Genomic DNA, 56,873 nt, shown 5'->3' with positions numbered 1-56,873 from the left:
TTATGGGCTTACTGAGTGCGCTGGTAGTAAAAGCAGAACAGGGCGCCGAACTTGAAGGCAAGAAATTTGGGTTCCTGGCATATGGAAGTGGCTCTAAGAGTAAGGCATTTCAGGGTACGTTGCAAAGCGGCTGGAAGGCCGCCGCCGAAAAAGCACGCCTGTTTGAAACCCTTGGTGCAAGCACTGTCATTGATTTTGAAACTTACAACAAACTCCACAAAAAGGAGCAGCACTACAGCGTGGTTGCCCCAATGAATGAGTGGATTTTAGACAAAATAGAAACCGAACTGCCTAACCTTACCGGTGCCCGCTACTACCGCTGGGTAGAGTAATCCTGGTTATATGGTAATTTGGTTATTCGATATATCCCCAGGCCATTTAGCCTGGGGATTTTTTTTTACCTAAGTCGAACCTCTTGTCTTCTGCAAGTATAAAAAACAATTTCTCGCAAAGCCGCTAAGTCGCAAAGTTTCGAAACTGTAAATATTGCGCAGCAATACCTTGGCGACCTTGCGGCTTTGCGAGAAATTGGCACTGTAAACATAGATGCACAGTCGGCACAAAACACAACAAAATATAGCTGTAGGTTAATTCCCGAAAATTCGTGAACTTCGTGTCAAACAAAAAAGAAATGAAAGTATCCCTTATACAAACCACCCTCGCGTGGGAAGATGCCGCCGCTAACCGCGCGCATTTCACTTCGCTTATAGATACTATAGAAAGCACCGACCTTATTGTATTACCTGAAATGTTTGCGTCTGGTTTTACCATGAACCCGGCAACCGTAGCGGAAGCCCCTAATGATGCCACTGTACAATGGATGCAGCAAACCGCCAAAGCAAAAGATTGCGCCATTACCGGGAGCCTTGCCATAAAAGATGGTGAAGATTACTACAACCGCCTGTTTTTTGTTTTCCCTGACGGAAGTATACAAACGTATAACAAGCGCCACCTTTTCTCCTATGCCGATGAGCACAAGCACTACACTAAGGGTACCGAAAAGCTGATTGTAGACTACAAAGGTTGGAAGATTTGCCCGCTGATATGTTATGATTTGCGTTTCCCGGTTTTTGCCCGAAACGTAGAGAACTACGATGTGCTGCTGTATGTAGCCAACTGGCCTCAGGTACGCACCTTTGCGTGGGATGCCCTACTAAAAGCCCGTGCCATAGAAAACCTGAGCTACACCATAGGCGTTAACCGCGTGGGGCAAGACGGTAACGGCCATGCTTACAGCGGACACACTCAGGTACTGGACGCACTGGGCGCCTACCAGCTGGAACCGACAGAAGCCGACGGGGTTTTTACCGTTGAACTAAATAAAGAAACCCTGGAAGCCACACGCGGCCGTTTTGCATTCCTGAATGACAAAGATGAATTTGAGATAAAGCTGTAAAGAGAAGGGACTGTCTCAACAGTACTAATTACAGTGGAGTGTTCCATTTGCTTCGCCTGTTCGAGCATAGCCCTTGGGTCGACGATAGGAGAAATCTCTACTACAAATTTTGAGATTTCTCTACTCCGCTAAAGCTTCGCTCGAAATGGAACCCCAGTTCACGCCAGTGAGGAAAAAGCAATAAAAAAACTGCCGGAACATCCGGCAGTTTTGTATAATTCGTAATTCTAAATTAGCCCCCTACGGGGAAATCCTGTTCCACATCCCACATGGCACGCACATCTACTGCGCCGGGATAGTAAATAACCTCCTCGGGTTGTTGTTTTTTCAGGTAATCGCCCGTATCCCACTCCCCGTTTTTGTTATCGTCGTAAATAAGGCGCAGGGTATATTTATTAGGTTCAATAAGATCAAAATGCAGTTCAGGCTTCTCTGAAGCAACCGATGCATACACTGTCCCTTTTTCGTCTGTAAGTTCTACCACTACCGGCCAGCGTTTTACATCCTTCAGCCGCACCGTCATGTTACCATAGTCGTTAAACGACCTCGTGGTAAGCTTGTATGAAAGTGTGTCGTTCTGTTTGCCGTAAAAATCGGTTAAGGCACCGGGCAGCAGTTGCACTATGTATTTGTCGTTTTCCTTTTTTTCAAAGTCGAAAGTAATCTGCTGCTGAAAGTCATCATACACATGCGTAAACGGCACCGCAACAGAGTCTTTATTGATTACTGTAATTTTAGCCAAATCAATATTATCAAGCGGCGTGCCGGTCTTTAACTGGAATTTTTCCCTAAAGTGCAGTCCGCCCTTTTGTACGGCTTCTACCCCCAGCGAGTCGGCAGCCTTCATCTCCTTAAGCTTTACCAGGTAACTTTTCTCACCCGAAGGCTCGGTTACCTGTACTCTTAGCGAGTCTTTCAGTCCCCGGGGAAGCCACAGTTGCAGCGAGTCCTTATCCTTTACGGCGGTAAGCCTTGTTTTTATATCCTCTTTGGTAACGGCGTTTTTCACCGAGGCCTTCAGCTCCTTTGCACCACTCTTACCTTCGTACGGCAAAAACAACCTGTTAGACGATGCTTGAAAAGGCTTCTGCGTTTTTACAGGTATCTTTTCCTTAAACAGTTCCAGCAAAAATATTGTATCGTTCGGTACGGTAAGCGGTGCCCCAAGGAATGCTATCTTATCCGATTTCGGGTTGTAGAGGTAGTTGTTACCCACATCCTTTACGGCAAAAAGATGGTACTTACCCGCCTTTATGTTTTGTATAGAATACAGCTTAATACTATCCAGCGTATTGGTTACATAACGCGGTTTTTCCTTGTAAATGGTACTATCGTTAAAGGTTTCATTGGCCTCATACAGCATTATGGTTACAAAGTTATCGGTCTTCAGGTCGTGAGCGTCCTTAATTTTACCGTTTACAGAAAGCGAATCGATATAATCTCCGGTAGAGAACACAAACCTGAACTGCGAATACGGGTTGCCCTCATTATTATCGGTAATACTCTGCCCAAAGTTAAAGCTGTAGGTGGTATTTTCCGGCAGGGTGTCCCTTACTTTTATGCTTATGTATTTGCTGGCGCTACCCATAGGCGTAATGTCGGGCTGGTACTTTAGCGGCGGCGAAATAATCAACTGCTTATTAATATCTTTAACCTTTACATACTCGTCAAAATCGATACGGATTTCCTTGCCTTTAAAGTTGATTGTATTGTTCTTAGGCGAACTGCTTACCATAACCGGGGGAATGGTATCTTTAGGGCCGCCGGTAATACCGCCCCTTTTGGCGCAGCTGCTCATAAGGGCCAGCAGGAATATATAGATAAGAAGGTTACTCTTAGGCATAATTTTTTACTGATTGTAACGGCAAAATAACGATTATATTTACTGATGCGGAAATGTTTTGCCGAAATTTAGCTTTGCGCGTAGGCAATGGTAACAATACTAAGCCGTGCATTGGGAACTTGCAGCAGCAGCTTACCGCAGGCCTCCAGGGTTGCGCCCGTGGTAATTACATCGTCTATCAGCAGGAAATGCGGAGCCTCCCCGGCATTTTCAGGGCGTACGGCAAAGGCGCTGGCTATACCTGCCCTTTTTTCACGGTCTTTTTTGGTTTGAGTTTTGGTATAGGCTTCACGTACCAGTATGTTATCGGTATAGGGGATGCCTAACCCCTTAGACAATGCCAATCCAAATTCAGTTACCTGGTTGTAACCCCTTTCGCGGAGCCTGCGCGGGTGCAGCGGCACAGGGATAATATCGGTCACACTTTCCAGTTCCGGCACCTGCTGTAGTAGTGAGGCGTACCATTGCCCCATAACACGGCCAACGGATTGCTGCTTGCGGTACTTAAGGTTATGAATGAGCTGCTGCACCATCCCCTCTTTATGGAAATACACCAGCGCCGAGGCATGCTCCAGCGGCAGGCGCCCGTAGAACTTTTGTGCAGTTTCGTTGCCCGGGTTCAGGTAATGGTGCGTAAGGGGCATATCGTGCCGGCAATGGGTACACAGGGTATCTTCATACTCCAGCAGCAGGGCATCGCAGCCGTTGCAGAGTGTAGGGTATAGTAGGTTGATTAGGGATTGGAGCATTGGTTGGTTATTTTTTATTTTTTAATTGATAGGTTTCCAATAAATATATTGCTAAAGTTGAAGCGGCTCCTACTGCAAGTTTGGCATGACGAGGCTGTAGCCCTATAAATTTACTATCTTTTCCATGACCGCTGCCATATTCATTCCGAACTTCCGCAATCCCGTGAACAACTGATGAAAGGCTTCCTAAAATTTGCTTGATTGAAGCAGCAGCCTTTACTTCATTTGGAATATTATCAGGCGTTAATTTTAATAACTTAGTTGTTTCTTTCATAAGCTTTATTAAATCCCAATTCTTATCATATTCAAGCCCTAATTCTTGAAGTATCGATTTACAACAAGTCTCGATTAACTCCTTTGCTAAACCGATAGAAATATGAGGAGCGACTTCTATAGACGTTTCCATTTGATTAATCTGCTGAGTTACGTAATCTGCATTAAAAATTTCTCGTATTTCATGTGCTCTCTTCGTATATATTTGATTTCCGACAATTGCAAGCCTACCCATGAAAATTGGTCTTCCTGAGATATTAGTTTTTTCCACGATTTCATAGTTATCTAAACGCAAGTTATTATTATATATTTGGATTAACTTACTTACTTCAGCCATATCAGGGCGAACAATTGGATGCACTGTTTCACATAAAAAATTTAGAAAATATGAATCTTCGCATCTCAACAAATTAAATCTATCATCATAAAAAATCCAATTATCTGGCCAATCGTAGGGATTGTTTATTCTATGTTGCCAAATATCTTCCGCTGCATTTACAAACCTTGTATCTAATGAAGGAATTAATTCGAGATTAAACATTCGCGAAAGGAAATCGATTTCACTGATTCTTCCCGCCCAGTAAATATTTTCGACCTGTATATAATCAAAAATATTTCTTCGTGTGATTTCTGTAATTTTATTATTCATTGGTTAAAATGTCAGTTTATATAAACCTACAAAAAATATCCTAACAAAAAAGAGATGGCCGCGCTCCGTTCCTCCGCTTGCCATGACAGACCGGATTGAGAGTGCTTTCTTCACGCGCTGTCATTGCGAACGCAGCGTAGCGGAGTGTGGCAATCTCAAACAACTACAAAGATTGCCGCGGTCGTACCTCCCTCGCAAAGACGGATCGCATAATCACGACCGAGGGAAGCTATGGCCTTAAACTTCGTTGCGTTAAGCAAAATAGCGGTTGAAGCGTTAAGAACGATTTGCTGTTTGAGCGAAGCGAGTTCAAATCGTTTAGCTGAAACCGGTATTTTGTAGCATAAGAAGTTACAGCCTTGACTTTTTGGTTCTTTTGTGTCAAGACAAAAGAACATTCCCAAACAGTACAGACACACCCCTAACCCTTCTCAAAAAGTGGAACAGCTTCACTCACAAGCTAAAAAAGATGGCCGCGCTCCGTTCCTCCGCTCGCCATGACAAACCGGATTGGGATGCTTTCTTCACGCGCTGTCATTGCGAACGCAGCGCAGCGGAGTGTGGCAATCTCAAACAACTACAAAGACTGCCGCGGTCGTGCCTCCCTCGCCATGACAAACCGGATTGAGAGTGCTTTCTTCACGCCCCGTCACTGCGAGGCACGAAGCAGTCTCATAAACACACCCCTAACCCCTCTTGTACAAGGGAACAGCTTCACTCAAGCCTACAAACACTCTTGCTCAGCCGCTATACGCCCAGAAACTAAGTAACCCTAATTTATTTATGAAAAACTTTGGCGCGGGATTTGTATTTTTGCGTGGCAATATTGTATCCATGAAATATTTAAAGATAATAACGTTCAGCCTGCTGGCATTACTGGTGTTCTCCTGCAAAGACGATGACCAACTGCGTATAGCGGAAACCCAGCGCACAGAGAAAACGAACGACTCTATACTAAAAGTGCTGAGCCGCAACTGGCACTTTGATGTTCCGCCACCCGCCCCAAAGGTAGCCCAGCGCATAAGCGGCTGGAACGAATGGGAACAGTTTAACAACGAACTGCAACAAAAACCTACCGGTACCCTGGAAGCCTTTAAGCGCAAGGCGAAGGTAATGGTAACCAAAGCCAGCGTGCTTAGGGACAACATTCCGCCGTTTTTTAATAAGCCGCAGGTACGCGCCCGCCTGGATGTGGTGGTGACTAACATACAGATGATGTATACGTACATGAACCTGGAAACCATACCCGATAAAAAAATTATATCGCTTATAGGTAATGTAACCCGTGAGCTTACTGCCACACAAAACCAGTTTGACGAAATTATCCGCTTTAGCGAAATACCTAAGGAAGAAGGCGAAGAGCAAATGCTGCGCGCCCTGGATACCACAAGGCTGGCCAACCCCGATGATATACCTATGGAGGAAGGCAGGCCCCTGCCTCAGGCACAACCGTTAACCCCTAAAGTAAACCCATATGCACCGGCAGGCCATGGTGCGGGTTATAACAGAAAACGTCTTGGAAAACGAAATAATCCGTAAATACCACGAATCGGGCAAAATAAAACAAATAGCCCAGGCCCTGCAGCAACCCGGCAATAAGGTGCTGATAAAGGGACTTATAGGCTCATCGTTGTCCTTTGTTACCGATCCGCTTTTCCGCGAAAGCGAACTGCCCTTTCTGCTTATTTTAAAAGACAAGGAAGAGGCTGCCTATTACCTTAACGACCTTGAAGCACTGGTGGGCCAGGACGATGTACTGTTTTACCCGGGCTCGTACCGCCGCCCCTACCAGATAGAAGATACCGATAACGCTGCCGTGCTGCTGCGTGCCGAGGTGCTGAACCGCATCAACTCGCGCAAGAAGCCCGCCATTATTGTTTCGTACCCCGAAGCGTTGTTTGAAAAGGTAGTTACGCGCCAGCAACTCGACAAAAATACCTTGAAGATAGCCGTGGGCGACCAGGTGAGCATCGACTTTATAAATGAGGTACTGTTTGAGTATGAGTTCCGCCGTGTGGATTTCGTAGCCGAACCGGGCGAATTTAGCGTACGTGGTGGCATACTGGATGTGTTTTCGTTTAGTAACGACAACCCGTACCGTATAGAATTCTTTGGTAACGAGGTGGAAAGCATCCGTACGTTTGATGTGGCTACCCAGCTTTCGGTAGAGAAAAAGAAAAAAATTACGGTAATCCCAAATGTGGAAAACAAGCTGGTGAACGAAACGCGCGAAAGCTTTTTGGAATACATCAGCCCAAATACCGTACTACTGCTCGAAAACACCGAAGCGTTGTTTTACAGGCTGGATAACCTGTTTGAACGTGCTACCGATGCTTTTAGCAAGCTGAGCACCGAGATAAAACATGCCACTCCCGCCGAGTTGTTTGTAAACCAGGAGTCTTTTATAAAAAAGGCGCTTGATTTTACCATAGCCGAAATAGGCAGCAAAGCCGTGTTTAAGGCAAAACAGACGTTTGAATTCCAAACACGTCCGCAGCCGTCGTTTAACAAGCAGTTCGACCTGTTGCTGAACGACCTGAACATTAACCAAAACAATGGTTATACTAACTATATACTGTGCAGTAATGAGGCCCAGGCAAAGCGTTTTGCCGACATATTTGAAAGCCTGGACAGCGCCAACCAAAAGGACGCTAACAAGCAGTACAAAACCATTGTTTTCCCAATATTCGAGGGATTTGTAGACGAAGAAAACCGGATAGCCTGCTACACCGACCACCAGATTTTTGAGCGCTACCACAAGTTCAGCATCAAAAACGGGTACAGCAAAAAGCAGGCAATTACCATAAAAGACCTTACCTCGCTGAGCGTGGGAGACTACGTAACCCACATAGACCACGGTATCGGTAAGTTTGGCGGGCTACAAAAAATTGAGGTCGACAACAAGCTTCAGGAAGCCATAAAACTGGTGTATGCTGATAATGACATAGTGTACGTGAGCATCCACTCATTACACAAAATTTCGAAATACAACGGCAAGGACGGCGTAACGCCAAAAGTGCATAAAATAGGCAGCAGCGCCTGGAAAACCCTGAAACAGAAAACCAAGGCGCGTGTAAAACACATTGCCTTTAACCTGATTCAGTTGTATGCCAAGCGCAGGCTGGAAAAAGGTTTCCAGTTTGGGCCCGACAGTTATTTGCAGGCCGAGCTGGAATCGTCATTCATTTACGAAGACACGCCCGACCAGGTAACCGCTACCGCCGACGTAAAGCAGGACATGGAAAGCGAACGCCCTATGGACCGCCTGGTGTGTGGCGACGTGGGTTTTGGTAAAACTGAAGTTGCCGTACGCGCCGCATTTAAGGCGGTAGATAACGGTAAGCAGGTAGCCATACTTGTCCCTACAACAATACTTGCATTTCAGCACTATAAAACCTTTAGCGAGCGTTTAAAGGATATGCCTGTTACGGTAAGCTACCTGAACCGTTTCCGTACCGCAAAGCAGAAATCGGAAACCCTGAAAGGGCTTGCCGAAGGTAAGGTGGACATACTCATAGGCACGCACCAGTTGGTTAACAAAAATGTGCAGTTTAAAGACCTGGGGTTACTTATTATAGATGAGGAACAGAAATTTGGCGTAAACGTAAAGGACAAGCTAAAAACCATAGCCGAAAACATAGACACCCTTACGCTTACCGCTACCCCTATACCGCGTACGCTGCAATTCTCGCTGATGGCTGCGCGCGATCTTTCGGTAATAAGCACACCGCCGCCTAACCGTTATCCGGTAGAGACTAACGTGGTGGGCTTTAACGAGGAAGTTATCCGCGATGCCGTGGCCTATGAGATAGAACGCGGCGGGCAGGTGTACTTCATCAATAACCGTATAGAGAACATTAAGGAAGTAGCCGGCATGATTCAGCGCCTGGTGCCGCATGCCAAAGTGGGCATAGGCCACGGGCAAATGGACGGCAAAAAGCTGGAAGAACTGATGCTTGCCTTTATGGCGGGTGAGTTTGACGTGCTTGTAGCCACCAGTATCATAGAAAGCGGCCTTGACGTACCGAATGCAAACACGATTTTCATCAACAATGCTAACCACTTCGGGCTTAGCGACCTGCACCAGATGCGTGGGCGTGTGGGCCGAAGCAACAAAAAGGCGTTCTGTTATTTCATCACCCCACCGTACAGCGCCATGACCGAGGAAGCACGCAAGCGTATACAGGCGTTGGAGCAGTTTAGCGACCTGGGCAGCGGGTTTAACATTGCCATGAAAGACCTTGAAATCCGTGGGGCGGGCGATATACTGGGCGCGGAGCAAAGCGGTTTCATTAACGAGATAGGTTTTGAAACCTACCAGAAGATAATGAACGAAGCCATTGAGGAACTTAAAGAGAACGAGTTCAAGGACCTGTACGACGAGGTAGAGGGCGACACCGAAAAAGAATACGTTAAAGACCTGACTATAGACAGCGACTTTAGCATGATGTTCCCGGATGAGTACGTGAACAACATTAGCGAAAGGCTGAACCTGTATAACGAACTGGGCACCCTGAAAACCGAGGAGGAGCTAAAAGCCTTTGAGCAACGCCTTATCGACCGTTTCGGGCCATTGCCAAAACCTGCGCAGGCGCTTATTACAAGCATCCGCATTAAGTGGCTGGCTACTAAAATGGGCATTGAAAAACTGGTGCTAAAACAGGATAAAATGGTGGGCTACTTTGTAGGCGACCAGAACAGCCAGTTTTACCAGAGTGGTAATTTCCACCGCGTGATAAAATTTGTACAGCAGTTTCCTACCCTGGGCAAAATGAAAGAAAAACAAACCAAGAACGGCCTGCGCCTGCTGCTTACCTTTGAGAATGTACGCAGCCTTAAAAGGGCGCATGATTTGTTGGGGATGGTTTTTGAGTAAAGCCGCTGAGCTACTTAGCTACTTAGCCGCTGAGTTTTTTCTGCGATTGTCATTGCTCCGTCAGTTTGGGCAAGCCCTCGTGTGCGAGGGAGGCACGACCGTGGCAATCTTTTTTGATTTGAATATTTTTTGTAGGTTTACCTTATCTATTTCCATTGACACTTTTGAAAACGATATTAATTTTAAAAAAACAATATGATGCTTAAAGATTTTTTTGAAATTGAACATAAACAGAAAAACACCCTTCTAATTTTTATCGGATTAACACTCATCAGCTTCCTCCAGTTATTTATTTTTAAAAAGAAAATCTTTGAAGGAAATTTTCTGATTTTGATTGGGCTATCGCTATCTATAGCTCTATGCTGGACTATATTAAACATTATCCCCCTTTTTATAATACTTAGCGTAACCCTGAAAAAAAGTAAATTAGTTTATGAAAATGTAATACCCGGCTTCGGGACTGCAATAATTGGTCTACAAGTTGTTTTAACATACATTGCGTATAAAAAAGAAAATAACTTCGAAGAACTTATTGATTTTGTTTGGATTTCAACTTTATCATTATATCTAATGATATTTATTTCTATTAAAATATCTGAAAGACTTGAAACCAGTCATAAAAATTGAGTCATTAACCTAAACTTGATGCCCACCCATCAAATCCACACCTACATAAACTCCCTGCCGGAACCCAAGCATACCGATATGGAAACGCTCCATAATACCATACTGCAACTCATGCCGGGGTGTACACTGTGGTTTTTGAGTAGTGTTATCACTTAAACATAATTATTTGTATCTTTACAACACTGTAACAGTCTAAAAAACAACACAAATGGAAGCTGCACAAAAATTCTCAACGTTTGAAGACCTCAAAAAAAATGAGGAAACTGCTACACGCCCACGATTTACTTACGAAGTAAAACAGTTTTTGGAATTGATGCGCCAGGGAGAAATATCTGAAGGAAATTTTGGAACTAAAGAAGATTAAAGATAAAAATCTTGATAATTTCTAACCTTTGCACACCCACCACCATACAGCACCACAACCCCCCGGGACAAATACAACTACTTAATAAGATGACGCGCTGCGTTCGCAAACACAGACCGTGAAAAAAGCATCCCAGGGATTATATGGATTTAACACTCACCCAATTTGGCTATAAGGTAATTCGATTATTTGTTAATTCGTGTCCTCAGAACTTTTCGTAGCTGCTTTTGACTTTTACCTTTAAGACTTTCGACTTAAAGGAGTACCTTTGCAGCGCATTATGGAAAAGACTCCCCACCCTATTTACAACCTGCAATTTGGCCTTATGTGCCTTAGCTCGCTATTGTTTTCGGCAAGCTTTAACATGCTGATACCCGAACTCCCGGCCTACCTTACCAGCCTTGGCGGTGCCGAATACAAGGGGCTTATTATAGCACTGTTCACGCTTACGGCAGGTATATCGCGCCCATTTAGCGGCCGCCTTACCGATACCGTGGGGCGCATACCCGTTATGGCGGTGGGCAGTATAGTGTGTTTTGTGTGCGGGTTGCTGTACCCCGTACTTACATCGGTAGCAGGGTTTTTATTCCTGAGGCTGATGCACGGGTTTTCTACGGGCTTTAAGCCCACGGCCACTGCGGCCTACGTAGCCGACATAGCCCCTAAGGAACGCTGGGGCGAAGCGCTGGGCATACACGGACTGTGCTTTAGCACCGGTATGGCGGCAGGCCCGGCACTGGGCGGACTCATAACGCTGCACTTTAGTATCAACGTGTTGTTTTATGTATCGTCGGGATTGGCGCTGCTTAGCGTGCTCATCATTATGAACATGAAGGAAACTCTTAAAGAAAACCAGAAGTTTACTCCATCTTTACTAAAAATAAATCGCCGGGATATTATACTCAAAGCTGCCGTACCGGCTGCCTTTGTAAACCTGCTCATTTGTATTTCGTACGGTGCGATGCTTACGCTTGTACCCGACGAATCGGAAGCACTGGGTATAAAAAACAAAGGGATGTTTTTTATGGTGCTTACCCTAACCTCACTGGCCATGCGTTTCCTTGCAGGAAAGGCAAGCGACAAATACGGACGCGTTACGGTACTGCGTTGGGGACTGGTAGTATTATTTATAGCATTGGTACTTACGGGAATTGCCACTACAAAATTATTTCTGTTGTTTGCGGCGGGAGTATACGGCATAGCCCAGGGCATACTATCGCCTGCTATTAACGCCTGGATGGTAGACCTCAGCAGTCCCGAACATCGCGGTAAAGCTGTAGCTACGGGCTATATGGCTATGGAAACCGGCATAGGTTTTGGTGCCGCCATAGCGGGCTGGTACTACGCTAATGACCTGGTACGAATACCTATGGTGTTTTACTTTGCGGCGTTTGCAGTGGTTATTGCCATAGTATATACCATGATGTGGCAGCGGAGGAATAAGGCGGTGGTTTAACCCACCATTAACTCAATTACAAACCACAGTATTGTGGCTGCAATTATGGGCAGTATAAATAGAGAAATGCAGTAACCTATATAGGTTTTAGGTTTTTTCATTATTAAGCGTACGATTACAACCAGGTTTGCCATGCAAACAATGCCAAACCACAAGAAGTAATAATAAATACCTGCCACAGGTTCAATCACCAATAAAAGCCCCAGGAGGAATATTATGGCTTCAAAGAACAACAAAAGCTGTGTATTGCGGATAAGTTTAGTTTTCATCGCCTAACATTGAATCTTACTTAACTCGCCTAACACCCACATAACAAGAATAAACAGTGCCGTTATAGGTAGCGATAAACCCGCAACATAAGCGATATATTTTGGCGGTTTGTTTATAAACAGGCGGACAATCCAGAATATGTTTACCGTTATTGAAATAAGCACCAATCCTACCGCTATATATACTGTAAAACTGTTCCACAGTGCCAATCCGTAAAACGCAATGAACAGCAGGAACTCTGTAATCATTATGTGCTGTGCCGTTTTTATATCAGGGTGTATATCTTCATTCATGTTTTATCCTATTTAACAATAATACCCCGAAGTAATAATTACCGCCATAAAACTACAACCACCTAAAACAACAGGTAACAATATAAGAAATAAGGCATAAAGCAGATACAATCGTGGGCGTTTTAAAAAAAGCGACACAAGCACTACTACGTTTACAATTGTAGACAGCAGCCATAACAGTGCCAAAATAATTGCTATTGCTTCACTATCTTGGGTAGGAAAAACAAAGCACCATACCACACCCAAAACAAACAACCCCAATTGCCACTGCATAACACGTTTTGCATAAAAATCAGGACGGAGAAGTAATTGCGAAAAAAGATGTTTCATTATCAGGTCGGTTTACACCAAATGTACACAATTATAGCCAATAAAAAATCCCGCCGTGGCGGGAAGCAGGAACTATTAAAAAAAATCAGAAAATCGTTACCAGCGTGGCCTGTCTATATTTTTTACAGACGGAATTTCAGCAAGTTTCTGGCGTACGTGTGTGAGGTCACGTACCAGATCCGGCACTTCATTCCAGTGGTTCACACGCTGGTGGTGGTCTTTATTTACGTTATGGAAAGCCGTAAACATAAGCGGCTTACCCGGGCAGTTGTCAAGGTTTTTACAGTGGTCGTCTATAAGGAAATCAGTATCAATTACGCTTTTATCGCCGCAAAAAATAATGTTTTTCCATGAAATGAACGGGAAGTGTTCTTCCAGCCACAGCTTTTTTTCGTACAGCGACAGCGGAAACTCCATAGCTGCCGATACTACATACACATCATAATCTATCATCAGGTCTTTTACCGCTTCTACCGCGCCTTCCATAACCGGCAGCGTGCGGAAGAACCCCGGCGTAACCAAAAATTTGGCTATGGCTCCGTTTGGCAGGGCATCACATTCCATCAGGCCCAGCATGCTTTCGCGTTCCGGCCTTGTTCCATACTCTTTTTCGTACCAGTTAAGGTACTGCGTCTCCACATCGGCCAGTACGCCGTCCATGTCGATAGCAATTGTTTTACGTTTTGTTTCTGAGGTGCTCATGGGGTTATTGCATTTATTTGCAGCGAAGATAGCAACATTTTGCAATATACTGCAAATATTTGCAAAGTTTTGCAAGGTTAAATTTTTGTATCTTTGCGGTAAACAAATACACATCATGGTTAAAGAAGAGCGTTTGCAGCTGATACTGGAACATTTAACCCGCGACAACCGTGTGCAGCTGGGTGAAATGAGCCGTTTGCTGAATGTATCTGAAGATACCGTACGACGCGACATTAAGGAACTCGATATACAAGGCCTGCTAAAAGCCGTGCGTGGCGGCGCCATAGCCACCAGTACTATACCGCAGCACTACCGCGACCGGGAGAAATTTGACATTTCCCTGAAAAAACGCATCGCCGAAAAAGCCATACCTTTTATAAAGAACGGACAAACAATATTTATGGACGGAGGTACATCGGTACTCGCAGTGGCGCAAATGATGCCGAAAGATCTGAAGGTTACTGTGGTAACAAACAGTTTCCCTGTGGCTGACGTACTGGAAGACCACCCGAATGCAGAAGTGATTTTTGCCGGGGGAAGGCTTTACAAGACCGCTTTTACTACCATAGGCCAGCAGGCTATAGATACGGTGCGGAATGTGCGTGCTAATATCTACTTTTTTGGGGTGAGCAGCATACACACCATAGGCCTTACCGCACGAAGCTACGAGGATAGCCTTGTAAAACGTAATATGGTAGAAAACGCTGCGCAGATCATTGCGCTAAGCACCTTGCAAAAAATAGACACTGCCGAAGCGTTCTTTGTATGCCCAATAACCAAAGTAGATACCCTGGTTACCGAAGCCGAACCGGATGATGAAAAGCTGCAACCCTACCGCGACCTGGGGCTGAATGTGGTGTGATTTCCCATCACTGCTGATATTTTATTAGATTGCTTCGTAGTACTCCCTCACAAAGATTTATAGTGTGGACTAACGTTATTTTGTGAACTTTCCAGCTTTCCAAAGGAAAGCCTTGGTGTTCGTGTTAAGTATAATTTGGGGCTTTTGTGGATTTTGTGAAAAACTTTGTGGCCCTTGTGGTAGAAAATTTCTCGCAAAGGCGCCAAGCCGCAAAGGTGTGTACACACGATAGGAGACATATAACGTAAATCCTAACACGAGATTTTTCTACTCCACGCGTTTGGCTCAAAATGGAAACAAAAAAAACAGGCCATTCCCGTACGGGAACGACCTGTTTACCAACCTAAAAAATAAGAAAAACCTTTAATTTTTATAAGCCCTGCTTACTGTTTTACAACACGTAGTGTAGCTGTAGCACCTTTATCAGACGTTACTTTTACAAGATACGTACCCGCAGTAAGGGCAGAAAGGTTCAGCGTGGTACTGGCACCATTTGCAGACTGCACCAATACCTGCTGACCCAATATGTTATGAACCGATACATTAGCTATTGAAGTACCTGCGCTTACCGTAACAGCGTTACCCGCAGGGTTAGGATATGCTTTAAGGCCGGCAAGGCCAAAGCTATCAGTACCTGCTACCTGTGTTACAGTTACAGCCAGGTAAGTACTTGCACAGTTGTTTACTTCCTGAGAAACATAATACGTCATGCCGTCTACAAGAGCAGTTGTGCTCTCTATGGCCACATACACGTCTTCATCAAAAACATACCATTGTACATCGGCTCCTACAGCAATACCTATCATAAGGTCGGCTACGGTTTCACCGGCTGTAAAAGTTTGCGTAGCGGCACCTGTAGGGGCATCCGGTATTGCGCTCACCATTACATCAACAGCAGTTGTAGCACTTTCGCAGTTATTAAGCGTTTGGGTAGCATAGTAAGTACCTGTGCTAAGCGCAGCAGTAGGTGCCAGTGCTGTACCTCCCTGTGTAGCATACCATTTTACGGCAGTACCTATAGCACTTAGTTCCGATACGGTAGCCGAACCACAAAATGATTGTGCAGCCGCACCCGGTGCAGCGGTAGTATTTATAGTAACGCTTACTGCTAACCTTTGGCTAGAGCAGTCACCTTGTGTTTGGCCTACATAGTAAGTACCGCCATTAGTAAGTACAGTGGTAGATTCCAGTGCAAAAGGCTCGGTTTCGGCACCATACCATATAACGGTAGCACCGGCCTGTCCTGTAGCGGTAAGATCGGCCACGGTAGCAGCATTACAAAATGCCTGTGTGGTAGCCGCTGTAGGCACCGGAACACTAGTAACGGTTACCGCTACCTGTGTACGCGCGCTTTCGCAGGCGCTAAGTGTTTGAGATACGTAGTAGTTACCACTGCTTAGTGCAGTTGTAGAAGCAAGTGCAGTACCTCCTGTTGAGTTAGTATACCAGCTAAAGCTGGCACCGCTACCGCCTGTAGCTGCAAGGCTGGCTACTGTAGCACCCGAGCAGAACGACTGTGCCACTGCTGTAGGAGCATCTGGCGGCATACAGCTAAACGACTGGTTTATTTTGTAACCCCTGTTACCACTACCGTGGTTGCTTAGCGTATAGCTGGCACTGCTGCCCTTAGCCCATGCAAAGTCAATATCAGTATTACTGTATACAAAAGTGTAATCACCTGTACCACCTGTAAATGCCCTTGTGGCCACTATAGTACGGGTGCTTCCGCTTACTGTATTGCTGGTTACTGTCCAGTCGTTAGTATCGGTTATAGGGGTGGCGCCTTCACCATTCATATGGCAGTCTACAAGAGTGGTTCCGTTGTAGTACACCATATCCATACCGGTAGCCATACCCTGGGTATTGGTAAATGAACCAAACTGTAGCGCTATCCAGCGGTCCTGAGGCCCGGTAAGGGTAAGCGTAGCAGTTGATGTGTCGTTGTTCAGGTCCACCTTAGCGGTCATTCCCGTAGTAAGCGTAACCGACCCCGTGGTTTTGCTCTGGGCAAAAGCACCGGTTGTTGACAGCGCAACAATTGCGGCGAGTAGCGTTTTTTTCATAAGCGTTTTTTACTTTTTAAATAGTTTAATGATTTCTTCGTTTTTGCTGAAAGCTGCATGATCGTACACGCTATGCCCCTCGTTGTCCTTAGCCGTAGGGTCAGCCTTGTACTGCAATAGCAGCTTTATCAGTTCTATGTTTTCAAACTGCACAGCATATACCAGTGGGGTTACCCCTGCCGGATCGGCAATATTGGGGTTAGCTTTATGCTCCAGCAGCAGTTTGGCAAGCTTTACATTTCCTTTTACTACAGCTGCAGCCAGTGCAGTACCGTTTGATGTATTTACATTAACATCCTTTACGCTGCCTATAAGATATTCTGCCACGGGCACATTACCGCGGTAACAGGCCAAAAGCAGCGGAGTATACCCCATAGGGCTTACCGCATTTATGGTATCCTTGTTTTTTTGAACCAGTATTTTCATTTGGTCTACGGTGCCGCTACGGGCAGTATCAAAAACATCTTTGCCCTGTGCCAGGCACATAGCCGGCACTATTACAGTAACCAGGAGAATTAAAAGCTTTTCCATATGCTGTTATTTATTAAGTTGAAATGTGTAACTAACTTTTATTTTATCAGCAATTTTTTTACTTACCAACGAAGGAATTTCAATATCAAAATCGGCCGGAACCACCTCAAAAGCACCGGTAATAACTAGTGTGTTTCCTTGGCGGGTAATCTTAGCCGAATCAGTTATGTGCTTGGTTTTTCCATGCAGGGTAAGGTCGCCGGTTATGGTATAGTTTTTACCGTCGGCAGTAACCTTGCTAACATCAAATCCTTCAATCTTACCTTTAAAAGTGGCCTTAGGGTACTTGTCGCTCTCCACATAGTTTTCGTTAAAGTGCTCCTCCATAAGTGCCACCTTAAAGCGAAACCCTTTCATAAGTGCCAGTACGGCAATGTCGCCGGTTTCGCCCACCACAACAGCCGATGCGGTTTTGTTTTCGGCAGCAACCTCCTCAAACGAAGGCATGCTGGCTTCAAACTTTATATTACCTGTTTTTGTAGTATACTTTTGGGCATACAGTGCTGTAACCATCATAAAGGCAAACAGCAGTAGTGTGTTCTTTTTCATAAGCATTTCTCCCATATTTTAGTTTTCAAGTAATCCGTCGGTGTTCCATTGCAGGATAACATCAATCTTCGATTGCGCCATACGCCCGGTTTGAGGCATAAGGCCATCTTCCCCATTTTGCAGCTGTATACGGCTTAGCAAATCAGTAGTTTGTACTGCCGTTTTTACCTCATCATAGTTTGTAAGCGGCAAATACGACGCTGCTCCACCATCGGCGTGGCAACTGATGCAGTTGTTGTCAATAATGGTTTTTACGTGCGCGTCGTAGGTAACATTACCTACTATTACCGTATCATCCTGTATGTCTTCGTACGTATGCGATTCGCAACTCGCAAAAGCAGCCGCAGCAACAAGTATAAAAAGTGTGTATTTTTTCATGTCGTTAGTTCCTTAAAATTAAAATACCCTGTACAGGTTAAACCCAAAAAAGAAATCGCCTTTACCCCAGTCGCCGGCAGCATTAGTAAGGTAGCCGCTTTCGGTCATGGCCTGCGAGTTAGTAAACACCAACTGGAAAACGTGGCCTCCTGTTTCTATATCAAGCCCCACAGACAGCGGATTCTTGTAATAATCAGGCTTATCAAAGTTGTAACCATACTCCAGGTTTAACGACATACGGCGGGTAAGCTTCATGCGTCCGCCCGCTGCAACAGATACCTGGTTTTCATTTTCCAGTACTGCATCGTGCAGGTTACGGTGAATGAATGACGGCACTACTTCCAGCGAAAGCACATCGCATACCTTGCGCGATACTATAAGCTGCTGTACATAGGTAAGCCTGTCGGTAAATTGTAATTTAGGGTAATCGTCTTTTTCAAGGAACGAGTTAATATCTACTGTACTGTAACCCACTACGTCTACCGGAAAATCCTTGCTTTGGCGTGCCAGCCTGTACTTGGCCGATCCTTCGTATACCTTAAGCATGGTATGGCGCGAAAAACCCAGCGAAAGCCAGTTTGTAACACCATAAATACCACCCAGCTTGGTAGTGGCATTATCCAGCCCGAAGAAGGTATCAAAACCATTCTTTACGGTACCAAAACGGTGCGACACCACCATGTACCACTCATTAGCGGCAGGCATTTTAGTAGATTGCAGTGTAACTACCTGAAGCCCTTTAAAAGCGGCGGTAGCGTAAGTGTCCTGCACCTGGGTAGAGTCGAGCTGGTTAAGCAGGTCATCCTGTGCATGGGCAAAAAGTGTGCATGCAAAGCATGCGGCAAATAATAGTTTTCTCATTTTATAAGGCGTCGTTTAAAATACACTGGTCCAGTTTAACCTCCCCAAAAAGCTCGTCGTAGCCTATGCATCGGCCCTTAACGGTTATTTCCCTGCCTTCGGGTTGTTTTGTTTTTTCTCCAAAACTGCAAAACACTCTTCCATTCAGCGTTACTATAGAGTCTTCAACCGCGGTAACTATACCGGTAATGGCTATGGTTTTGTTCAGGTACTTGGCATCGGCTTTTTGCTGGCCCGACTGGTATTCCGTAGAAATGGCCTCAGCCGAAACCGTATAAGCAGGAGCCTCCGTACTTACATTGCGCCCGCCTTTGTACATCCAGGCATACACCACAGCAGCGCCCACCAGGATAATAACAACTACAGCCCCCACGATAATGCGCACGCTCTTTTTCATATTTGCAGATTTAGGTAATTAATGCAACTAAAGTAATTATTGACCCGAAACCCCACGCGCGTATAGGGATATAGGTGTGTTACGGGTTAGAATTTGCAGGGTTTGGGTTAGAATTTGATTTTTGAGGAAAGTAGGGTAAAAAATAGGGGAGCTCACTACATAATAAACTACAAATCAAATTAATAATTCCGTAAATTTGATGCAATAACCAATTCACTTTAAAAACCACCAATATTCTGAAAATATCCAGGATTAACTCCCAGTAGTGCATTGCCATAACTGCATTTGTACCATGAAAACAATAATTTTACTTATACTAATTTCTACTAAACTTTTTAGCCAGGACTTAAATTACCTGAAGTCCCAGGATACCTTGTATATCGTGTTGAAAAGAGTTAATTCAGGTGTTGTATGCCATAAATATCCGAAAATGGATATAGAGATGTCTGGCAACGTGTACCTTAATGAATACAAGTTTGTTGAACATGAGAAATTTAAGCGATTTGTGTCTGCTGAAATCTATGACAGTATTCCCGGAGGCAAGCTAAACCCTAATAATATTACTGTAACCAGGAAAAAATTTTTAAGGAAGAACAAGAAAAGAATTATGACAGAGGATTTCATTAGCCGGTTTAGTCCCAAAGAACTTTTTTTTGGGTATTTAGGTGTTACTACCACAAAAACTCATAAAGTTATATATATAATAGACGAGGAGAGCCTTAAGAGGAAAGATAAGCATATCGTTTTGCGAAAGGCTACCGTACTGGGATGGACATATACTCAGATATAAGCCTAAATACAGAATTAATACAAGCAGCCTTCGGGCTGCTTTGGTTTTTTTATAACAACCACTAAAAATAAGCCCTTAGCTGCACACTCCCTGTATGTATGGTTTTGCTGGTTTCACTTTTACGGCCCTGGTAACTTATGTTCATATCCAGGAAACGGGTAAGGCTTTTTTGTAATAACAGGCGCCACGTAAGGTTTTGCCCGGCAGTAAGCCCCTGTAGCATTTGGTAACCCGCAGCGGTGGTTTGTTCACCCGTAAAATCATTTTTGTACAGTGAAAACTCGCCGTTCGTGGTAAAACTACCCTGTGGTGACGCGTAGCTAAACGAAGTACCTATACGTTTCTGGTCCAGCTGCTCCATACCGGTTATGGTGTTCTTGCGGTTTTGGTATTCAAAAAAGATATCCAGGCTGGCATTTTTAGAGAAGATGTACGACAGCTTGGGTGCCAACTGGTAACTATCTATGTCGTAGTTTTTACTTTCGTAATTTTCGGCAGCCGAGGTGTTATTACTCTCCTGTACAGACAAGGATGCCAGCCATGTTTTTTGTATCAGGTGTGCGTACTGTAGCTGGTGGGTTTGCAGCTTGCCGTCCTGCGAGCCAACCGACAGCAGGCTGCGGCTGCGGCTGTTCAGGTAGGTGTAGGTAACCGAATGATCCTGCTTGCCCCGGTTATAAAAAACACTGTTGCGCAGCGAACTGCTCAGCCCCAGCAGGTTTTCATCGGACGAGGAAAACGGGTTAAGGTCGAAGCCATTACCCGAACGCTCTATCTTCCGGTCAATGATATACGATGCCTGGTCGTAAAAATACGACAGCAGCTTTTTAAAGCCGGTTTCGTTTTGCCATTGCACCGGGTTAAAGGTAACCGACTGCGAAAACTTGTTTTGGTGGGTGCCTATATACACCTGGCTGGGCAGGTACACCCGCACGTATATGGCCAGGTCTGAATACGGAGCCACTTCAAACTCCTGTAGCTGCTGTATGCCGTCGCCGTTATAATCATTCCACATGTATACCCCCTGCCCTGGTGCCACCTCTACATAGGTAAATTCCTGCTGGGCTATGGTACCCGAAGCCGTTTCGTAAGCCGTGGTAACCTGCAGCAGCTGCCCCCAGTAACGGTCGTTGTACAACAGGCGCGAGTTTAGCGATGGCTGGTCTTCATACGCCGGGTCGGTAAACTTCAGTTTGCGGTAGTTTACAAAAACGGTAAGGTCGCTCTTATCGGTTTTCAGCAGGCGCGATTTCAGGTAGTACGACCGCGATGTGTTTACACGTTTTAGCAGCCCCTCTACAAGGCTGTCGTTTGCACGTTGCAGGTAACCCAGTTCCACATATACCTTGGTACTGTCGCCACGACCTATAAAGGCACCGTATTCGGTAAAGCGTTGGCTAAGGGTACTGTAAGCACCTGTTTCCTTCAGCTTTTCCTCGTTGTTTTCGGCACGGAAACTGCTGCCTGCCCAGTTTTTCCCAAAATGGTATTTGGCCAAAGCCTCATTCCGCACAAAAGACGACGTGCTGTAATTACCATCACTTTTCAGCATGCTGCCCGTGTTTTGCACATACAGCTTTTTAAAGGTCATTTGTCCGTTTAATACGTGCCTTGTACCGCTAAACCCGCTACCAAAATCGAGCTTTTCGGCCTGGTAGGTTAGTTGTCCGTTTTTAGGCAGCCTCAGCGTGGTACCTGCCACCAGGTAACTCTGGTTAAAATCGGTAGTCACCACATTGGTAAGGTTCCAGTCGCGGCTAAATTCTATATTAAACAGTCGCTCTATGGTGCGGAAATCCTTTTGCACAAACTGATAATTTGCAAAGGCATCGAGCATCCATTTTTCCTGTGTAAAAATGCGTTGCTTGGCATTCAGCCGCAGGGCAGTACCCTGGTTGTTATTATCGTCTATGGGCGAATACAGGTTCAGGTCGTTGTTACTGATGCCTGCCTCAAAATCGATTAGCGTTTTTTCACCGGGATTGTACTTACCCATTACGGTAGCTATCTGAATTTTGGCAGGGGCAGTAAGCTTTATTACAGGCTCATAACTACCCTGCGGCACACCCGCTATAGGTGCCACATATTCGTATATCCTGCTTACCGATGCTGTAGCCGAAACTACATAGTTCCCCAGCCCCGTGCCTACATTGGTAAAAGTAACATTGTACAACTCGTCGTCGGGGTTATTGCTGTATACGTATACTTCTATACCGTCTATGGTTTCTTTTTTATAGAGCACCTTGTTTTCGCTGTACGTATCTACATACCCCGACGGCGCCACCATAAGGCTGCTGTCGTCGCCTGCACCCTGTAAAACAGCTACCTGTTCGGCAGTAAGGCTTTGTTGCTGCGGCTGGTTTTTCATATCGCTTTCGCTGTACACGTAGGTGCCTATGCTCCAGTCTTCCTCGTCGTGGGTAACACCACCGTAAGTTACAAAGCGCGAAAAATTCTGGTTGCTGTACTGGTATTCCACATTAATACGCATTTCGCTGGTAATAGGAAACAGGGAAGTAAACGTAACCTCGCCCGCATTGTAGTCTATAACATAGTCGTTGCTTTCGCCGCGTTCCAGCAGCACACCGTTTACATACACCCGCTCCGAACCCGATATAACCAGCACGTAGAGTTCGCCGTTGTTACCCGTTAACTTGTACGGACCCTGGTTGCCCTCGGTACCGGTAAAGGTGCTGCGCGCGTACTGCCCGCGTACCAGAGCGGCTGCAGCTGTTATGGTTGTTTTGTGTTCGGGAGTACCCAATACTACTGTAGTATTAAGCCCCTGCACTTTTTTGCTGAAATTAAGGAACTTCGATTGTCGGTTTTCCAAAAAGAGGTCGCCCGCGCGTACCGCCCACTTATCGCTGAACATTTCTATGAATATCTGATCGAACTCATCTAGCTTTTGCGAATAGCCACCATCCTGTATGGGGATGTTAGTGTCCTGTATACTGGCGCGCAGGCTCACCTTGTCTGACAGCTTTCCTGTAATTTGCAGGTCGAGATTCGAGTTTACCACAGCATTCTGGTTGTTACCCACGGTAATGCCGCGCGTAATGCTACCCGAAGTATTAAGCCCGCTCAGTGGTTTCAGTATGTTATTTGTACCCTGGTCAAAACTGTAACGCTGGCCCGCAACGGCATCATTTGGCACCACACGGCTGCGGTCGTACAGCGAGTACTTTTTGGTAAGGAAATCAGGATATGCCAGGTAGCCCATTTGCAGGCTGTCGGCAGGTGTATAGCCATTTTTAAAGACCACAATGGCTTTGGCAAAATCTACGCTGTATAATGTGCTGTCTATTTCTTTACCGGCGGCGTCTTTAAGGGAGAATTGCCCGGGGTTTACCGACACGCTGTCTATATGTATGGTGTCGTGTACGGGGAGTACTCGGCGTGTTTTATAAGGCGTGTTTACCTGCTGGGCATGCACAGCGGCAGCACAGAACAGCAGTAACCATAAAACCGCGTTTTTTAGCATCTTAACCCTATAAACCCAAAAAGTACAAAAATAGTGTGTTTTAGGGGAATGGTTGTTGGTTATCGGTTGTTAGTTATTGGCAGCTTTACCGATACATTTGAGGCGAAATCTTAAAAAGAAGGGAAGTTAAATTAACACTTACCGAATACTATCCTCTTTTCTTCCAGCTTTTAGGCGAGCGCGATGTATGAAAAACACCAATTACTATAATCATTTCGGCTGTTTCAATATAGTGTATACCAAAGGGGAAACGCTTAATAAAAACAATTTTTACATTTTTATACCTACTTTGAAAAGCCTCAGGGTTCCGGATTATCTCACTAACAGCCACCTCAAGGCAGAGTTCAAAATCAAAAGACAGTCCGGTTCGTTGCTCTTCATACCATAGTATAGCCTCTTCAACATCCTTTACAGCATCATCTGTAAAACGCAAACCGGCCACTATCGTATCTGTTTTATCCTGTCTTTTACCTCCTGCCAGCTGTATAGCGGGGTATTGCCCTCTTCAAGTTTTTTAAGTCGGACATCTATTTCGTAAGCAGTTTCCTCAGGTATGGCAAGGTTTTCCTTTGCAACACTGTCCCAAAGGTCTTCTGCCATCAATATCTTTTCGGCATCACTATACTTATTGAGGTCTTTTGTATTCATTGTCCCTGCTACTTTTCTATAAAGATATTAATAAAACCCAAAAAGTACAAAAATAGTGTGTTTTAGGGGAATGGTTGTTGGTTATCGGTTGTTAGTTGTTGGTAGCTGGAAGCTTCACTCAGATGGATAAGTTTTTCGATTTAGCCGGTTTTCGAGATTTTTTTTACCATAATAGATACAAACGATGTTCCGGTTGATAGCTAACTCCTGATAGCCGATCGCTCACAGCTATTCATTAATCTTTAGTATATTGCAGTATTAAAACTAATAACCACACCATGAAACTTACCGAAAAAATACTGGGCTTTATTATACTTATTGGTTTAACCCTAAAAGTGTTCTATATACCCGGAGCTAATATGCTCCTTGTAGCCGGAACTTTTTTACTGGCTAATTTCTACCTGGTATTCTCATTTTTGCTGCTTAATAATGTACCGTTGACTAAAATGGCGAGTAAAGGTGCCTTTGCGCATACTAATTCGGCACACATAATAGGCAGTATTATTACCGGCTTCACATTGATGTTGGCCATTATTGGCATTACCTTCAGGATAATGCACTGGCCGGGTTCGCTTCCCATGCTTCTTGCCAGTGTACCACCGTCACTAATAATAGCCCTGATTTGTTTTGCCAAACTAAGAGGCTACGCCCGTACCTTTTATATAGGCATACTCATACGCCTGGCTATTTTTGGCATACCAGCGCTCATATTTACAGTTCTTGGCTTTGCCGGCTATGGTGAAGGAATAAGAGGTTAAAAAACCAAACGGATGACTCGCAGGTTTTACATCATCAAACCTATACATAATAAATAAGAAAATCCCCTCGTGAAAGGGGATTGCCTAAACCTGATGGTTAGTTGTTCTTAGAATACTTGGTCGATTAACTGTTGCTAAATTATGTTACTCCATATCATTAAAAAATACCTATATGTAGGTATTTTTCATTTTTTTACAATTATGTTTTTGCAACAAAAAAACAACTCTAAAAATCACAATATCAATATTTTAACATTTGAGATGTTAATTTTAGCAAACAAAAACTTACAAAAACTAAAAATCAAATTCTGCGCGACTACCCATATTTTTCTTTTTAAGTCTTAAAATCACATACACCAAACTACCCGAAATAATCAGCTTAGTGGTTCAAAGAAAAGCCACAACAAACAAGGATGCATAAGCATACAATGGTTGCACCAAGCTAAAAGTCTCGAACCTATTTGTATGTCTATAGCTACATACAGTAGGTAATTACAACTACTTTATATTCCTTAAAAAATCAAGGGTTTCCTTAAGCAGGGCATCACGGTCTTCTATATGCACCATATGCCCATCGGGGTAAGTAATAAGTTTTACAGCAGTACCTTCAATTTGCGGGGCATGTTCGGCATAGACAAGGCTTTGGTCTTTTAGGCCTAAAACCAGCAGTACAGGGTAGGGCGCAAAGTGTAGCAACACCTCACGGTCTTTACGCACCTTCATACCTTCAAGCGCCGCCACTATACCCTGTACAGGAGTTTTCACAGCTTCATCACGCAGGTTTTCTATTTCCGGGGCAAATTTTTCACGGTTCTCTTCGCTAAACAGGTTGGCTATACTCATCCGCACAAAAGCAGTAGCATTTTGTTTTACGGCAGCAATGGCCCGATCGCGATTGGCCTTGCGTTCATCGCTATCGGCAAGCGAGGTACTGTTTTGCAGGATAATGCCTTTTACCATATCGGGGTACAGTTCGGCGAAAGCCAAAGCCACATAACCGCCCATACTATGCCCCATAAACACAGCCTTGCGTATGCGCAGCTCATGCAGTACAGCCTGTGCGGCATCGGCCTGGTCTTCCATGGTGTGCACATAACCCAGGCAGCCGGTAGCACCGTGGCCCAGCAGATCCAGCGTTATTACACGGTGTTTTTTGGCAAGCTCAGCCACAAAAAAATTCCACATCCCCTGGTTTTCAAGAAAACCATGCAGCAGTACTACAGCAGTGCCTTTGCCGGTATCGGTATAGCTTATGGAGATGTTTTTGTAAGTGAGCTGTTTCAAGTCTGAAGGATTTTAAGTGCTGCAAAATTACTAAAAATGGTGTTTATGAGCTTAGGATTTAGAAAGGTTTAAGAAATTTATCCGGTTTGTATAAAGAGTAAAAATCCCTATTTTTGGAAAACCAAAAAACAGACATGAAGATAATTTCGTATAACGTAAACGGCATCCGCGCCGCATACACCAAGGGGTTTATAGACTGGCTTAAACAGGCCAACCCCGATATTATTTGCCTACAGGAAACCAAAGCTAACGTAGACCAGGTAGAAGTAAACCTTATAGAAGAAGCAGGCTACCCCTACCACTACTGGTTTAGCGCACAGAAAAAAGGCTACAGCGGTGTGGCCATTTTCAGTAAACATAAGCCAAACAATGTAGTATACGGCACCGGCATAGAGCACATGGATTTTGAAGGGCGCAACCTAAGGCTGGATTTTGACACCTTCAGTGTCATGAGCCTGTATCTGCCCAGCGGCACTAACATAGACCGCCTGAGCCATAAGTTTAAATACATGGACGATTTTCAGGAATACATAAATCAGCTGAAACTGGAGCACCCTAACCTGGTAATTTGTGGCGATTATAACATTTGCCACGAAGCCATAGACATACACGACCCTATACGAAATGCCAAGGTTTCGGGCTTCCTTCCGGAAGAAAGGGCGTGGCTCGATGCGTTTATTAAAAACGGCTTTGTAGACAGTTTCCGTCATTTTAATAAAGAACCACACCACTACAGCTGGTGGAGCTACCGTGCCAATGCCCGCAACAATAACAAAGGGTGGCGCATTGATTATGCGCTGGTTACAGAACCCATGCGCGAACGCCTTACCCGCGCAGTGATTTTGCCCGAGGCAAAACATAGCGACCACTGCCCGGTATTAGTAGAATTTGACTAATAAAATTACCATTTTTGTAAAAAATCAGCGTATATTTAGCGCGACCACTAAAATAGTTACACGATGAGGATTAAAATGATTTCGGTTGCAGTACTGGCCCTGGCGCTTACTACTACAAGCTGCGTTTCTAAAAAAGTTTACAAAGACCTTGAAAATAAATACGCGGACCTGAAAAAGGAAAACCGCGATATGGCCGACCAGAATGCGGCACTTACCAAAGAAAAGAACGAGCTGGACCTGAAGGCGAAAGACCTGGAAAGCAAACTGGCCAAAACCACTGAGGACCGCGATAAAAATGCTACCGAACTGGCTGCCACCAAAAAGAGCCTTGATGCCCTTAAGGCAAGCTATGCTGCACTGGAAAAAGACAGCAACAGTGCACTGGAAAGCAACATGAAAAAGAACCGCGAGTTACTGGCACAGCTGGAAGCTAAGGAAAAAGCCCTTGCGGCAGAGCAGGAACGCCTGCTAAAACTAAAAACCGAACTACAGGAGCGCAGCGCCCGTGTAGACGAACTTGAAGGAAAAATGAATGCCCAACAGGCAAGCATGGCTGCCCTTAAGGACAAGCTGAGCAAAGCGCTGAATAGTTTCCAGGGGAAAGGCCTTACCGTAGAGCATAAAAACGGCAAGGTATACGTAAGTATGGAAAACAAGCTGCTTTTTGGCTCAGGGTCATGGACTGTAGGCACAGACGGACGTAAGGCTGTTGAGGAAGTAGCAAAAGTACTTGCTGATAACCCGGATATATCTGTACTGATAGAAGGACATACTGATAATGTACCGTATAGCGGCAACGCTCAAATTAGCGATAACTGGGATCTGAGTACCAAGCGCGCTACGGCTATTGTAAACATTATACGCGAAAACAAAAACGTAGATCCTAAAAACCTTACGGCTGCTGGTCGTGGGGAGTTTGCACCAATAGCACCAAACGACACCGCCGAAGGCAAGAGCAAAAACCGCCGTATAGAAATCATCCTTACACCCAAGCTGGATGAGCTAAACAAACTGCTGAACGAAATTTAATAAGTACTGTATAGTATTTTTTTGAGTAACCCCGTACTACAACTGTGCGGGGTTTTTTATTAGCAAAATCAGGCTACCCATCTCAGTTGTGATGAGTGATGCACTTAAAAACACCTCATCCAATCACAATATTGCAAAAAAATGTTACATTTAGCCTTTAAAAAAATAAAATTCGTAATTTTATTACGTATATCTTTGCACCTATAAACAACACTGCCTAATGCCTAAAATTCTGATTATCGGTGCCTGTGGGCAAATTGGTACCGAACTGACGAAACAACTACGCGCCGAATACGGTACTGATAATGTTATCGCTTCGGATGTGCGCAAAACTGACCCTGAGTTTGTAGCTTCGGGACCGTTTGAAGTGGTAAACGCTCTTGACTTTAACCAGATAGAGCATACCATAGAAAAGTACGGCGTAGACGAGGTATATCTTATGGCAGCCCTGCTTAGCGCTACAGCCGAAAAGAACCCTGCCTTTGCATGGGATCTTAACATGAACTCCCTGTTTCATGTACTAAACCTGGCTAAAGCCGGCAAGATTAAAAAAATCTTCTGGCCAAGTAGTATTGCAGTGTTTGGCCCTACTACACCTAAACAAAACACCCCTCAGTATACCGTTATGGAGCCCAGCACCGTATACGGCATAAGCAAGCAAAGCGGTGAGCGCTGGTGCGAATACTACCATAACATTTATGGTGTAGATGTACGCAGTATACGTTACCCCGGCCTTATAAGCTGGAGTACGCCTCCGGGGGGTGGTACTACTGATTATGCTGTAGATATATACCACAAGGCATTGGAAAATGGTGAATACACCTGTTTCCTAAGCGAGGAAACCCGCCTGCCCATGATGTACATGGACGATGCCATACGCGCTACTATAGAAATAATGAAGGCTCCTGCCGAAAACATAAAAATACGCAGCAGCTACAACCTGGCCGCTATGGACTTTACCCCGAAAGAAATAACCGAAGCCATACAGCAGGAGTTACCGGAGTTTACCATAAGCTACGAGCCCGACTTTAGGCAAAAGATTGCCGACAGCTGGCCACAAAGCATTGATGATACTTGTGCCCGTACCGACTGGGGCTGGAAGCATGAGTTTGACCTTGCTACCATGACTACCGATATGCTGGTACACCTGAGAGAATTGAAACACAATGACTAAACTACGCATAAACTAACACACTTCTTTAACTATTAAACCCGGACGAAAGCCCGGGTTTTTTATTAGCCCACCCGTACACAAAAATTACCAAAAAATTATTACACCCATAACGGCACTGCACTATCTTTGTAGTGGATTAGGGTGTGTATAAAATACGACCTTGATTTTCCGAATAACCACCCGAGGGCTTTGCCCGAACAGACGCAGTAAATTAACGTATAACCGAATCACCTGAAAAAAAATGATAATATATAACGTTACCAGCGCCATAGACCCATCAGTACACGAAAAGTGGCTGCAATACATGATGGACAAGCACGTGCCTGAAATAATGGCAACAGGCAAGTTTAGCAAAATAAAGATTGTAAAGGTACTGGGCGATGAGCATCATCATGGCGGGGCTACCTACTCAGTACAATATACTGCTGACAGCCGTGAGAAACTTGATGAATATTATCGTGACCACTCGCCCGCCTTCCGTGCCGAAATGAAACAACTTTTTGGCGAAAGCATACTACAGTTCCGTACTGAGCTGGAAATAATCCAGGAGTTTTTGTCTGTATAAAAATATAAAGTGCCCTACAGGGTTATTCCCCATAAACAGCGATATTTGCAGCATGGATAAAGTAAAAGCCAAAAAGCACCTGGGGCAGCACTTTCTGAAAGACGAAAGCATAGCCCGCGACATTGCCGACTCGCTAACCCTGCAGGGCTACAGCAAAGTACTGGAAATAGGCCCCGGCATGGGTGTACTTACAAAGTATCTTTTGGAAAAAGACATAGAAACCTTTGTTATAGAAATCGATACCGAATCGGTAGAGTACCTGCATGCGCACTACCCTAAGCTGCACGGCCACATTATCAGCGAGGATTTCCTGAAATACAATATTACCACTACCATGGGCGACAGCCCGTTTGCTATTATAGGGAATTATCCATACAATATTTCGTCGCAAATTGTGTTCCGTGCGCTGGAAATGCGCGACAGGATACCGGAGTTTTCGGGTATGTTCCAAAAAGAGGTAGCCGAACGTATTTGTGAAAAGAAAGGCAGCAAAACCTACGGCATACTATCGGTACTGGTGCAGGCATTTTATGATGCCGAATACCTGTTTACCGTACCCGAGCACGTATTTAACCCGCCACCAAAAGTAAAGAGCGGGGTGCTGAGGCTCAGGAGGAAAGAAAACTACCACCTGCCGGTAGACGAAAAACTGTTTTTTGCCGTGGTAAAAGCCGGTTTTAACCAGCGCAGAAAAACACTGCGAAACAGCCTGAAAAGCTATATAACCTCTGATAGTTTAAAGGAAGATAGTATCTTTGACCTCCGTCCGGAACAACTTTCGGTGGAACAGTTTATAACCCTTACGCAAAAGATAGCCGCCAATGGAGTTTAAAATCAGCAGGGAGTTTATTACCCAGATAGAACAATATGTAAGCGAAAACCGTGAAAAGGAACTGATAGACCTGTTCCATGAACTTCACTACGCCGATATTGCCGAAATTATGGGCGAACTGGACGATGCTGATGCCATTTACCTGTTCCACATCCTGGATACCGAAAGGACAGCCGAGATACTACTGGAGCTGGATGAAGAAGTGCGCGAAAAAATCCTACGTGGCCTTTCGCCAAAGGAAATTGCCGAGGAGCTGGACGAGCTGAGCACTGATGACGCGGCGGATATCATTGGTGAACTTCCCGCTGATGTAAAGGAGGAGGTAATCTCTGAAATACTCGACGTAGAGCACGCCAAAGACATTGTAGACCTACTGCGCTATGACGAAGATACAGCGGGTGGTCTTATGGGTAAAGAGCTAGTGCAGGTAAACGAAAACTGGAGTGTACTTACCTGTGTAAAAGAAATGCGTGAACAGGCTGCTAATGTGCAGCGTGTGCATTCTATTTATGTGGTAGACGACGAAGGCAGGCTAAAGGGCCGCCTCTCTTTAAAAGACCTGCTGGTAACCAGTACCCGCAGCATGGTTAAAGACGTATATATTCCTAAAGTGGATTTTGTAAAGGTAAGCACCCCCGATGTAGAGGTGGCGCGTATAATGCAGAAGTACGACCTTGAAGCCATACCGGTTACAGACGAACTGGGCAGACTTGTAGGCCGCATTACCATAGACGACGTTGTAGACGTAATTAAGGAAGAAGCCGACAAGGATTACCAGCTGGCAGCGGGTATCTCTCAGGACGTAGAGGCCGATGACAGCATCCTCGATCTTACCCGTGCACGCCTGCCGTGGCTGGTGCTGGCACTACTGGGCGGATTTGTAAGTGTAAAGCTCCTTAACGGATTTAGCGGTGCCATGAACAACCATAAGGAACTATTTTTCTTTACACCCCTAATTGCGGCTATGGCCGGGAATGTGGGCGTACAATCGTCAGCAATTATTGTACAGGGTTTGGCTAATAACAGTATTAGCGGGTCGCTCTGGAACCGCCTTATAAAAGAAGTATTACTTAGTTTACTTAATGGTGCACTGCTGGCAGCCATACTTATTGTGGGCAGCCACGTATTGCTCGACGTAAGCTATGTTGTGGGCATCACAGTAAGTATATCGTTGGTATCGGTTATTGTAATAGCATCACTCATTGGTACGTTTGTACCTATATTGCTTAACCGTGTTGGGTTTGACCCGGCACTTTCTACAGGGCCATTTATTACTACGAGTAATGACATTTGCGGTATCTTAATTTACTTTTCTATTGCCAAAATAATCCTTGGGTTTTAAGCTGCAGTGCTTTCACATCTATTTGTAACACAGAGATACAGAAATAGATTGCGTTCAAAGCTTTTACGCTGCGTCACCTAAACTCCACCTCTATTTTATCGACCTTTTTGTTCTTTATATAAAAGAGCACATAACCCTTATCATCCATGAGGTGTACGGTGTAGTAATAGTTGTCGCCCATGTTGTAAGGAGAAGCGCCCCAGTTACGGTACTCCAGCGAGCAGGGGAAAGCCAACGCAAGTTTTTCCTCGCTGTCTTCCAGTTGTATGCCTCCGGCGGTAAAAACGGCTTTATTTGGGTAATCGGCACCGGGTAGTACCATGGCGGTAAAGTTTTGCAACTTACCTTCAAACTTTATAACGTAATTGTTTATCCAGAAGGTTTTATCTACGACAATCTTCTTTTTATCAAAAATTGAGTCGGTAGACACACGGTCAAACTTCTGCACGTTCTTCTCAAAACCCTTACGGGTATACCCATAAATCCCCTTACCATTTAGCAAGAGTTGCGAAACCGGCAGCGAATCGTTTTGGTGGGTAATAAATTCATCCTTAAAATTACGCTCCGCCAGGAAACACAGCTTTTCAGTAAGCGCCCCGTTTATAAAGTTGCCGGGATCTATGTACTCCATTTCCTCCTCTGGGAAATATATAGAAGCATTACCGGCGGTGGTGTATATGGTATCGCGGAAACGGTTTACCTGCACCACATACATATTAGGCACCTGTAGCCGGGTATCGTAACCTTTTGGCACAAAAGGCATGGATTTAGCCTGCCAGTTTTTCGCTTGTTTTTTAAGGGCCAGTAATGCAAAAGCCAGCGCCTCGTCCTCCTCTTGTGCGCCTTGTATGCGCGCACCTATACGGTCACCTTCCTCCACATAACCTTTAACCGTCATATTGCCCTCGCGGGTAGGGTGTACCATACGTATGGCGGTAACTTTTGTGTAATTATCATAGCTTTGGGCAAGGCATAACAGGGGAAACAACAGTAGGGATAGTAAGAGTTTTTTCATTTCAGGTTTTGGTTTGTGTTACTAAGTAACGGAAAACCAAGCAAAAAACGTATGCAATAGCATTACAATGTTAACAGGTAATCATATAAATCGGTTTTACCGGCAATATCCAGCTTGTATGCTATACGCTCTTTGCGCTTTTTACAGGCTTCGTTAGATATATTAAGCACCAGGGCTATTTCCTTAATGGTTAGGTTCATGTACACATAGGCTATAAACCGCATATCGTTAGACGACAGCAACGGATGCCTGCATTTTAACTTGGCTATAAACCCGGGGTTCACCTCCTCAAAATGCATAATAAAGCTACGCCAGTTGCGCTCTATGCGCAGGTTTTGTTTCAGGAAATCCAGGTGTGCCGTAAGCTTACGGTTGGTCTTCAGGTTTGGTCTTTCCATAAAATACCCCACTATCTGCTCTATATGGCGATTCCTCTCATTAGTGTACAGCAATGTAGCTGATAGTTTGCGGTTTTTCCTTTCCAGGGTTTGTGTCAGCTGTTCCCGCTCACGCTGTATCTCAACTAACTGTTTTTGCAGCTGTATATTTTCTCTTACTGTAGTATGCAGTTTTACCCTGTAGAGCGCTACATTACGCCACGGCAATGCCTTTTTGTACAGCCGGGCTATTACACCTATAACATCCTTTGCAGCCATCTTCATAACGTTTTATATATAAAGGACAATAACGATTAAAAAAACCCGCCGGCACTGTATGCTATTTTTCCGGCGGGTAAACGAAAAACCATCATCAGATAATCAAAACAATTAGCATACTATAGATTACACGCGCTTAAATACTAGCTGAATATCGGCACCGCTTTCATCGGGCAGGTATACATACAACTGGTTGTTCTTAAAGTTGTACTGAAACTCTTTTACACCTTTATCTTCAAAGCTGGCCTCTATGTAGTTCTTGGTTTCCTTTTGTGTAAGGGCAAATTTCCCTGAGCGTTCTGCATATCCCAGCTTAATTTTTACACCATCTTTTGTAAACGTAAAACTGTTACCTGAAAAAGGTGCAAGTTGTTCTTTTACCTGCGCAGCTAAAAGGTTAAGGTCGTCTTCGGTAACTTCCTGCCCCTGCGTAAGGCTTGCATCGAGCAGCAGTACCTTACCGGTATTAATATTATAGTTTATACCGCTAAAGTTAACGGCGTCTACTTTCCACTCGCCTTGTAGTGTGGTGGCTGTAGTAGCCTGGGCAAAAGCTATGGTTGTAGAAAACAATACCGCCACAGCAACGTAAATAAATGATTTCATGATATTTAAATTTTTAATTGTTTGCCCGTTAGTGATAACCAAATGACTTTGTTACATAAAAAATTGAAAAAAATATTTTATGTTTATTGTGTGTAACAAAAAACGTTTTTCTGCACTTACTACCGTTTCATATTTACTTTTATGGATAAAGAGCTCGAAAAATCCTTTCTGGACCAACTGTACGAAAGCCAGACGCTGCTTCATAAAATATGCAGCCTGTACACTAACAACGACGATGCCCACAAAGAACTGTTCCAGGAAATAACGGTACAGTTATGGCGGGCCTACCCAAGCTTTAAGGGAGATTCTAAATTTTCTACATGGGCGTACCGGGTGGGGCTGAATACCGCTATGGCACTGCACCGCAAAACTGCGAAAAGCTACGCGGTATCGTTTGACACCGACAAGCACATTGTACGCGATGAAGACTATAATTATGAAGTAGAAGAATACATAAAGCTGCTGTACCGCGCAATACACGAAAAGCTGAATGATGTAGAGAAGGCTTTGGTATTTATGTACCTGGAAGAAAAAGAATATGAAGAAATAGCCGAAACGCTGGGTATTACCGAAGGCAATGCCCGCCTAAGGCTGATGAGAGTAAAAGACAAACTAAAAAAAATATTAAATCCTTAAAATGCTATGGAGGGATTAGATCTACTAAAACAGGGCTGGAACAACGAAAACAGGTTCCGCAAGATACCGAAAGACGAGCTGTATGATATGGCGCATAAAAAATCGGAATCGGTAATGAAATGGATTTTACTGGTAAGTGTTATAGAATTTTCATTGTGGTTTTTAATACCGTTTTCTTTCAGCAATGACAACTCAGACGAAGGCTCACAGCTTGTAATAAGCCTGGGACTCGATGTTATTTTAGATGCAATAACCTACTTTCACTACGTTGTTATGGTAGGATTTATGGTATTGTTTTACCGTAATTACAAAAAGATACAGCTAAAAGACAGCTCACGTAAACTTATGGGCGACATACTAAGGGTACGTAAAACCATAATGTACTACATTAATGTTACCATCTTCCTGATTATACTAAGATGCATAGTAAGCTTCTGGCTGTACTTTACAAAAGACCCTAAAATGGTAGACCTTTTTGAACGCCTGGACAAGGCCGACAAGCTATGGATAATGGTGCTTATCATTGCTGTAATAGCGCTTATTGTATTTGGGGCTATAGCGCTGCTTGTGTGGGGGTATTTCAAGTTAGTATACGGCCTGCTTATGAAAAAACTGTACCGCAACTACGAAGACCTGAAGAGAAACCTGGGGTAGTTTTCAGTCGCAGTTTACAGGAGGCTATTGAGGATATTTGACAATAAAACCCATAAAAAAATCCCGTAGGCATGTGGCTTACGGGATTCTCTATTTCTATAAACCTGTTGGTTATTCTTTTATAAAACGTACTGCCTGGCTTTCGCTGCCACTGTATACCTTAAGCAGGTATACGCCTTTGGCAAGAGCCGTTACAGGCAGGGTTACAGTAGTAGCATCTGTTTGCTGGCTAAGCTGTTTCTGGCCTAATAGGTTATAAAGTTCTACCTGTGTAATTGTAGTGCCATTAGTAAGCGTTATGGCATCGGTTGCCGGGTTAGGATAACAGCTAAAAGCGGCAAACGTATTGTTGTTTACCCCACTGGTTATGGTGGCATACAGTGCAACTTCGCCTATTACATAACATCCGGTAGCATCGTTTTGCAGGCGGGTGTATACGGTATATTCGGCTGGGCCGGGTACGGTATACGTAGCAGGCAGCGGATTAACACCTGCCTGAGCATCGGCAGCAGTAGCAAAAAAAGATATACTGAAGCCCAATGGCAGTGCCGCAAGTGCCTGTGCCTGTACAGCAGCAAGGTCAAAATCAGCAGTACCCGTAGTGGTTACCGGTGTTGTAAGCGGCGGCAGGGTTATGGCCTGAATGTTTTCATCAGTAATAACAAATTCCAGCGAAAACAACTGTACCCCTACACATGGTGAGTATGGCGATGATATATCTACAGAGTATTCACCCGCCTGGTCTGCACTTAGCATATTGCCGGTAGCACCCTCCACAGGCTCGCCGTTATAGTTCCATTGGTAGGTAAAGCCTTCAACATACGGGATGCTCAGCATAGTACTGCTTCCGTTACACAGCTGGTTTCCGCCTGAAGAGATAATGTTGTAAAACTCTGATTGAAGCGTGCCAATGTCAAAGCTGGCAGAGCTTAAGAATATAGCTGAATCCATAGCCTGATCTAAGTAGTCTGCAATAGCCATTTTTATATGGTACTGATGCCCCGGCACTACATTAGCCTGTGCAGTAATAGGCACCGTGCCGCCACGCATGTTTATGGGTGCGGTAATATTTTCCAGATAATATTCTCCAAAATATTCTGCATTTACAGACGTACAGGCGCTGTTGTAAGCAGTATCCCTTATGGTGGTTACCGATATTGGTGTTGTAGTACCCGGCACTACAGCAAGGTTAGTTACTTCACCGGTTTCAAGATCGGTAAGCAAAAATGCAAATATATCGGCATAATAACACTGGAAAATGCCATATTCATTTGATGCAAATAAAAAGTCAAATGACAACTGCGGTATAAGGGGTACGAAGTCAAACGCTATACTGCTGGTATCATACAGCTGCCCTGTGCTTCCCTGAGCGGCATTAAGTGCTGCAAGGTCAGCATCGCTCCCGGACGAAGGCAAAGGCGAACTAAAAAAATAATTTGTAGGCCCCGGAATATTTTGCAGTAAGCCAGTACTCATAACCAGCCCTGCCTCAAACGGGAAATTACCCTCGCCTGCATAAAACACGCCAACACTCTGCTCCCCCGCTGTATTACCCTGAACAACAATATTACTTATACCTATACATTCGGAGTTCATGAGTAATGTATTTGCAAGGTCTGTATCGGTAAAAGACATATCGTCTATAACCACACTGTTGTTTGCATGTACACACAGTGTAAAGCCCAGTGGCAAAGGAGAAACTATAGGAGAGTCTTCAATATAATACAGCATTATTTTATAGGTTTCACCTATAGTAAGGCCGGAAAGGTTTACAGTGCCCGCATTGCATCCCAGCTGGGTAAGGCCGCCACATTCACCACTAAATACCGCCATACCTATTGCATAGTAATACGGGTCAACACTAACCTGGCAGGTTTCGGCAACGGCAGCAAATTCAAACCATATATCATTATGGTTAGCCGAGCAAACATCATCGGCAACGGGATTAGGTGTTTCGGTACCGTCAAAAACACCCTGGTAGGTTACCGTGCAACTGGAGTCGGCATTAACGGGAATAGAAATAGCACCGGAACAATCATCATTGGCTGGCTGTGCGGCAATAAGACCACAGCCCAGAAGCCCGAAGGCAAGTGAGTAAAACTTTTTCATAGCAAGAATAAATTACAATTTTCACCCAATTTAACACTTATTTTCAATTCTTTAACCAGAATCCATAAAAAAATCCCGCAGGCAGATAGCCCACGGGATTTTAGTAGTATTTGGGTTAGTAAATTCCTGTTGTTAGAAAGCCGTACTTATCTGTAACGATATACCGGTACTTTCGGGTACGTAGCGGCATACACCGCCCACACACACAAGACCACCACGCTGGCGTCCGTAGTTTGCCGCTATACGAGTAGCGCCTATACGGTATGCACCACCTACATTGTAGTAGTGTATGCGCTTATCAGGGTCGTCGTTACCGTAGTTGTAAATATCCCATACATAGAACGAGTATTTATCGTCAAGGTTAAGCTCCAGTGTGGCACCTGCCCAGTTCTTTTTGTCGGCATCGGCCCACATATGCTCTCCCTCAAGACGGATAGAACGGTTTGGCGTAAAGTTGTACGTAGCCTCACCGGTAACAATGTTAGTGTTTACCTTTTCGCCACCTTCCAGCCATTCTTTGTTGTAGTATTGTTTTATGTAGTATAGCGCAGTATGCCAGCTTTCGCCAAGCTGCTTGCGTATCTCCATATTGTAATCGCTAAAGTATTTTTCGCCTACGCCAAAAAACTTGGTGTTGTAATCGGCAGGGCTTTGCCTGTAGCTTCCCGCCAAGTTGTACCAGCTGCTCAGGTTTACGGCAAGCTTAGTACCGTATTTACCGCCCAGTGGGCTTCCCTTTGCAAAATCATAAAACACGTCCAGCTGTCCGCCGGTTTCACCCGCTTTCATTATGGTTGTACTTGCAAAGTCTACCTTACTTTGTGCCTGGTATACATAAATGTTGGCCAGGTTGCTATGGTGCTGCTTGGTAAGCGCAGGTGTAAAGTTTAACACACGGTCGTTATAGTTAAGGCTGCTTGAACTAAATTCAGAATAATTTACCGGTTCGCGCTCACTCAGGAACTTAAAATTCTCAGTACGGCGAAGTGTAGCATCGATACCAAGGCCTTCTTTAGAGTACCCCATGTTAACAAGCACCGAATTACCCGGCTTTATAAAGTTTGAATCAACCTTATTATCTAAGCCAAGTACACCGTCTTTCTGCTTATAGTCGTACTCCCCACTCAGGTAAAATGAATTATGAATGAAGTTAAAACGACCACCTCCGGCATTGGTAAGGGCATCAAAACCTGTAATACCCACAGGCAGTGCCTCATACCTGCCCACATAGCTGGCGCCCACAGAAAGGTCGGATACTTCAAATTTAAACAGCGTACTAAGGTTAATGTCGGTATCAAAACCGTAGATATCGCCTTTAGCCACATCAAACCCTGTACGCTGGCGTCCGTATAGTGCGGTAAGCCTTACATTGTCGCTGGGGCGGTATACTACACGCCCGCCACGAAGAGCCGTGTTTATACCCAGGGTACGGTCTTCCCACGCACGAAACAGCATACCGCTGCCAAACTGCTCGTAGAAATAACCACCTGTAAGCTCTATTTTATTGGTTTTATAAGAGGCATACCATATACCTACATTAGTACCCTTAAATTCGGGGTTGTAGTTTAGCAGGGCATTTGGCTCATACGATTCGGCCTGTACACCTGCAGTAAAACCTTTGTACTGGTAGTTAACCAAAAGGTAGTTGTTACTGCGTATGGGCTTGCCGTTTATGGGCGTTAAATCCTGGTTTACACCGGTGCCTTTATCGTTAAGGTACCACTGCGAGTTACTTTCTAAACCACCATATACGCGGCCGTAGTCTTTCTTAGTAATGGTATCGTTTTCCTGGGCAAAAAGAGGTGCTATAGAAAACAGTGGCAAAAGCCAGAGTATCTTTTTCATCAAATTAAAGTGTCTTCAGTTTTTCGTAAAGTTCATTTTCCGCGCCCTGGCTGTAACCGTTGTGCACATAAACTACTTTTTTGTTTTTTACCACTATAGTATACGGCACGTTAGCTATTCCCAGTGCCCTTTTTAGATCCTGGTTGCTGTCCAGTAATACCTGGTAAGGCCATTTTTTTCCGTTTAGTAGTGGTTTTACCCTTTTTTGTGTACGGGCGTCATCTATAGATATGGCTACAACTTCCATGTTCAGTTCTTTGCTCCATTCGGCATAGTGCTCATTAATAGCATCAAGTTCGTTAATGCACGGCACACACCAGGTAGCCCAGAACGAAAACACATATATCTTGTCTTTTTCTGCAAAACCATCCTTAACATTAACGGTTTTATTATCTACCGATTTTATAGAAACATTAGGCATTTCTTTTTGGGCAAAAGCAGCTGCAGAAACAAACAGCAACAGCATGAATAACTTCTTCATAATGTATATTATTAGTGTAAACCAAGTTGAGCGGCAATATTAAAAAAAATTTAAAAGAACGGCGTTATCTTTGCGGAAAAATTAAATCCTATCGGATATATAGAATTATAGAAATCACACATTTAGCGCAAAAACAGTAATTTTAAAACACTTTTTCCTCTGATTTCTTAATAATACACCTACAGGCAAACATTTTTTGTTATTTTTTTTTAGGTAACAATTTTTTTACATAATTTTCGCCACGCTTTAAATGGAAAAAACAATAAAACTATCTGTACTAAATGAAAAAAACATTACTTCTGGGATTACTGCTTGCAGGTTTTGGCGCCAATGCACAGCTTACTTCGGGCACAATAGCGCCTGATTTTACCGCTACCGACATTAACGGTGTGGAGCACCACCTTTATGATTATATCAATGCGGGTAAAACCGTAATTATCGACGTGTCTGCTACTTGGTGCAGCCCATGCTGGGGATACCATAACACCCATGCCCTTGAAGACGCTGCAATGGCTTACGGCCCTGAAGCTTCAAACGAGGTTATAGTACTTTGGATTGAAGGTGACCCTGGAACATCAGTAGAAAGCCTTTACGGAACTAACACTGCAAGTGATGTTAGTACAACACAAGGTAACTGGGTAGAAGGTACTAACTATCCTATTATAGATGATGGCGACGGATCATTAGGCTCACTGCTTGACATTGCTTATTTCCCTACAGTATATAAAATTTGTGGTACTACAGGTGTACTTACTGAGCTAACACAGCCTACAGTTAGTGCTATAAGGAACAGCATTCAGTCTACAAGCGGTACAGGTTGTGGCACTACACTACAAGGCGTACAAAACTACCCTGTAGCTACAGTATCTGACCTAAGGCTTTGTGACAGCAACGCTACAGTAAAAGCAAAAATGAAAAACTACGGTAAAAACGCCATTACTTCTGCTACACTTGTACTGGAAGAAGACGGTGTTGTAGTAGCTACTAAAAGCTATACCGGTAACCTTACCCAGTTTTCTCAATCAGTACAAACTTTCCCTTCATATGACTTTGATGCCAGCAAAACTTACAACGTAAGGGTAACTGACGTTAACGCTACAACTCCATTCAGCACAGAGCTTGCTGAAGCAGATTTTGATGTAATCGTTGCTCAACAAGCTACAGGTGAAGTTACTGTAAACGTATACACTGACAACTACCCTACAGAAATAAGCTGGAGTATAGAAGATGGTACAGGATCTATTATTGCTTCAGGCGGTCCTTATGTAGGCAGCGCTAACGGTGGTGGTGCTGATGCTAACACTGTAAAAACATCTACTTTTACAGTACCTGATACTACAGACTGCTACACTGTAAACCTATACGATGCTTACGGCGACGGATGGTCTCTTACAACTCAGGACTTTAACGGTATAGAGCTTTTAGATGCTAACGGTGGTACTATACTACAACAAGAGGCAGGTAACTTCGGTACTTCTATGATTGTGCTTTCTGCATTTAAATCAGAAGCTGCTGCAGGTGTAGGACAAAATGAACTTAACAAGTTTGCCATATACCCTAACCCTACAACAGGTGTACTTAACTTTACTACTCAGGAAGCTGTTAATGTAACTATTACAGATCTTACAGGTAAAACAGTATTTACTGCTCAAGGTGTACAAAACGGTGGCAGCATTAACCTAAGCAACCTACAAACAGGTGTGTATGTAGCTCAGGTAAAAGGTGCTACTACAAGCCAAACTCAAAAAATTATAATAAAATAAGGTTTGCCCTTTTTTACCACATAAAAACTTACAAAGAAAGCTATCGGGTGCGACACTATGCATCCGGTAGCCTTTTTACTTAAATAAAGAATTACCACAAACTACTGAAAATTAAAATTACCATGAAAAAAATAATGCTGATGGCGGCCCTTGCTTACGGGGCTATGATGAGTGCCCAGATTACCGTAAACAAACAGGGCGGAGGAACAATAAATGACGGTGACACCTATACCACAAGCAGTATTGCTGCTGCAACACAATACGAAGGCAACAAACTAAACTTTACTGTTGTAAACAACACTGAAGAAACTTTATATACAGCTGTAAGGGTAAACTCTATTACTAACAACGCTAACGGAGATAACCTGCAACTATGCTATAACATATGTTTATATTCTATCGCAGCAGGTACATTAGTACCACAATACCCATCTGAATACCCGCTAGATCCGGGAGCTGCATCTCAGGGTGACAACCACTTCTTTAACCAAAACCCGGGTACTGTAGCCGGAGAAGATGTAGTATACAACCTTTCGTTTGTAATTACAGATGCAAACAACACAGTAACCAGCGCACCTATAACCTTTACATACATATACAGCCCTACAGCTGCTGTAACCGATGTAAACGGACTTAAAAATATGGGGCTAAACCTAAACAACACACTGGTAAACAGCACTCTTGACATAGATGCTACTGTAACAGGTGCTGTTCAGATATTTGACATAAACGGTAAACTACTTAAGTCGGCTAACATTACCACAGGCCGCCAAAGCATAGATGTAGCCGGTTTTACTAACGGTGTATACTTTGCAAGGTTTACTGCAGGTGGCAAAAAAGCCGATATCAAAATCGTAAAAAACTAAGTAGCGTTAACCGCGGTACTGAACCATAATAAGAATGAAAAAGATTTTCGCACTACTGTTTGCCACATTGCTTACCCTTGCCGGATGCGGTACTGACTATGAGATACTACAGTCGTATGACTCAGTAATACTTACAGCAGACAACTCTAACAAGCTGGTAGGACAAACCATTACATTTACTGCAAAAGACAACAACGGCACTGACCATACTGCCGAGGCTACGTTTTTTTCAGATGGTAATGAGATAGACGGAAACACCCTTACATCAGACGTTATAGCAAGCCACGTGATAACTGCGCGCTACGGCAGCCTTACCTCTCAGCCGCTTACTGTAAGCTTTGGTGACGGTACTGACCTAAACTTCCGCAAAAGGGTACTTATAGAAGATTATACAGGCACATGGTGTGGCTGGTGTACCCGTGTGGCATACGCCATAGAACTGGTACACGCACAAACCGACGATGTGGTAGTGGCTGCTATACACCGTGCAAGCAGTATACCTACCAATGCCGACTACGATCCGTTTAACTACGACAGCAGCGCACTGGAAAGTACACTGAATGCTACCGGCTATCCTAAAGGTTTCCTGAACCGCAAAACACGCTGGACAGGCCCTGAACCAAACAATATAGATAAGGTTATAGCCCTTACACAGGGTGAAAACCCGCGCCTAGGTCTTGCCCTTACTCCTACAGTAGAAAACGGCACCATAAACCTTGATGTAAACGTTAAGTTCAGCAAAGACTTTAGCAACCTGAAACTGGTGGTATACGTTCTGGAAAACGGCATAGTATATGAGCAACACAACTATACCAGCTATTATGATGGTGTAGACCTTATAGAAGACTGGGTACACAACCATATACTGCGTGCCCCGCTTACTAACATTATGGGCGATGCTATAGACAATGCACAAACTACAACTTACAACACGTACACACGCACCTTTAGCGTACCGGTACCGGCTAACGTAAGCAATGCTGCTAACCTGGAGTTTGTGGCTTTTGTAACCGATACCGACGGTAATGCACTAAACGTACGTAATGCTAAGGCAGGCGATGTACAGGATTTTGAAGTATTAGAATAATCTTTTCTAAGATACAGCATTAAGCCGTCCTTTTAAGGACGGCTTTTTTTATTAGCACAAAACTAAAATGTAATATTTTATTTACAACATAAGCTGTGTAACTGTAAAAGTTTTTTTATTAACTTGGCTATATAATGTAACCGGCTGCTTTGCCGTTTAAGCATTAATTACACACATATTATGAAAACCACTTACCTAATATTACTATTGCTGTTTTCGGCCAGCCTCTTTGCACAAAAAACCGGAGAGGAACTTGCACGCCTAGCGTTTAAAGCCTGCCTTAAAAACGACGAAAAAGCCTTTAGGCGGTTATACCCTTCAGACCCGATACTTACAGCCTATTTTAAAATAGCCGATAAAAAGAAAGCTTTCCCGAAAGATGTAGTGAAGAAATATTACCCTAAAGGCATACAGGGCGCTATGTTTGGTTTTAAGCTTTTCCCAAAGGGGCTTAAGGAGTTTGGCGTAAACCCTACAGACATTACCATAACAGGCAGCGACATAAACGAAAACGACATTGAAATAATGGTAAACAAAAAAAAGGTAGGCTCTGTTTACAACAATTTTGTTTCGCTGTACTTTACATCGGGTGGTAAAAAATTTGCCTTTGTGGTACCAAAAGCAATAGTGTTTAAAGGCCGCTGGTTTATAGGCGACCAGGTAGTAAGCCTGCACGAAATTTAAGGTTATGCGGTGATTTGTTTATTCGAAATTAACCGAAGTTGATTTAAAAGCTAAACCCATGATTCACATCCGAATAAACAAATAACCACATCACCGCATAACCCATTTCATCAAACCAAATGCGCTTTTAGCTCCATACGGTATTGCGATGCACTTTTACCGGTAACTTCCTTAAACGACTTATTAAAGTGGCTAAAGTTGTTAAACCCGCTTTCGTAGCACACCTCACTAATAGGTATGGGTTTTTCGGCCAATAACTTACAGGCGTGCACCACACGGTATTCGTTTACAAACTGCACAAAGGTTTTTCGGGTCATCTTCTTAAAGTACCTGCAAAACGACGGCACCGTCATACTGGCCATATCGGCCACTTCATCCAGCGCTATGGTTTCCCTGAAATTATCCTTCACAAAGTTGAACACCATATTAATACGGTCGTTGTCCTGCACATGGGTTTCCAGCGCAAAGGTTTCGGCATTAAGCGTCTTATAGTCTTCGGTTTGTTCCAGGTCGTGCAACACACTTATAAGGGTCAGCAACCTGTCAAAGGGGTGCATGGTGGCCATTTCTTCCATACGCTCGCCCACAAGGTAACGCACATCCGGGCCAAAAGCTATACCTCCCCTTGCCTTTTCAAACAATGCCGAAATACTCTTGGTCTCAGGCAGTGCCATAAAAGTCTCGCCCAAAAAATCGGGTTTCATTTGTATTACCGTTTCACGCTTATTACCGGTAGTATCGTCTGTAAAACCACAATGAGGCAAATTGCTTCCTATTAATATAAGGTCGCCCTCAGCATAATACGAAATATGGCTGCCTATTTGACGCTTACCCGACCCTCCGTTTACATATACAAGCTCCACTTCGGGGTGATAATGCCAAACGTGCGAACGGATATTACTATTCTGTTCAAAATTTGTATAGGTAAAACTGCTCCCGAAAGAGGGTTCAATTACCTCAAAAGATGCGCGGGTGTTTTTCATAAAAATGTTGCATTTTTCATTACGAAGGTAATCAATATATGCCAAAATTGGCTCAATTTAACTAAAAAACGTTTTCGTAAGGTTAAAATTGTATACAAAGAGGAAAATATTGTTGTAACATTTTCAATAGTACGGTTGTAATTTAGCATCATCAAATAAGAAGATGTACAACCCCTTAATGCTGTTGATTATGAAAACTATGATGAAATTCGGAATCGCCCTTGTTGCAATGTTAGCTACGGTTAGTACTTACGCTAACGACAATGACTTTCTTGTAAAAGCAAAAGAAGGCGCTGGTAAAGCTATCAGCTTCACCGTTACTGAAACTAAAAATGTACACGTTGCACTATATGCTAAAGACGGAGCTGAGATTTTTGACGAAACCGTAAAAAGCAAAGACGGCAAAATAAACAGGACTTACGACCTGAATGCTCTGCCAGACGGTACTTACTACCTGGAAACTGAAACTGCTGAAAAAGTAGCCCGCCACGAAATTACTATCAGCGGAAAAGTAGCTACTGTAAACGAAAAAGCAGTTACAGAAATTGCAAAACCTGTAATCTTTACTAAAGATGGTATTGTTACTGTACAGGTTACTAAAAACGACACTACACCTGTAGACATAAAAGTGTATGATGAAGCCAACAACGAGCTTTACAGCGAAAAGTTTGAAGGCGAAAAAGTTGCAAAACGTTTTGACATCACTAAGTCTGCAGCTAAAAAGTTCACGTTGGTTATTGGTTACAGCAACAAAACGTTTGTTGAAACCGTTGCAGCGCGATAAAATGAGGTTTGGTTATAGCAAAAAAGCTCCGTTCGCGGAGCTTTTTTATTTTATATACCTTACTATAAATTACCTATAATCCTATCCATAACCCAGTTAGTATGGGCACCTGTATGCCCGGACGACGGGTGCGTGGTTTTACCCAAAAGATGGTCGCGCATGTTGTGTACATGGTACAGCTGTATGTTTTCGGGATGCGGAATAACCAGCTCTTCCGTTCCGGCTTCGGTAGTCAGCGTAAGCGGAACCTCCTCAAACACGGCAAACTTTATAGTACCCTTACTGCCATAAATACTCACCTCATCTTCGCGTTTATAAGTACCGAAGTTCCACGAACCCGTACCTGTAACACCATTACTGTGCAGCCAGCTCGCTGCCACGGCATCCTTAGCACTGTATAGCCCCTGCTGGTTAAGGCTAATGCCATTTACCTGCAGTACATCGCCAAAGTAGTAAATAAACAAATCCAGGCCATGACTTGCAAGATCGTCAAAATAGCCCCCTGTAGCTATAACCGAATCGGTACGCCAGTTGTATTCGCCCGAAAGGTCTACCTCAGACGGAACCTTGGTAAGATGCCAATGTATGTGGCGTACCTCACCTATCCTGCCTTCTTCTATCCATTCCTTCACCTTTAAAAAACGCGGCAACGACCTGCGGTAATACGCCACAAACAACGGGATATTCCTGCTGTCAAAAGCCTCAGTAATATCTACACATTCCTGCCAGGTAGGTGCCATAGGCTTTTCTATACAGCACGGCTTACCGGCTGCGGCTACCTTAAGGGCATAGTATTTATGGGTATCGGGTGGAGTGGCTATGTATACCGCATCAATGTCAGGGTCGTTAATAAGTGCATCGGCATCGGCATAATGCTTTTCTACATTGTGCCTGCGGGCATAGTCGGCAGCCTTTTCGGCATCGCGGCGCATTACGGCTTTAAGCACAAAACCATCGGTTTTTTGATATGCCGGCCCGCTCTTTCGTTCGGTAACATCACCGCAGCCTATAATGCCCCAGCGAATGGTTTGGGTAGGGTTTTCCATTAAAATAGTTTGTTTGGTTAAAAGGCTAAGATATGGATTTTGTCAAAACCTACTTATGGTATTCATGACCATTTACATAAACTTAAAGGAAACGGTCAAAAAAAAAACCGGAGCAGCAGCCCCGGCATTCAGTATAGCTATTTAGTTTACACCTATTTGTTCATATCGCTGATACCTACCGGCTGCGAACCCAGGTACCATTTACCGTCAATTTTAATAGCGCCACTAACCAGGAAAGCATAATTCTTTTTCCCGGAGGTAAAATACACTACTATGTCTTTAGATTTGGCAAGTCCCACAACTTTATCGCCTTTTTTAAGTTCAGAATCGCTTATCTCGTTAGACGTATTGGTTACTTTACAATCCTTAGGGTTAATACCCAAAGCTGCTACCGCCTCCTGAAAGGTATTGTAACCTAACAGCGCTTTATCCAACTGAAAATCGTAAGCACCAGTAAGCATTTGTGGGGTAATGGTATCTCCGGGTACCGATTCTTTCATATAGCGACCCAGCTGCTCCTTAGTAGGACGAAACGCCAGGAAAGCATCCCTATTGTCGGCTATGCAGGCCTTAAACAACTTCTCAGCAAAACCGGCTTCCTCCATTTGGGCAAAAGCAGCAGACACAGACAAACAACAAACAAGCAGTAGTAGTATTTTTTTCATAGCGGATAAGATATTTGCTAAAATAAAAAAATAGTAAGCACCGCAAAAATTTTTTAACTTAGTAGTGAAATCCAACTAAAAATGACAACTCCTCCTCCATTACAACTTTCGTTGGCACAATGGTCGTTTCACAATACCATTTTTGCCGGGCAGATGGACCGAATGCTTTTTGCAGAAAAAGCCCAGGCCATGGGGTTTGAAGCCGTAGAATACGTGTCGCGTTTCTATGCAACCGAAGCGCAAGACAGCACCGCTTTTAAAAACATTGTATCTGAAATAAAAAAACGCAGTGAAGACCACGGCCTGAACAACCTGCTGATAATGGTAGACAATGAGGGGGCACTGGCATCGGAAGATGAAACACAGCAAAACCAGGCAGTAGAAAACCACAAAAAATGGATAGAAGCCGCCACTACCCTGGGCTGCCATAGCCTGAGGGTAAACCTTACCGGCGGCCCGGAACACGATGCTGCTGCATGGGTACGGGCATCTATAGCCGGACTGCAAAAAATGTGCAACCAAGCACAAGGTAGCGGCTTAAACATTATAGTGGAAAACCACGGCGGGCTAAGTAGTAATGGGGCACTACTGGCACAGGTAATGCAGGGCGTAAACTTGCCTCACTGCGGTACACTGCCTGATTTGGGTAACTTTTGCATACGACGTGAAGGCGACAAAAAATGGCCCAGCCTCTGCATAGAGCAATACGACCGCTATAAAGGCGTAGCCGAAATGATGCCCTGGGCAAAGGGCGTAAGTGCCAAAACCTACGATTTTGACGTTGCAGGAAACGAAACCACCATAGACTACCACCGTATGCTGAGTATTGTAAAAAACAGCGGCTACAACGGCTATATAGGTATAGAGTATGAAGGGCAACGGCTAAATGAAGAAGCAGGTGTACTGGCTACAGTAGCCATGCTAAAGCGTATTAATGAAGAGGGACAGCATAAGCTATAAGCTTTTAAAACAACAACTCCACGGCTTTTTTTCTATAAACAAAAAACCAACGTAAACTTATCGCTGTAAAAAACTTACAGTATAATGCTACAAGTGCGTTCTAATTTGTATATTTAATTGTTTTTCAAAGGCTAAAGATTCCAGGCCTCCGGTTTTGTCAACTTTTTTTCGCGGAACTTCATTACCGCCGGTGTTATATAGTAGTAGTGTATAATCATAAAGAAAGCAGAAAACATGGGTAAAATTAAATCATTCGTTTACGTTTTTATATTAGTAACTGCCACGCTGGTTTCCTGTAAAAAAGAAATCACAATTAAAAGTGAGGTACAGTCAGCACAAACAAATCCGCTACCTTCCTGGAACGACGGCCCGGTAAAAACCGCAATAATGGATTTTGTAGCCAAGGTGAGTACAGAGGGCAGTCCTGATTATGTAGCACCCGAAGACCGCATAGCCACCTTTGACAACGATGGCACCCTGTGGTGCGAAAAACCACTTGTGCAGGAACTGTTCGTTTTTTACCTGGTAAAAAAGGAAGCGGAGAAAAAACCTGAACTGAAAGAAAAACAACCCTACAAAGCCATACTGGAAAACGACACCGCTTACCTGAAAACACTACATCAGGAAGACCTTGTAAAACTTGTGGTAAGCACCCATACCGGCATGAGTGCCGAAGCTTTTGCCACAGAAGCTGCCACTTTCTTTGCTAATGCAAAAACACCATCGGGCATGCCGGTGGCTAAAATTGTGTACCAGCCCCAGCTGGAACTATTAGAGTACCTGCGCAACAACGGTTTTAAAACCTACATCTGCTCGGGTGGTACTACTGATTTTATACGTGCCATATCGCAGCAATACTACGGCATACCGCCGGAGCAGGTAATAGGTACGCAGTTTAAAAGCGAGTATGCCGATACTACCGGAGTAAACGACGTAATGCGCCTGCCCGGCCTTGCCTCCTTTAACGACAAACAGGAAAAACCGGTAAACATATGGCAGCACATAGGCAAACGCCCCATACTGGCCTGCGGAAACGAAGGCGGTGGCGGCGATATATACATGCTGCGTTTTTCGCAGGGAGGCAATAAGCCTTCGTTACAACTTATTATAAACCACGACGACGAAGCCCGCGAAGCTTACTACCAGGAAAAGGATAACAAATCGCTTAACTGGGCGGCAAAATATAAATGGCAGGTAATAAGCATTAAAAACGACTGGAAAACGGTATATCCATCTAAATAAAAATGGTGTATGAAAACCTTTTTTATAAAACTCCGCGACACGTTTATAGCAGGGCTTATATTCCTGTTACCCCTGCTCATCCTTGTAGTACTATTTACTAAGGTATTCCAGTTCCTTACCGGTTTTACCGATAAAGTAGCCGCAGTATTTGGCCTTACCAGCTTTATCGGTATTTCGGGCGGCACCATACTCAGCGCGCTGGGTCTTATCTTGTTTTGCATTATTTGTGGGTACCTTATGCGTATTGCCTTCTTTAAAGCTGTAAGTGCCTGGGTAGACCACAAGCTTATGAGCAACATCCCGGGCTACTCGGCATACCGCGAAATGGCCTTATCCAAGTTGGAAGAAAACAAACGTCCGCTACCCTATAAATGCGCCGCATGGATAAACGAAGGTGATACTGTGCTACCGGCATTCCTTATGGAAACCATGGACGACGGAAGACTGGTAATGTTTATACCCACCGCCGGAAATACAATGACCGGAAAAGTAATAATACTGCCCGCCAGCAGAGTAACACTGTTACCGCAAACAGACGTGAAAGCCATGAAGATAGCCTTGGACAGCCTGGGCATTGGCCTCTCTAAAATTTAAAACTGTGATAATCTGATGTAATAATATAAAGCCAACAAAAGCCTATGATAACAAACCGTACCCTAACAAAACTGCTGTGCACCACCCTGATTGTTTTTCAGGCATCTACCCTAAGGGCACAGGCACTTATAGCACTTATTTTTGGCGATAAGCTGGTTTCAGACAAAATGAAGATGGGACTCTACCTGGCTCCGCAGTATACATGGCTGAGCAATACCCCCGGGGGCAGTGGCGATACCGGGTTGGGCGTGGGTGCATATACTGATATTATTATTAATGATAAATGGATGATAAGCAACACCATGAGTTTTAAAGCCCCGAAAGGTGGCGAAGATTTGCCCACATCGTACACGCTTGTCGCCGATGCCGATTACCCCGCCGAGGGCACCATAAGGCGAAAGCTCACCTACTTTGAACTGGTACCCATGCTGCGTTATAACGTTACGCCAAGCTGGAGTGTGGCAGCAGGGCCCCAGATAGGAATAAAACTGCGCGCACGCGACTATTACCATTACGAAAGGGAAGATGGATCACTGGAAACGGTACGTTACAATACCGGAAGCTATTTTAAAACCTTTGACTTTGGTGGTGGTATTGATCTACAGTATGCATTAAAACAAGGAAAAGGTGTACATATAAACCTTAGGTACGTAGCCGGTTTTATGAACATCTACAAAAATGATGTACCCTTTAATGCTAAAAACAATTACTTCCAGATAGGTGTAGGCATACCCATACAGGGAGATAAAAAAGTACAGAAAGAGAAAACAGAAAATTAAAAGCCCCACCGTATAAACACTAACTGAACCCACCATTTTATAAACTGACACCATGCGTATAAAACAACCTACCCTGATTATATTGTTACTAATTTCATTTTCCATAACACAGGCACAGGAAGTTATAGACAACCGCCCGCAGTATATGGACAGCATAAAAAACAGCGAATGGCCTTATAAGCTGCCCGTGTGGGGTAAAAAAGTAACCAAGCGCGGTGTAGACTTCCCGTACCCGATGGGGGTAATGATAAACGGCATGATAGCCAGCCAGGAAGTAACGGTAAAAGACCTGAAGGTGGGTGTAAACGATGGCGACATGGCGCCGCTGGAATTTATAAAATTTGGGGAAACCAAAGCCAATCTTAATGTGCTTAATGCCAGGATAGACGTATGGGCGATACCCTTTTTAGATTTTTATGTAATAGCAGGCCGTACATGGGCAGAAACATCTGTAAGCCTGGTGGCTCCTGTACAGTTTTCTTCTACGGTAAACTTTAGTGGTAATACCGTAGGTGCGGGGGTAACGTTTGGTGGGCGCTATAAGGAAATATTCGGAACCATTGACTACAACCACACCTGGACCTATTTTGAGGAAATACAGGGTGCTATACATACCCAAATGGTATCGCCCAGGATAGGGCATATATTTCAGGCACGCCGCAAACCCGACCGCAACGTTGGGCTTTGGGTAGGTGCCAACGGAATTTTCCTGAACAATACGACCGAAGGTGCCATTAATATGGGCGACCTGGGTGTAAATGGGCAAATTGCGGATTTCGACATAGAAAATACCGACTGGTACCAAAACCTGGGACCGGCTCAAAAAGTTGTAGTAAAACAAATAGCCGACAAGATAAAAGACAAGCTTAGCGGCATAGACGTATCGGACACTACGATACACTATTCGCTAAAAAAACGGCCTATATCGTCATGGAGCATGAGTGTGGGCGGACAATACCAGTTTAACCACAACTGGCAAATGCGCACCGAATTCGGCTTTCTGGGCGGCCGAAAATCAGTATTGGCATCGTTAAACTACCGCTTTGGGTTTTAACCTATAGTGAGTTTATAAACGCCAGCAGGTCTTCGCGCTCCTTAGCAGTAAGTTGCTTAAACTTCTCCTTGCTCTGCTGTGCCTCACCTCCGTGCCACAGTATGGCTTCGGTAACGTTATGCGCGCGTCCGTCATGTAAAAGGCGGGTATGCCCGTTTACAGTATTGATAAGACCGATACCCCATAGCGGCTGTGTACGCCACTCATTTCCGGTGGCCAGGAAATCAGGAGCATTATCAGAGAGTGCATCGCCCATGTCATGCAGCAGCATATCAGTATACGGGCGTATGGTTTGGTTGCGCAGGGCCGCTATAGCGTGGCTGTTGCCGGTTTGCAACTTCGGAGTATGGCAGGCAGCACAGTTAATATCGTTAAATATCTTTTTGCCCCTCAGTACATTCTGCTCGTCAAAGTTACGGCGAATAGGCACCGATAGCGTTTGGCTGTACAGCACCACTTTATCAAGGTTTTCATTGCTTATTTCGGGCGAACCACCGTTTGGTATGGCATCGCAGTCTACACCCGGAGGGCATATTTCATTAGGAAACACATACGATGTTATGCCCATATCGTTTACAAAAGCAGCAGCTACCTGTTGCCTTATGTTTGGCTGGTTTGCTTTCCACCCAAAACGGCCAAGCACAGTTGTACCGCTCATTACGTCATACACATAGTTAGCACGTCCCGATATGCCGTCGCCATTAGCGTCGTTTTCATCGGCAAGCGCCAGTATGGTTTGCTCGTCCAGTGCCTCCAGTAGCCCAAGTCCTATGGTTTGGTTAGCCACACGCGGCGATATAAGTATACCGGGAGCCAGACTGCCATAGCCCAGGTTGTTGATATTGTATGTAGGTTTTTGCAGGCTTATTACAGTACCGTCGGCCAGTGTTTCGGTAATGGTAGTGTAGGTTATGGTATACGTACCTTTTACGGTTTGGCCCAGTATAGCCAGGTCTTGCAGCTGGTGCCCGTATACAGGGTCTACCAGTGCGGCGCCATAGGCATCACTGCCCGGCAGGCTAAGGCGCATAAGCAGCCCTGTAGCCATTTCGCCATCAAATCCCGGCGGACGCCCGCGCCCGTCCTTAAAGTGGCAGGCGGCACACGATATAGCATTGAAAAACGGCCCCAGCCCGTCGCGCGCAGTAGTGCTCGATGGTGCCGAAACCCAGCTTTGGCGGAAAAACGAGTTACCTACCCCAAAATCTACGGCCTGGTCTGTGGTAAGCTGCGGCGCAGAGAACCCGAAAGCCTCCTCGGTAGCATTAGCCACCGTTACACTGCCACCACTGTATTGCTCGCCTTCTTCTGCGGTAAGCGGATGATAATCTTCGTTGTTATTGCAGGCTGTACTATGTATACCCAGTGCCAGCAGCATGCCTAAAATACTGTTTTTCATTTTGATATATAAACCGGAAAAAGTGCCGCAAATGTACGGCACTTTCCCTGAATAAAACTATTAAAAATTTACTGCTTACGGATTTACAGTAAGCCCAAGGGCTACAGAACCGGCAAGCAGGTTTGCACCGAAATTATCTTTTATGGCATCATACGCTGCTTTTACCTTAGCACCTTCAGCAGATGAAGCTCCACCCGAAATAGCATAGTCAAACGGAATGTACATAGCGGCTACTTTAGTCTGCGCATCGGTTATGGCAGCTTCTGTGCTGGTGTAGTACTCTTCATTCGCTTTTTCTACAAGATCAGCAAGTGATGGCCCGCTGATGCTGCCGTAAGTACCGTGGTATACGTTAATGATACCCTGTAAATTTTGGGTTATATCCCTGTGGGTGTTGTCGCTAAAACAGCTGTGCTCATCTTCCTGGTCAGCATTGTTCAGCGCTACCGACATACGCTCTACAGGCAGCTCGGCAGTAGCCAGTGTAGCTATGCCCAGGTAAATGTTAGTAAGTGCAGTATCGGTATTAAGCGAAAGGAATGTACTCCTGTAGTCTCCGCCCGGAGCCCATAGGTCTACCAGGTAGGTAAGGTGGTCTGTAAGCAGGTCGGCACAAATGTTCAGGTATTGTTTCCTGCGTTCAGCGTTTTGTCCGGTAGTATAGTCGGTATACGACCTTTGTCCTGCCAAAAATGCCGATGGTGCAGTAAGGTCCTGGCCCCACAGCAGGAATTCTATAGCATGGTATCCTACGCTGATGTTCTTTTCACCACCACCTTCGTTAAGGCTTTCCAGAAGCTCTTTGCTTAGTGTAGGGTAAATAGCAGTACTGTTTATAATACCACCGTATAGTGGTGTACCGTTGTTGTCTACGTAATCTATATAGTTTTCATCCAGCGGCCATGCATTAAGCAAGCCTTCCGGACCGTTTTCGTCATCTATAGGACCGTTTGCAAACCTGAAAGCTTCAGTGGTACCGTAGCTTTCACGGGCATCTTTCCATGCATCTTTAGCATCATCAAAAGTATCCTGGTTAGGGTTTGCAGTAAAAGTATTAATAGCAGCCTCAAGAGTTTCGGCATCGGTAAGGGCGTCTTTGTAGTTTTGGTACACTATGTTAGCATAGTTTTCTACCACCAGTTGTTTCTGGCTTTTACCGTTATCATCATCGCTACAGGCAGTAATGGTTAATCCTGCAAGGGCTAATGCCGTAAGGCTGAATATTGTTCTTTTCATTTATATCCTTATTTAGATTTATTAAAAACAAGGCAAAATTAAGAACTTTTAAAAACCATGCAAGGACAATCACAAAAAAATTTATTTAGAATAATTAAATATAAATACTCTGTGTTTTATATTTTTGCAAAAATTTTTTCAGGATGAAAAAGCTGTTCGCATTTATAGCCATAGCAATTACCCTAGTGGGATGTTCTTCTTCAGACGGAGGAAACAACAACACAGCTAATTACGATAAAACAGCCATGCTTACAAACTGGGCTGATAATTTAATAATACCGGCCTACACCGCATACGACACGGCTACCGGTACACTTAAAACAAGTACAGATACTTTTACTGCAAATCCTAACGCTACAAACCTTGAAGCACTACAGGCTGCATGGCTTGATGCTTTTAAGGCTTACCAGCACGTAGCTTTATTTGACATAGGTAAGGCTACCGATCTTAACCTGCTTGAGTCTGCCAACACCTACCCTACCGATGCTGCCGGTATAGAAAGCAACATAACATCGGGCAGCTATAACCTGGAACTACAGGCACAGTTTGTACGCCAGGGTTTCCCGGCGCTGGACTACCTGCTGTTCGGATTGGGCGATACGAACGACGAAACCCTTGCCTTTTATACCACAAATGCTAATGCCGTTGCTTACAAGCAGTACCTTACGGCTGTAGCTACAAGGCTAAAAACAACATCGGCTGCAATTGTTGCCGACTGGAACGGTGGTTACCGCGATACCTTTGTAAACAACAGCAATGTAGTAACCGGATCGCTAAACCAAAGTGCAAACAACTTTGTAAAGAACCTGGAAAAAGACATACGCGCCCCTAAAGTGGGTATACCGGCCGGATTGTTTAGTAACGGCGTGCTTTACCCTGAAAAGGTAGAAGCATACTACAACGACAATGCCGGCAAAGCACTGCTTAACGAGGCTATTGCTGCCAGTAAAAACTTTTTTAACGGTACGTCTTTTGATGGTTCAGCAAGTGGCGCCAGCCTTAAAGGTTACCTTGATGCTGTGGGTGCCAAGGTGAGCGGACAGAACCTTAGCGATATTATTAACGCTCAATATACCACCGTAAATACTACAAATGCTGCACTAAGCAACAGCCTTAGCCAGCAGGTAACCAACGATAACACCAAAATGGTGGCCTCTTATGACCAGATGCAACAACTGCTGGTATACCTTAAAGTAGATATGTTTAGTGCCCTGAGCCTTACCATAGACTACGTAGACGGCGACGGCGATTAATTTATTAGTCCATGCAGCGCAACATACAGGCCTACCTGAACGCATACACTGATGCCGCATCGCTTGCCTTTTACAGGCTTGCGTTCGGCATCATGATGTTTTTAGGAATGCTGCGTTTTGCGCTAAACGGCTGGATTGATAAATTTTACATAAAGCCTGTTTTTCATTTCACCTATTACGGTTTTAGTTGGGTAAAACCCTTTGG

Annotated in this window: 59 protein-coding genes (2 of these 59 only partly in view); 31 read left to right on the top strand and 28 right to left on the bottom strand. The window is 44.3% G+C overall.

What is annotated here, in order from left to right; translation table 11 throughout:
- Positions 1–332 carry the 3' end of a hydroxymethylglutaryl-CoA synthase family protein gene (locus tag ACLI1A_RS04095; protein ID WP_411406362.1) on the top strand. The gene continues 1,030 nt to the left of window position 1, outside the view, so the window shows 332 of its 1,362 coding nt (coding positions 1,031–1,362); its start codon lies off the left edge, out of view; the stop codon is at positions 330–332.
- Between the two features lie 299 nt (positions 333–631).
- Positions 632–1,396, top strand: a complete 765-nt coding sequence (locus ACLI1A_RS04090) for an amidohydrolase (protein WP_411406360.1) — start codon at positions 632–634, stop codon at positions 1,394–1,396.
- Positions 1,397–1,628: 232 nt separating this feature from the next.
- Here ACLI1A_RS04090 and ACLI1A_RS04085 read toward each other — a convergent pair whose 3' ends face one another.
- The 3 genes from ACLI1A_RS04085 to ACLI1A_RS04075 form a co-directional block, all read right to left on the bottom strand.
- Complete coding sequence (locus tag ACLI1A_RS04085) at positions 1,629–3,239, bottom strand: Ig-like domain-containing protein (protein ID WP_411406358.1); 1,611 nt, start codon at positions 3,237–3,239, stop codon at positions 1,629–1,631.
- 68 nt (positions 3,240–3,307) lie between these two features.
- Positions 3,308–3,988: a ComF family protein gene (locus ACLI1A_RS04080; protein ID WP_411406356.1), complete on the bottom strand. Its 681-nt coding sequence runs from the start codon at positions 3,986–3,988 to the stop codon at positions 3,308–3,310.
- Positions 3,989–3,995: 7 nt separating this feature from the next.
- Positions 3,996–4,910 (bottom strand): abortive infection family protein, encoded by a 915-nt coding sequence (locus ACLI1A_RS04075; RefSeq protein ID WP_411406354.1) that lies wholly within the window; start codon positions 4,908–4,910, stop codon positions 3,996–3,998.
- Positions 4,911–5,744: 834 nt separating this feature from the next.
- On the opposite strand from ACLI1A_RS04075, the gene ACLI1A_RS04070 reads away from it, so the two are divergent.
- The 6 genes from ACLI1A_RS04070 to ACLI1A_RS04045 all read left to right on the top strand — a co-directional run bounded on the left by ACLI1A_RS04070 (position 5,745) and on the right by ACLI1A_RS04045 (position 12,233).
- A complete protein-coding gene (locus tag ACLI1A_RS04070) occupies positions 5,745–6,449 on the top strand; it encodes a hypothetical protein (protein WP_411406352.1) in 705 nt (234 codons plus the stop codon).
- Positions 6,427–9,786: a transcription-repair coupling factor gene (gene mfd / locus ACLI1A_RS04065; protein ID WP_411406350.1), complete on the top strand. Its 3,360-nt coding sequence runs from the start codon at positions 6,427–6,429 to the stop codon at positions 9,784–9,786. The genes ACLI1A_RS04070 and mfd overlap by 23 nt, the downstream gene beginning before the upstream one ends.
- A gap of 195 nt (positions 9,787–9,981) precedes the next feature.
- Positions 9,982–10,413 (top strand): hypothetical protein, encoded by a 432-nt coding sequence (locus tag ACLI1A_RS04060; RefSeq protein WP_411406348.1) that lies wholly within the window; start codon positions 9,982–9,984, stop codon positions 10,411–10,413.
- Positions 10,414–10,431: 18 nt separating this feature from the next.
- A complete protein-coding gene (locus tag ACLI1A_RS04055; protein WP_411406346.1) occupies positions 10,432–10,569 on the top strand; it encodes a hypothetical protein in 138 nt (45 codons plus the stop codon).
- Between the two features lie 52 nt (positions 10,570–10,621).
- Positions 10,622–10,777, top strand: a complete 156-nt coding sequence (locus ACLI1A_RS04050; RefSeq protein ID WP_411406344.1) for a hypothetical protein — start codon at positions 10,622–10,624, stop codon at positions 10,775–10,777.
- A 280-nt stretch (positions 10,778–11,057) separates the two neighbouring features.
- Positions 11,058–12,233 carry an MFS transporter gene (locus tag ACLI1A_RS04045; protein ID WP_411406342.1) on the top strand — a complete coding sequence of 392 codons (1,176 nt, stop codon included), beginning with the start codon at positions 11,058–11,060 and terminating at the stop codon, positions 12,231–12,233.
- Here ACLI1A_RS04045 and ACLI1A_RS04040 read toward each other — a convergent pair.
- From ACLI1A_RS04040 to ACLI1A_RS04025, 4 genes are all read right to left on the bottom strand, one after another.
- Positions 12,230–12,502 (bottom strand): hypothetical protein, encoded by a 273-nt coding sequence (locus tag ACLI1A_RS04040; protein WP_411406340.1) that lies wholly within the window; start codon positions 12,500–12,502, stop codon positions 12,230–12,232. The genes ACLI1A_RS04045 and ACLI1A_RS04040 overlap by 4 nt on opposite strands.
- Before the next feature lie 3 nt (positions 12,503–12,505).
- Positions 12,506–12,796: a hypothetical protein gene (locus ACLI1A_RS04035; protein WP_411406338.1), complete on the bottom strand. Its 291-nt coding sequence runs from the start codon at positions 12,794–12,796 to the stop codon at positions 12,506–12,508.
- Positions 12,797–12,808: 12 nt separating this feature from the next.
- A complete protein-coding gene (locus tag ACLI1A_RS04030; protein WP_411406336.1) occupies positions 12,809–13,126 on the bottom strand; it encodes a hypothetical protein in 318 nt (105 codons plus the stop codon).
- 96 nt (positions 13,127–13,222) lie between these two features.
- On the bottom strand, positions 13,223–13,828 hold the full coding sequence (locus ACLI1A_RS04025; protein WP_411406334.1) for a 5' nucleotidase, NT5C type: 606 nt from the start codon (positions 13,826–13,828) through the stop codon (positions 13,223–13,225).
- Between the two features lie 115 nt (positions 13,829–13,943).
- Between ACLI1A_RS04025 and ACLI1A_RS04020 the strand changes: the two genes are divergently transcribed.
- Positions 13,944–14,690 carry a DeoR/GlpR family DNA-binding transcription regulator gene (locus ACLI1A_RS04020; RefSeq protein WP_411406332.1) on the top strand — a complete coding sequence of 249 codons (747 nt, stop codon included), beginning with the start codon at positions 13,944–13,946 and terminating at the stop codon, positions 14,688–14,690.
- Between the two features lie 383 nt (positions 14,691–15,073).
- On the opposite strand, the gene ACLI1A_RS04015 is transcribed toward ACLI1A_RS04020, so the two are convergent.
- From ACLI1A_RS04015 to ACLI1A_RS03990, 6 genes are read right to left on the bottom strand one after another with little or no spacing between them, the layout of a single operon-like run.
- Positions 15,074–16,753: a T9SS type A sorting domain-containing protein gene (locus ACLI1A_RS04015; RefSeq protein WP_411406330.1), complete on the bottom strand. Its 1,680-nt coding sequence runs from the start codon at positions 16,751–16,753 to the stop codon at positions 15,074–15,076.
- A gap of 9 nt (positions 16,754–16,762) precedes the next feature.
- A complete protein-coding gene (locus ACLI1A_RS04010; RefSeq protein WP_411406328.1) occupies positions 16,763–17,284 on the bottom strand; it encodes an ankyrin repeat domain-containing protein in 522 nt (173 codons plus the stop codon).
- Positions 17,285–17,290: 6 nt separating this feature from the next.
- Positions 17,291–17,833: a YceI family protein gene (locus ACLI1A_RS04005; protein ID WP_411406326.1), complete on the bottom strand. Its 543-nt coding sequence runs from the start codon at positions 17,831–17,833 to the stop codon at positions 17,291–17,293.
- 18 nt (positions 17,834–17,851) lie between these two features.
- Complete coding sequence (locus ACLI1A_RS04000) at positions 17,852–18,211, bottom strand: cytochrome c (protein ID WP_411406324.1); 360 nt, start codon at positions 18,209–18,211, stop codon at positions 17,852–17,854.
- 18 nt (positions 18,212–18,229) lie between these two features.
- Positions 18,230–19,072, bottom strand: a complete 843-nt coding sequence (locus tag ACLI1A_RS03995) for a DUF5777 family beta-barrel protein (RefSeq protein ID WP_411406322.1) — start codon at positions 19,070–19,072, stop codon at positions 18,230–18,232.
- Position 19,073: 1 nt separating this feature from the next.
- A complete protein-coding gene (locus ACLI1A_RS03990; protein WP_411406320.1) occupies positions 19,074–19,469 on the bottom strand; it encodes an OB-fold protein in 396 nt (131 codons plus the stop codon).
- A 430-nt stretch (positions 19,470–19,899) separates the two neighbouring features.
- Here ACLI1A_RS03990 and ACLI1A_RS03985 point away from each other — a divergent pair, with 430 nt between their 5' ends.
- Positions 19,900–20,259 carry a hypothetical protein gene (locus ACLI1A_RS03985; protein ID WP_411406318.1) on the top strand — a complete coding sequence of 120 codons (360 nt, stop codon included), beginning with the start codon at positions 19,900–19,902 and terminating at the stop codon, positions 20,257–20,259.
- Between the two features lie 61 nt (positions 20,260–20,320).
- Here ACLI1A_RS03985 and ACLI1A_RS03980 read toward each other — a convergent pair whose 3' ends face one another.
- From ACLI1A_RS03980 to ACLI1A_RS03970, 3 genes are all read right to left on the bottom strand, one after another.
- Positions 20,321–23,743, bottom strand: a complete 3,423-nt coding sequence (locus tag ACLI1A_RS03980; protein ID WP_411406316.1) for a hypothetical protein — start codon at positions 23,741–23,743, stop codon at positions 20,321–20,323.
- 148 nt (positions 23,744–23,891) lie between these two features.
- Positions 23,892–24,185, bottom strand: a complete 294-nt coding sequence (locus ACLI1A_RS03975) for a type II toxin-antitoxin system RelE/ParE family toxin (RefSeq protein WP_411406314.1) — start codon at positions 24,183–24,185, stop codon at positions 23,892–23,894.
- Positions 24,185–24,391, bottom strand: coding sequence for an addiction module protein (locus tag ACLI1A_RS03970; RefSeq protein WP_411406312.1), 207 nt, complete (start codon positions 24,389–24,391; stop codon positions 24,185–24,187). The genes ACLI1A_RS03975 and ACLI1A_RS03970 overlap by 1 nt, the downstream gene beginning before the upstream one ends.
- A 278-nt stretch (positions 24,392–24,669) precedes the next feature.
- On the opposite strand from ACLI1A_RS03970, the gene ACLI1A_RS03965 reads away from it, so the two are divergent.
- On the top strand, positions 24,670–25,149 hold the full coding sequence (locus ACLI1A_RS03965; RefSeq protein WP_411406310.1) for a hypothetical protein: 480 nt from the start codon (positions 24,670–24,672) through the stop codon (positions 25,147–25,149).
- A gap of 498 nt (positions 25,150–25,647) precedes the next feature.
- Here the strand turns inward: ACLI1A_RS03965 and ACLI1A_RS03960 are convergent, their stop codons facing one another.
- Positions 25,648–26,433, bottom strand: a complete 786-nt coding sequence (locus ACLI1A_RS03960; RefSeq protein ID WP_411406308.1) for an alpha/beta fold hydrolase — start codon at positions 26,431–26,433, stop codon at positions 25,648–25,650.
- A 134-nt stretch (positions 26,434–26,567) separates the two neighbouring features.
- Between ACLI1A_RS03960 and ACLI1A_RS03955 the strand changes: the two genes are divergently transcribed.
- From ACLI1A_RS03955 to mgtE, 6 genes are all read left to right on the top strand, one after another.
- Complete coding sequence (locus tag ACLI1A_RS03955; protein WP_411406306.1) at positions 26,568–27,329, top strand: exodeoxyribonuclease III; 762 nt, start codon at positions 26,568–26,570, stop codon at positions 27,327–27,329.
- A 63-nt stretch (positions 27,330–27,392) separates the two neighbouring features.
- Entirely contained in the window at positions 27,393–28,358 is a 966-nt protein-coding gene (locus ACLI1A_RS03950; protein ID WP_411406304.1) for an OmpA family protein, read from the top strand.
- Between the two features lie 220 nt (positions 28,359–28,578).
- The gene (locus ACLI1A_RS03945; RefSeq protein ID WP_411406302.1) at positions 28,579–29,532 is read left to right on the top strand and encodes an L-threonine 3-dehydrogenase; all 954 of its coding nucleotides are present in this window, start codon (positions 28,579–28,581) and stop codon (positions 29,530–29,532) included.
- 241 nt (positions 29,533–29,773) lie between these two features.
- A complete protein-coding gene (locus ACLI1A_RS03940; protein ID WP_411406300.1) occupies positions 29,774–30,097 on the top strand; it encodes a DUF4286 family protein in 324 nt (107 codons plus the stop codon).
- Positions 30,098–30,149: 52 nt separating this feature from the next.
- Positions 30,150–30,929 (top strand): 16S rRNA (adenine(1518)-N(6)/adenine(1519)-N(6))-dimethyltransferase RsmA, encoded by a 780-nt coding sequence (gene rsmA, locus ACLI1A_RS03935; RefSeq protein WP_411406298.1) that lies wholly within the window; start codon positions 30,150–30,152, stop codon positions 30,927–30,929.
- Entirely contained in the window at positions 30,919–32,271 is a 1,353-nt protein-coding gene (mgtE, locus tag ACLI1A_RS03930) for a magnesium transporter (RefSeq protein ID WP_411406296.1), read from the top strand. Before rsmA ends, mgtE begins: the two co-directional genes overlap by 11 nt.
- A gap of 73 nt (positions 32,272–32,344) precedes the next feature.
- Here mgtE and ACLI1A_RS03925 read toward each other — a convergent pair whose 3' ends face one another.
- The 3 genes from ACLI1A_RS03925 to ACLI1A_RS03915 form a co-directional block, all read right to left on the bottom strand.
- On the bottom strand, positions 32,345–33,286 hold the full coding sequence (locus ACLI1A_RS03925) for a hypothetical protein (protein WP_411406294.1): 942 nt from the start codon (positions 33,284–33,286) through the stop codon (positions 32,345–32,347).
- Positions 33,287–33,348: 62 nt separating this feature from the next.
- Positions 33,349–33,942 carry a helix-turn-helix transcriptional regulator gene (locus ACLI1A_RS03920; RefSeq protein WP_411406292.1) on the bottom strand — a complete coding sequence of 198 codons (594 nt, stop codon included), beginning with the start codon at positions 33,940–33,942 and terminating at the stop codon, positions 33,349–33,351.
- 126 nt (positions 33,943–34,068) lie between these two features.
- Positions 34,069–34,548: a hypothetical protein gene (locus ACLI1A_RS03915; RefSeq protein WP_411406290.1), complete on the bottom strand. Its 480-nt coding sequence runs from the start codon at positions 34,546–34,548 to the stop codon at positions 34,069–34,071.
- A 141-nt stretch (positions 34,549–34,689) separates the two neighbouring features.
- Here ACLI1A_RS03915 and ACLI1A_RS03910 point away from each other — a divergent pair, with 141 nt between their 5' ends.
- Positions 34,690–35,184, top strand: coding sequence for an RNA polymerase sigma factor (locus tag ACLI1A_RS03910; protein ID WP_411406288.1), 495 nt, complete (start codon positions 34,690–34,692; stop codon positions 35,182–35,184).
- Between the two features lie 6 nt (positions 35,185–35,190).
- Complete coding sequence (locus tag ACLI1A_RS03905) at positions 35,191–35,838, top strand: hypothetical protein (RefSeq protein WP_411406286.1); 648 nt, start codon at positions 35,191–35,193, stop codon at positions 35,836–35,838.
- A gap of 111 nt (positions 35,839–35,949) precedes the next feature.
- Here ACLI1A_RS03905 and ACLI1A_RS03900 read toward each other — a convergent pair whose 3' ends face one another.
- From ACLI1A_RS03900 to ACLI1A_RS03890, 3 genes are all read right to left on the bottom strand, one after another.
- Positions 35,950–37,947 carry a choice-of-anchor L domain-containing protein gene (locus ACLI1A_RS03900; protein ID WP_411406284.1) on the bottom strand — a complete coding sequence of 666 codons (1,998 nt, stop codon included), beginning with the start codon at positions 37,945–37,947 and terminating at the stop codon, positions 35,950–35,952.
- A gap of 132 nt (positions 37,948–38,079) precedes the next feature.
- Complete coding sequence (locus tag ACLI1A_RS03895; RefSeq protein ID WP_411406282.1) at positions 38,080–39,792, bottom strand: DUF6029 family protein; 1,713 nt, start codon at positions 39,790–39,792, stop codon at positions 38,080–38,082.
- A 4-nt stretch (positions 39,793–39,796) separates the two neighbouring features.
- A complete protein-coding gene (locus ACLI1A_RS03890; protein ID WP_411406280.1) occupies positions 39,797–40,273 on the bottom strand; it encodes a TlpA family protein disulfide reductase in 477 nt (158 codons plus the stop codon).
- 281 nt (positions 40,274–40,554) lie between these two features.
- On the opposite strand from ACLI1A_RS03890, the gene ACLI1A_RS03885 reads away from it, so the two are divergent.
- From ACLI1A_RS03885 to ACLI1A_RS03870, 4 genes are all read left to right on the top strand, one after another.
- Entirely contained in the window at positions 40,555–42,036 is a 1,482-nt protein-coding gene (locus ACLI1A_RS03885) for a T9SS type A sorting domain-containing protein (protein WP_411406278.1), read from the top strand.
- A gap of 122 nt (positions 42,037–42,158) precedes the next feature.
- Positions 42,159–42,902, top strand: a complete 744-nt coding sequence (locus ACLI1A_RS03880) for a T9SS type A sorting domain-containing protein (protein ID WP_411406276.1) — start codon at positions 42,159–42,161, stop codon at positions 42,900–42,902.
- Between the two features lie 34 nt (positions 42,903–42,936).
- Positions 42,937–43,989 (top strand): Omp28-related outer membrane protein, encoded by a 1,053-nt coding sequence (locus tag ACLI1A_RS03875; protein WP_411406274.1) that lies wholly within the window; start codon positions 42,937–42,939, stop codon positions 43,987–43,989.
- Positions 43,990–44,169: 180 nt separating this feature from the next.
- The gene (locus tag ACLI1A_RS03870) at positions 44,170–44,673 is read left to right on the top strand and encodes a hypothetical protein (RefSeq protein WP_411406272.1); all 504 of its coding nucleotides are present in this window, start codon (positions 44,170–44,172) and stop codon (positions 44,671–44,673) included.
- Between the two features lie 110 nt (positions 44,674–44,783).
- On the opposite strand, the gene ACLI1A_RS03865 is transcribed toward ACLI1A_RS03870, so the two are convergent.
- Positions 44,784–45,656, bottom strand: coding sequence for an AraC family transcriptional regulator (locus ACLI1A_RS03865; RefSeq protein ID WP_411406270.1), 873 nt, complete (start codon positions 45,654–45,656; stop codon positions 44,784–44,786).
- 199 nt (positions 45,657–45,855) lie between these two features.
- Here ACLI1A_RS03865 and ACLI1A_RS03860 point away from each other — a divergent pair, with 199 nt between their 5' ends.
- Positions 45,856–46,440 (top strand): hypothetical protein, encoded by a 585-nt coding sequence (locus ACLI1A_RS03860; protein WP_411406268.1) that lies wholly within the window; start codon positions 45,856–45,858, stop codon positions 46,438–46,440.
- A 62-nt stretch (positions 46,441–46,502) separates the two neighbouring features.
- Here ACLI1A_RS03860 and ACLI1A_RS03855 read toward each other — a convergent pair whose 3' ends face one another.
- Entirely contained in the window at positions 46,503–47,486 is a 984-nt protein-coding gene (locus tag ACLI1A_RS03855; RefSeq protein ID WP_411406266.1) for a Gfo/Idh/MocA family protein, read from the bottom strand.
- A 152-nt stretch (positions 47,487–47,638) separates the two neighbouring features.
- The gene (locus ACLI1A_RS03850; RefSeq protein ID WP_411406264.1) at positions 47,639–48,151 is read right to left on the bottom strand and encodes a hypothetical protein; all 513 of its coding nucleotides are present in this window, start codon (positions 48,149–48,151) and stop codon (positions 47,639–47,641) included.
- Positions 48,152–48,232: 81 nt separating this feature from the next.
- On the opposite strand from ACLI1A_RS03850, the gene ACLI1A_RS03845 reads away from it, so the two are divergent.
- The 5 genes from ACLI1A_RS03845 to ACLI1A_RS03825 all read left to right on the top strand — a co-directional run bounded on the left by ACLI1A_RS03845 (position 48,233) and on the right by ACLI1A_RS03825 (position 52,780).
- A complete protein-coding gene (locus ACLI1A_RS03845; RefSeq protein WP_411406262.1) occupies positions 48,233–49,111 on the top strand; it encodes a sugar phosphate isomerase/epimerase family protein in 879 nt (292 codons plus the stop codon).
- Between the two features lie 234 nt (positions 49,112–49,345).
- Positions 49,346–50,353, top strand: coding sequence for an HAD family hydrolase (locus tag ACLI1A_RS03840; protein ID WP_411406260.1), 1,008 nt, complete (start codon positions 49,346–49,348; stop codon positions 50,351–50,353).
- Between the two features lie 9 nt (positions 50,354–50,362).
- Positions 50,363–50,947 carry a hypothetical protein gene (locus ACLI1A_RS03835; protein ID WP_411406258.1) on the top strand — a complete coding sequence of 195 codons (585 nt, stop codon included), beginning with the start codon at positions 50,363–50,365 and terminating at the stop codon, positions 50,945–50,947.
- 44 nt (positions 50,948–50,991) lie between these two features.
- Positions 50,992–51,726: an outer membrane beta-barrel protein gene (locus ACLI1A_RS03830; protein WP_411406256.1), complete on the top strand. Its 735-nt coding sequence runs from the start codon at positions 50,992–50,994 to the stop codon at positions 51,724–51,726.
- A 52-nt stretch (positions 51,727–51,778) separates the two neighbouring features.
- On the top strand, positions 51,779–52,780 hold the full coding sequence (locus tag ACLI1A_RS03825; protein WP_411406254.1) for a hypothetical protein: 1,002 nt from the start codon (positions 51,779–51,781) through the stop codon (positions 52,778–52,780).
- A gap of 1 nt (position 52,781) precedes the next feature.
- Here the strand turns inward: ACLI1A_RS03825 and ACLI1A_RS03820 are convergent, their stop codons facing one another.
- Positions 52,782–54,179 (bottom strand): di-heme oxidoredictase family protein, encoded by a 1,398-nt coding sequence (locus ACLI1A_RS03820; RefSeq protein ID WP_411406252.1) that lies wholly within the window; start codon positions 54,177–54,179, stop codon positions 52,782–52,784.
- Between the two features lie 75 nt (positions 54,180–54,254).
- Positions 54,255–55,415 (bottom strand): imelysin family protein, encoded by a 1,161-nt coding sequence (locus ACLI1A_RS03815; RefSeq protein ID WP_411406250.1) that lies wholly within the window; start codon positions 55,413–55,415, stop codon positions 54,255–54,257.
- Between the two features lie 143 nt (positions 55,416–55,558).
- Here ACLI1A_RS03815 and ACLI1A_RS03810 point away from each other — a divergent pair, with 143 nt between their 5' ends.
- The gene (locus tag ACLI1A_RS03810; RefSeq protein WP_411406248.1) at positions 55,559–56,668 is read left to right on the top strand and encodes an imelysin family protein; all 1,110 of its coding nucleotides are present in this window, start codon (positions 55,559–55,561) and stop codon (positions 56,666–56,668) included.
- An 11-nt stretch (positions 56,669–56,679) separates the two neighbouring features.
- A protein-coding gene (locus tag ACLI1A_RS03805) for an HTTM domain-containing protein (protein WP_411406246.1) crosses the window boundary here: on the top strand, positions 56,680–56,873 show its 5' portion. Its footprint extends 1,219 nt past the window's final position; 194 of the gene's 1,413 nt are visible here — the first part of the coding sequence; the start codon lies at positions 56,680–56,682; its stop codon lies off the right edge, out of view.

Origin of the sequence: Flavobacterium sp. RHBU_3, assembly GCF_046613565.1 — a bacterium.
In the GTDB taxonomy this organism is placed as follows: domain Bacteria; phylum Bacteroidota; class Bacteroidia; order Flavobacteriales; family Flavobacteriaceae; genus Flavobacterium.
The sequence above is the reverse complement of the archived record's forward strand: the minus strand, read 5'-3'. Positions and strand labels throughout refer to the sequence as shown.

What these genes read in the sequence shown, in the direction of transcription:
- ACLI1A_RS03825 (WP_411406254.1), top strand. Translation starts at nt 51,779, where the DNA reads ATGCGTATAAAACAACCTACCCTGATTATATTGTTACTAATTTCATTT.
- ACLI1A_RS04020 (WP_411406332.1), top strand. Translation starts at nt 13,944, where the DNA reads ATGGTTAAAGAAGAGCGTTTGCAGCTGATACTGGAACATTTAACCCGC.
- ACLI1A_RS03810 (WP_411406248.1), top strand. Translation starts at nt 55,559, where the DNA reads ATGAAAAAGCTGTTCGCATTTATAGCCATAGCAATTACCCTAGTGGGA.
- ACLI1A_RS04055 (WP_411406346.1), top strand. Translation starts at nt 10,432, where the DNA reads ATGCCCACCCATCAAATCCACACCTACATAAACTCCCTGCCGGAACCC.
- ACLI1A_RS03895 (WP_411406282.1), bottom strand. Translation starts at nt 39,792, where the DNA reads ATGAAAAAGATACTCTGGCTTTTGCCACTGTTTTCTATAGCACCTCTT.
- ACLI1A_RS04010 (WP_411406328.1), bottom strand. Translation starts at nt 17,284, where the DNA reads ATGGAAAAGCTTTTAATTCTCCTGGTTACTGTAATAGTGCCGGCTATG.
- ACLI1A_RS03850 (WP_411406264.1), bottom strand. Translation starts at nt 48,151, where the DNA reads ATGAAAAAAATACTACTACTGCTTGTTTGTTGTTTGTCTGTGTCTGCT.
- ACLI1A_RS04085 (WP_411406358.1), bottom strand. Translation starts at nt 3,239, where the DNA reads ATGCCTAAGAGTAACCTTCTTATCTATATATTCCTGCTGGCCCTTATG.
- ACLI1A_RS03970 (WP_411406312.1), bottom strand. Translation starts at nt 24,391, where the DNA reads ATGAATACAAAAGACCTCAATAAGTATAGTGATGCCGAAAAGATATTG.
- ACLI1A_RS03885 (WP_411406278.1), top strand. Translation starts at nt 40,555, where the DNA reads ATGAAAAAAACATTACTTCTGGGATTACTGCTTGCAGGTTTTGGCGCC.
- rsmA (WP_411406298.1), top strand. Translation starts at nt 30,150, where the DNA reads ATGGATAAAGTAAAAGCCAAAAAGCACCTGGGGCAGCACTTTCTGAAA.
- ACLI1A_RS04000 (WP_411406324.1), bottom strand. Translation starts at nt 18,211, where the DNA reads ATGAAAAAATACACACTTTTTATACTTGTTGCTGCGGCTGCTTTTGCG.
- ACLI1A_RS03955 (WP_411406306.1), top strand. Translation starts at nt 26,568, where the DNA reads ATGAAGATAATTTCGTATAACGTAAACGGCATCCGCGCCGCATACACC.
- ACLI1A_RS04070 (WP_411406352.1), top strand. Translation starts at nt 5,745, where the DNA reads ATGAAATATTTAAAGATAATAACGTTCAGCCTGCTGGCATTACTGGTG.
- ACLI1A_RS03980 (WP_411406316.1), bottom strand. Translation starts at nt 23,743, where the DNA reads ATGCTAAAAAACGCGGTTTTATGGTTACTGCTGTTCTGTGCTGCCGCT.
- ACLI1A_RS04090 (WP_411406360.1), top strand. Translation starts at nt 632, where the DNA reads ATGAAAGTATCCCTTATACAAACCACCCTCGCGTGGGAAGATGCCGCC.
- ACLI1A_RS03945 (WP_411406302.1), top strand. Translation starts at nt 28,579, where the DNA reads ATGCCTAAAATTCTGATTATCGGTGCCTGTGGGCAAATTGGTACCGAA.
- ACLI1A_RS04035 (WP_411406338.1), bottom strand. Translation starts at nt 12,796, where the DNA reads ATGAATGAAGATATACACCCTGATATAAAAACGGCACAGCACATAATG.
- ACLI1A_RS04045 (WP_411406342.1), top strand. Translation starts at nt 11,058, where the DNA reads ATGGAAAAGACTCCCCACCCTATTTACAACCTGCAATTTGGCCTTATG.
- ACLI1A_RS03875 (WP_411406274.1), top strand. Translation starts at nt 42,937, where the DNA reads ATGAAAAAGATTTTCGCACTACTGTTTGCCACATTGCTTACCCTTGCC.
- ACLI1A_RS04060 (WP_411406348.1), top strand. Translation starts at nt 9,982, where the DNA reads ATGATGCTTAAAGATTTTTTTGAAATTGAACATAAACAGAAAAACACC.
- ACLI1A_RS04005 (WP_411406326.1), bottom strand. Translation starts at nt 17,833, where the DNA reads ATGAAAAAGAACACACTACTGCTGTTTGCCTTTATGATGGTTACAGCA.
- ACLI1A_RS03815 (WP_411406250.1), bottom strand. Translation starts at nt 55,415, where the DNA reads ATGAAAAGAACAATATTCAGCCTTACGGCATTAGCCCTTGCAGGATTA.
- ACLI1A_RS04075 (WP_411406354.1), bottom strand. Translation starts at nt 4,910, where the DNA reads ATGAATAATAAAATTACAGAAATCACACGAAGAAATATTTTTGATTAT.
- ACLI1A_RS03990 (WP_411406320.1), bottom strand. Translation starts at nt 19,469, where the DNA reads ATGAAAAAGAGCGTGCGCATTATCGTGGGGGCTGTAGTTGTTATTATC.
- ACLI1A_RS04025 (WP_411406334.1), bottom strand. Translation starts at nt 13,828, where the DNA reads ATGAGCACCTCAGAAACAAAACGTAAAACAATTGCTATCGACATGGAC.
- mgtE (WP_411406296.1), top strand. Translation starts at nt 30,919, where the DNA reads ATGGAGTTTAAAATCAGCAGGGAGTTTATTACCCAGATAGAACAATAT.
- ACLI1A_RS03830 (WP_411406256.1), top strand. Translation starts at nt 50,992, where the DNA reads ATGATAACAAACCGTACCCTAACAAAACTGCTGTGCACCACCCTGATT.
- ACLI1A_RS03890 (WP_411406280.1), bottom strand. Translation starts at nt 40,273, where the DNA reads ATGAAGAAGTTATTCATGCTGTTGCTGTTTGTTTCTGCAGCTGCTTTT.
- ACLI1A_RS03880 (WP_411406276.1), top strand. Translation starts at nt 42,159, where the DNA reads ATGAAAAAAATAATGCTGATGGCGGCCCTTGCTTACGGGGCTATGATG.
- ACLI1A_RS04040 (WP_411406340.1), bottom strand. Translation starts at nt 12,502, where the DNA reads ATGAAAACTAAACTTATCCGCAATACACAGCTTTTGTTGTTCTTTGAA.
- ACLI1A_RS03865 (WP_411406270.1), bottom strand. Translation starts at nt 45,656, where the DNA reads ATGAAAAACACCCGCGCATCTTTTGAGGTAATTGAACCCTCTTTCGGG.
- ACLI1A_RS03870 (WP_411406272.1), top strand. Translation starts at nt 44,170, where the DNA reads ATGAAAACCACTTACCTAATATTACTATTGCTGTTTTCGGCCAGCCTC.
- ACLI1A_RS03900 (WP_411406284.1), bottom strand. Translation starts at nt 37,947, where the DNA reads ATGAAAAAGTTTTACTCACTTGCCTTCGGGCTTCTGGGCTGTGGTCTT.
- ACLI1A_RS03840 (WP_411406260.1), top strand. Translation starts at nt 49,346, where the DNA reads ATGGGTAAAATTAAATCATTCGTTTACGTTTTTATATTAGTAACTGCC.
- ACLI1A_RS03845 (WP_411406262.1), top strand. Translation starts at nt 48,233, where the DNA reads ATGACAACTCCTCCTCCATTACAACTTTCGTTGGCACAATGGTCGTTT.
- ACLI1A_RS03910 (WP_411406288.1), top strand. Translation starts at nt 34,690, where the DNA reads ATGGATAAAGAGCTCGAAAAATCCTTTCTGGACCAACTGTACGAAAGC.
- ACLI1A_RS04015 (WP_411406330.1), bottom strand. Translation starts at nt 16,753, where the DNA reads ATGAAAAAAACGCTACTCGCCGCAATTGTTGCGCTGTCAACAACCGGT.
- ACLI1A_RS04080 (WP_411406356.1), bottom strand. Translation starts at nt 3,988, where the DNA reads ATGCTCCAATCCCTAATCAACCTACTATACCCTACACTCTGCAACGGC.
- ACLI1A_RS03965 (WP_411406310.1), top strand. Translation starts at nt 24,670, where the DNA reads ATGAAACTTACCGAAAAAATACTGGGCTTTATTATACTTATTGGTTTA.
- ACLI1A_RS03915 (WP_411406290.1), bottom strand. Translation starts at nt 34,548, where the DNA reads ATGAAATCATTTATTTACGTTGCTGTGGCGGTATTGTTTTCTACAACC.
- ACLI1A_RS03860 (WP_411406268.1), top strand. Translation starts at nt 45,856, where the DNA reads ATGATGAAATTCGGAATCGCCCTTGTTGCAATGTTAGCTACGGTTAGT.
- ACLI1A_RS03820 (WP_411406252.1), bottom strand. Translation starts at nt 54,179, where the DNA reads ATGAAAAACAGTATTTTAGGCATGCTGCTGGCACTGGGTATACATAGT.
- ACLI1A_RS03985 (WP_411406318.1), top strand. Translation starts at nt 19,900, where the DNA reads ATGGATATAGAGATGTCTGGCAACGTGTACCTTAATGAATACAAGTTT.
- ACLI1A_RS03835 (WP_411406258.1), top strand. Translation starts at nt 50,363, where the DNA reads ATGAAAACCTTTTTTATAAAACTCCGCGACACGTTTATAGCAGGGCTT.
- ACLI1A_RS03950 (WP_411406304.1), top strand. Translation starts at nt 27,393, where the DNA reads ATGAGGATTAAAATGATTTCGGTTGCAGTACTGGCCCTGGCGCTTACT.
- ACLI1A_RS03925 (WP_411406294.1), bottom strand. Translation starts at nt 33,286, where the DNA reads ATGAAAAAACTCTTACTATCCCTACTGTTGTTTCCCCTGTTATGCCTT.
- ACLI1A_RS04050 (WP_411406344.1), top strand. Translation starts at nt 10,622, where the DNA reads ATGGAAGCTGCACAAAAATTCTCAACGTTTGAAGACCTCAAAAAAAAT.
- ACLI1A_RS03855 (WP_411406266.1), bottom strand. Translation starts at nt 47,486, where the DNA reads ATGGAAAACCCTACCCAAACCATTCGCTGGGGCATTATAGGCTGCGGT.
- ACLI1A_RS03940 (WP_411406300.1), top strand. Translation starts at nt 29,774, where the DNA reads ATGATAATATATAACGTTACCAGCGCCATAGACCCATCAGTACACGAA.
- ACLI1A_RS04030 (WP_411406336.1), bottom strand. Translation starts at nt 13,126, where the DNA reads ATGAAACATCTTTTTTCGCAATTACTTCTCCGTCCTGATTTTTATGCA.
- ACLI1A_RS03920 (WP_411406292.1), bottom strand. Translation starts at nt 33,942, where the DNA reads ATGGCTGCAAAGGATGTTATAGGTGTAATAGCCCGGCTGTACAAAAAG.
- ACLI1A_RS03905 (WP_411406286.1), top strand. Translation starts at nt 35,191, where the DNA reads ATGGAGGGATTAGATCTACTAAAACAGGGCTGGAACAACGAAAACAGG.
- ACLI1A_RS03995 (WP_411406322.1), bottom strand. Translation starts at nt 19,072, where the DNA reads ATGAGAAAACTATTATTTGCCGCATGCTTTGCATGCACACTTTTTGCC.